The following is a 57671-nucleotide window of genomic DNA, read 5'->3' as shown; positions in this document are numbered from 1 at the left end:
TCACAAGTGCTGCCAAACTTAAGCTCAATCATTATCGTCACGATGACTTTGAATTTGGCAGCTAATATTGGATTGGAATCAGGCCTATCCTTTCTAGGTTTTGGTTTTCCGGAAAGTACACCCAGTCTGGGGACTCTAGTGAGCTATGCGAGAAATCCGCAGACACTTGAGTTCAGATGGTGGATCTGGTTACCCGCATCACTGCTGATCTTGGTGTTGATGTTGAGTATAAATAATGTGGGTCAAGCGCTCAAACGTGCGACCGACGCAAGACAAAGAAAAGGATAATAAGGGAGGAAATGATTAAATGAGAAAACCCATCCGTTCAAAGGCACTACTAGTTTCATTAATGTTTGTAATGTTGTTCGCCCTTGCAGCCTGTGGCTCCAAGAACAACAACGGAGCGGCTGAGTCAACAGCAGCACCAAGTGCCAGTGCTCCTGCGGAAACCGCAGAAGCGACGGCAGCACCTGAAGCAGAAGACGGACTTTATAACATTAAAGATTTCAGTAACATTAAGACAAATCAAGGTGAAGCTATTGATGGAGGCTCGATTACTTTTGGTCTCGTTTCCGACAGTCCATTTGAAGGTACTTTGAACTGGAACTTCTATTCCGGAGATCCGGATGCACAAGTGTTGAATTGGTTTGATGAAGGTTTGTTAACATGGGATAAAGATTATGTATATACAAATGATGGTGCAGCAACGTATGAAGTCTCGGAGGATGGACGTACCTTTACCTTTACGATTCGCGACAATGTGAACTGGCAGGACGGCAAGCCAGTAACAGCAGAAGATTGGTTGTTCGCGCATGAGGTTATTGGTAATCCGAAATATGATGGACCACGTTATGGTTCTGACTTTACAAATATTGAAGGTATGGATGATTACCACTCCGGTAAGGCCAAGACCATTTCTGGAATTAAGGTGCTGGGTGATAAGAAACTGCAAATTACTTATCTGAAATCTACACCTTCTCTGTTAACAGGTGGGGTTTGGATTTATCCGTTAGCCAAACATATCTTTGGTGGCATGGATGTTGCGAAAATTTCCTCTTCTCCTGAATTACGTCAAAAGCCGATTGGCTTTGGAGCTTTCAAAGTGGAAAGTATTGTTCCTGGTGAATCTGTAGTATTCGTTAAGAATGACGATTACTGGCGTGGAGCTCCTAAACTGGATAAGGTAATTCTGAAGGTTATCAACCCTACAACGATTGTACAGGAGTTGAAATCTGGTGGAGTTGATTTAGTGGATTCCTTCCCTGTTGATCAATTCCCGGATAATGCAAAGATGTCAAACGTTGAATTCCTGGGTGCGATAGACCGTGCTTATACGTATATTGGATTTAAGCTGGGGAAATGGGATGCAGAGAAAAAAGTCGTTGCTACCGATCCTAAAGCTAAAATGGCGGATGTGAACCTGCGTAAAGCCATGTGGGCTGCTGTAGACAATGATACAGTGGGTAAGAAATTCTATAATGGTCTTCGCTGGAATGCGACAACTTTAATTCCACCTTCCCATCCGGAATTCCATGATGCTACTAATCCGGGTGTAGCTTACGATCAAGAAGCCGCCAAGAAAATTTTGGATGATGCAGGTTATAAGCTTAATGGTGAATTTAGAACGAATCCAGATGGCAGCGAGCTGAAGATTAATTTCATTTCGATGACTGGTGGAGACATTGCTGAACCGCTGGCTCAATATTATGTACAATCTTGGAAAGCAATTGGCTTGAATGTAACTTTGGAAATGGTAGAGTTTAATACCTTCTATGATCGTATTGGTCAAAATGGTGAGGATGATCCTACCGTTGATGTGTATCAAGGCGCTTGGGGTGTAGGGATTGACGTCGACCCAACAGGTCTATACGGTAAAGATGCAATCTATAACTTCCCTCGTTATGCAAGTGCAGAGAATGATCGTTTGCTCGCCGAAGGGGTTTCCGAGGCTGCATTTGATGTAGACAAACGTAAAGAGATCTATAAAGAGTGGCAACAGCTCATGGTAAACGAAATTCCAGTATTCCCAACACTTTATCGTGCAGTAGTAGTCCCAGTTAACAACCGTGTCCTGAATTATGCGATTGGTGATGGCACAGGGCTCTACTATAACGACATCGCAGTATCTGCAGATAAAGCTGCAGTAGCTCAGTAAATAGAAACAACACAGAACAGCAGTTCAGGGAGAGCTTCCTGAACTGCTGTTTGTTTATTTCTATTTGAATCGCTCATTTGGTTATTATTTGCTTCAAAGTCGGTTAGTTGTATTTCATGCAACTAAAACCTAAATGTTAGAGCTAAGAATGTAATATAACAGTACATACTACAGCTATTTCTTAGGTTTTCGTATATTAGAGTTAACGTTGTAAGTTATAGAATACACTTAAGCTTGCGCTGAAGGAAAAACCTTCTCGGCATATTCTATCGTTCCGCCACCGAGACATTGCTCATCGAGATAGAAGACAACGGCTTGGCCAGGTGTTATCGCTTTTTGTGGAACATCAAAGTCTACGTTTATCGTTCCGTCTTCCCGTGCTGTAAGGGTCACGCCCTGATCCGGCTGGCGATAGCGGAATTTGGCGGTGCATTTTAGCGGCTCAAGACCTAGCTCTTGCCCGTTAATCCAGTTTACACCGGAGGCAATCAGACTAGTGGAGTACAGGCTGTGGTGCTTGTCTCCTTGAACTACATAAAGAATGTTGCGGCTAAGGTCTTTTTCGGCTACAAACCAAGGTTCACCGTTACCGGAGCCGCCAATGCCAAGGCCTTGGCGTTGACCCAATGTATAGTACATAAGTCCATCGTGGCGGCCTTTGATTTCTCCAGTTGTTATATCTACCATATCACCCGATTGTGCTGGAAGATACTGGCTGAGGAATTCACGGAAGTTACGCTCACCGATGAAGCAAACGCCTGTGCTATCTTTTTTCTTGGCAGTATAGAGTCCAGCTTCTTCGGCAATTCTCCGAACTTCCGGTTTCGGAAGATGACCAATCGGGAACATTGCTTTAGAGAGTTGATACTGTCCCAGCGCATTCAAGAAATAGGTCTGGTCTTTATTGTTGTCTACACCGCGGAGTAGCTTGTACACACCATCTTCTTCTATAACTCGTGCATAATGTCCAGTCGCTACATAATCGGCGCCAAGCTGAAGGGCTTTGTTCAGGAACTCTCCGAACTTGATCTCTCGGTTGCACATGACGTCTGGATTCGGCGTCCGGCCGGCCTTATATTCATCGAGGAAATAAGAAAATACTTTGTCGAAGTATTCCTTCTCGAAATTAACGGTATAGTAAGGAATATCAATCTGCTCGCATACGCGGCGAACATCCTCTGCATCGCTTTCGGCCGTACATACTCCGAATTCGTCGGTATCGTCCCAATTTTTCATGAAGATGCCGATGACGTCATAGCCCTGCTGCTTGAGCAGAAGCGCCGTGACGGAGGAATCGACCCCTCCGGACATGCCGACGACGACACGGGTGTCTTGTTTTGCTTTTGTCATCGTAATCACCATTTCTGTACCCAAAATACCGGTCATTCATGGAACACCCGGCTCAAAATGTATTATAACATACCTGTCTACTGTAAAGCCTAAAATAAGAGGCTGAGAATAGAAAAATGTCCACCAGGGGTGAACATTCTTGCAAAATGTTTCGTTTGCCATTTCATTTGTGACTTCGAATATGATAACATAAACTAAGAGTAATCATCGGAATACCTTGATATGACAAACGCATGACTTACCGAATCAATAGTATACAATAACTAGACACTAAACCGAAAGAGGTGCCCCTTTGAAAATATCAACCAAAGGACGTTACGGACTAACAATTATGATGGAGCTTGCACTGAAATTTGGTGAAGGACCGACCTCACTTAAGAGTATCGCTGAGAAAAATGGACTTTCTGAACACTATCTGGAGCAGCTAATTGCTCCTCTGCGTAACGCAGGACTGGTAAAAAGTATTCGTGGTGCATACGGTGGATACATTTTATCACGTGAGGCTAGTGCTATCACAGCAGGTGACATCATTCGTGTGCTAGAGGGCCCAATTTCTCCAGTAGATTTTACTGAAGAAGATGATGCAGCAAAACGCGATTTATGGCTGCGTATTCGCGATAGCATCGCCGACGTACTAGATTCCACGACTCTTCATGACTTGATTAATTATAAAGAAGAGAGCTTGGCGGACAACTATATGTTCTACATATAGTTAATGTATTTGGAATAAAAAACTTAAAGTTATAGCATTATCAGTGTTTTTGCTCCCTTTTTGGGGGCTTTTTTAATGGGAAAATCACATTCAGAGTAATCAATGAAGCTTGGCTTCTTGATTACCGGGAGAATGGTCAAGGTTACTCTCGTTACGCAAAAAAAGGATGCCCTATATTTGCTCGGCATCCTTTTAATTAATCATCAGAAGTTTATTAATAGCTTATTGATTATCACCAAACCAGATGTTCTCTGTACCGGTCCGCGTGTCCGTCCATACGCTCACTAGACGGCCTGTTTGGGGGACAATGGCATTGCCGATGTAGTCCCCAATTAGGGGGATGCCGGTGACGTCAAAGGAAGTTGTCGTTATACGGGTGTTTGTAAACGTCATCCCCCCATCTCTAGATGTAGCTAGATAAACATCAAGGTTGAGAGGATTGACTCGATTAGTGTAATAGGTAACGAATATTGCACCATCCGCAGGGGACACGGTGATGGCTGGGAAAAAGTTTTGGGAGCCTACTGGACTGCCCGTAATGGGTATTGGTGTACCCCAATCCACACCGAAATTAGTGGAAGTAGCAAGGAAAATATCGGAATAACCTTCTCGGAAATCTTGCCATACAGCATAGACATTCCCTCGCGTCGTCGGTGCATTAGAAATATCCGCTGCGAGGGAAGGGTATGTCAAACATCTAAATGTATATCCCGGCAATGGATCTGGTGGGACTACAACGGTGGCGACCATGGTTTCAGGGGTGAAAGTGACCCCGCCGTCTGGGGATGTGCGAATATTAAGATCAGTATTACCGGGAGGCTGATTGATCCATCCCACGACAACAATCCCATTTAATGTAATTGCTATACCGGGGAATTCTTCAAATTCTTCGACCGAGGACAGCAGGGCGGGACTGAAATAGGTATTGCCGCTGTCTAGGGAACGATTGAAGAATATCGTATTTCCTGGTATGAATTGTGTGTTGTAATCATGCGTATAACCAGTATATACATTTCCAAAAAAAGGACTTGATCCAGCCTTGTCGGTGACAACGACCACCTGGTCATCATTCACAAACTGTCCAAACCCTTGATTCACAATGACTGGCGGTCCGAAGGAAGAGGCGTTGTCGTCAGAGGTATAGGAAACGATCGACCCGCTGAGACCGTCTGAATCGAAGGCGTGAGCCAATACGACGAACGTGGTCGGAAAAATATAATCAATATGTGGTGCTTCGATGCCTGCAAATCCTGTCGGTAACGGTAATAACGTTGTTGTCCAAGTGGCACCTGCGTCAATAGATTTGTACAAACCTATATTGGGAGGGCCTGTTCGAAGATCTACAGCTACGGCGACCATAACCGAAGGATTAAGCCAATTTACCGCGATAGTGGGCTCAAACTGAACGCTTGCGCTCGGCGAAATTTGAATATTAGCCATGCTAAGCTCCTTTCGTCATAGAGTTTTCGTTACTTACGGGTTCAGCTGAGCTATGAAAGTAAGTTCGGATTGCAGCACTCTTTGATGGGGGATGACGTTTCCTGACGAATCCGTTCCGAACACCGTGATAATCGTGTCTGCCGGTGCGTTTCCAGTTACGAGAAATTGGACTTCATAAGCTGAATTGCCTGCGATATTAAAACTGAGAAACTGGCTGGTGTTCGCATTAACATTTAATGAGTTGGAGTAGACTAAACCTTTACTAACCAAGGTATTCCATACGTAAACGTGATAGACTACGTTAGATGAAAAACTAAGGTTGTCATTATCGATATTAATGACCACGTTGGATGCTGGGGTAGTACCTGTGTTCGTAATGATGCCTGTTGTTGTTGCCATGAGCTTCACCTCTTTATTAGTTTGCTATATATATATGAATTGAGATTCATTGTGTTTGGACAAGGGAATCAGAAAAATCGCGGAAATTGGAAATATGAGAGGTATGCTATTATTCCATGAATCTCCCCTTCCTCTTGCCTCGCAACTTACAAATTAATCCTGAATAAATTGATAGAAAATGAGGGGAGGAGTGATGGAAATGGCTTTTACAACAGGTCTTATTACTAATACGAGAGCTACTGGTACTGCAGCAAGTAATGTAGTGGTCAGCGTTCGCAACACAAGTAACGCGAGTGCAATGATGATCGTCGAAGTTTTCGGCGTTCCATATTCAACGCTTGCACTAACACCACTGTATGTCACAGGTTATTATGTTCCAGCAATGAGTTCTGATGTCAGAGAGTTCTTCATTGCAGGGAATGTCGCTTACGAGGTTCAGGTAAGTAGTCCTTATCCATTGGCTAATGTGGTGTGCTCTACGTACGGATTGGATGAGTTCGGAAATCTTGTTACCGATCAGAGAGTGCTTCAATCGGAATTAACGGAGATTACCGCCCTTTCTATACCTGTTTAACAGAATTTTTAGGACAATCAAGCAGCAGTCGCCAAAAGCACTAGGGCGATTGCTGCTTTTTTAGGCGCAATAAAAGCTCTTAGAGGCATTCACACAGGCACAAAGGTGGAATTTAAATATACTAATTTTATACTCCAATGTAGAGAGAGGTAAAAATCATGACGGATGTAGGAGTAGTTATGCCTTTGTATACCCAAAAACCGGAATTCCTCCGGCAAGCTCTGGAGTCTGTTCTGCGCCAAACCTTCACCGAATTTCGACTGATCATTGTAATTGATGGTGCGCCAGATATGGAACCGCTTGTGAGATCAATAATTGCCGAGGATCCAAGGGTAACTATTATCTCTTATGCACAGAACAGGGGGATTGCACATGCGCTGAATACGGGCTTTGATCTTTTATTTAGCGAACCCAGTATTCAGTATTTGAGCTGGGTCTCCAGCGATAATGTTTATGAACCCCGTTTTCTCGAAATCCTTCGAGGGGCACTAGTGAAGGGACCGCAGGAGCTAGGAATCGTGTACAGTTCTTTTCAAAGTATAGATAACGAGGGAAACCTACTTCATAACGAGCATCAGCTAGCTACTCAGCGAAATTACCAGTCACAGCCCAAAGAGAGATTGCTGGATTACTCGCTTATTGGTGTTTCTTTCATGTACAAATCGCAGGTTGCGAAGCTTGTTGGGGGGTACGGAATGGAGCCGGTGGAGGATTATGATTACTGGCTGAGACTTGCTGAACATTGTGATATTCGCTTTATCCCCGTGGAGCTGGTGAATTATCGTGTGGACTCTACCTTTAGTGTATCTGCACAGTTACATTCCACTGAAAATCATCGGAGATGGAGATATACGTACCATTTGACCCGCCATCAGGCGCGATTCCGTAGAGGGATTCGTCCTATGATTACCGTTTTATATCCTGTAGTAAATGCTGGTGCGGAGGAAATAGCGAGGATAGAGAATTTGTATGAACAGACGTATAGCAATTATGAGTGTCGGGTGCTGGATTTATCACTTACGGGTCAACCATCTGTTCTAATAGGTTCAATCCCTCATCCTGCAACAGAGTTTGTTTACATGCCAGGAGTTGTGGAGTCGCACGCGATTTGTGGAACGCTAGAGCACTTGGCCACTCCCTACACGATAGTTTTAGGTCCCAAGATTTTCATTGGAGCACTCGATATTGAATACATGCTGGAGGCTTTGATTACTACCGGTGGAGACACGATCTCCAATTATTATACAGATGATCATAGCTTGATTGGATTCCGGCATAGACATGTCCCATCGACTAAAAATCACTACTATAATGAGCTGTTTCGAAGCACAGACTTGTATGATTTGTTGAAGATCTATTTTTCCTAAAATAATATGTGAATGAGTGATCGTAATGAAGATTTTGTTCACCTTCTTCAACCCGAGCGGCGGCATGCAGACCCTGAACCGAGTGCGCTGCCAAGCATTACATGATCGCGGTGTAGAGTGTCATTTGTTGTACACACACCCTGGAAAAGGGCAGCAAAATATCCCTAATATTCAAACCTATATTACCAATAATGATGACGAGATCAGGGGACTGCTCACTCGGGAAGCTTTTGACTTGATTGTAGTGTGTACGGATATTTACTTAGCGGAGAGGTTTAGAGGGTTTGGTTACAAGGGGCCGCTTGTTTTTGAGGTGCAGGGATTGGGGACCTTAGATGAAGCGGAGCAAGTTATTAGTAATTTTAATGAGCGGATTCACAAGCTAACCGATGCACTGCTCTATCCAGAAACCACTCATTTGCAGACGCTTTTTAAAGGTGGATTTCCATCTGTTCCTCAATATTGCTTTGACAATCCGATCGATTGCGATCAGTTTGGATATACCAATTATCCCGCAAAAAGCTTTCCCATCCTCGGCTGGGTGGGACGAATTCAAACGAATAAGAACTGGATAGAATTTCTACAAATCGGACAACGGCTGCTGGCGATCCATTCCGAGCTTTATTTATGGATTTTTCAGGACGATACTTTGTTTGAGCCGGAGCAAAAAGAGAGCTTCGAACAATTTGTAGCCGAGACAGGGATTTCCTCACGTTTGATTTCGCATTCCAATGTTCCTCACGGGCAAATGGCAGATTATATGAGCATTATTGGTGACTCGGGTGGACTGCTATGTTCAACCTCTATTCTCGAGGGGTTTGGGTACGCAGTAGCCGAGGCGATGTTGTGTCGTTGTCCTGTTCTTACTACGGATTCGGATGGCATTCGGAGACTTGTCATTAATAATCATACTGGAAAAATATACACAAGAGGGCAGCTGGATGAAGCTGTGAATGCTGCTTTATCTTTAATGCATGATCCAGCACTGCGGGACAGAATTAGGATGAATGGCGAATGGCATATCCGAAACAATCTTTCCTCCGGGCTGTATGCGGATAGATTTCTCCAGATGTCTCATCAATTGATGAGACGCCGGTCTAAGATCGAGCGTCGATGGTCTTAACTCTGCGGTTATGCCGCAGGGTTAAGATGTTTTTTTTTAATATAAGAATTTATATGCTTACGTTATAAATTATCCTTCTATTTCTGCGCCTCTTCAATTAATTCCTTTGCATCATTCCTAACATTTCCGACAGCCATGGAAACTGGATAGGCTCGCATTAGTTGTTGATCATACGGTTTCAGGAGCTTTATTAGAGAGGTAGTGTCCTGATTGCCCCGATCCAGCCACTCTGTCTCATCCTCAGGCTTCAAAATAACCGGCATGCGATTATGGATTTCAGCCATAAGCTCGTTCGGAGTAGTCGTTATAATCGTGCAGGTACTTAGTTTATTACCCTCAGGGTCCATCCAAATATCATATAATCCGGCCATAGAGAAAATACCTCCATCGCGCATCACGATCCGCATGGGTTGTTTGCTGCTGCCCTGTACCTTCCATTCGTAGAAGCCGTCAGATGGGATGATGCAGCGGCGTGAGCTTACTAAGCGCTTGAAAGAAGGTTTCTCCAGCAGCGATTCTTCTCGGGCATTGATCATTTTATTGCCGATTTTGTCATCCTTTGCCCATGAAGGAACCAGGCCCCAACGCAGTTCCCCGAGCTTATTGCTGGAACCTGTATTAATGACTGCCGGAATTTGCTGCATGGGCGCGGCGTTATATTTAGGGGCATAGTGGATAATGGTTGAATCATTCGCAAAATATCTGACCATCAACTCTTCCATAGTGACGGTTATTGTATAGCGTCCGCACATTATTTACACTCCCCAGTCAGTAGATTAGAAGTTCACTCCGTTTACAGCTTAATTTCATCATGTTATGCTCGGAATATTTCTTATTATAAACGAAGCGGAATGAATGAAGAAAGAGGTGCTCATTGGTGATTTTGGTAAGCTCTTGTCTAGCTGGCATGAAGGTGAGATATAATGGTACGGATTGTTTGGATGAGAAAATTCAGAAGCTTTTGAATGATAATCAAGCGATTGCTGTGTGTCCAGAGTTGCTGGGAGGATTCTCAACGCCTAGAGAACCAGCCGAAATCATTGGTGGGAATGGCGAGGATGTGCTGGCAGGGACGGCTAAAGTAGTGGATCGATCAGGTACAGATGTTACAGATATGTATTTAAAGGGTGCTTATATCACGCTTGCAAAAGCCCAAGAGGTATCAGCTACGATGGTAGTGCTTAAAGAAAACAGTCCTTCTTGCGGCAGCAGTATGATTTATAATGGGGAATTCAAAGGGAAGAAAATAGCCGGAAATGGCGTTACTACAGCTTTACTTAGAAAAAATGGCATTGAGGTAACCTCTGAAGAGAACTGGCTACTATAATCCTAGCTTCATAGGGAAATGATTACAATATTGTGTTCTTTCGCTTGTGGAAAACTCACTTCTCGCGCGGTATAATTTAATAGTTCCAAGTATAAACGCCTTCGGCGTCCTTTTTAGGACGGTTAGCGTTTAAGCGAGAAATATAAGGATAATGTATAATGTGAAACTTATACCTTCTTATATTTTTAGAAGAACTAGTTTCCTATACTCTAGAAGCGGAGAAATGAATATGAAATCCATCTATTTGGACCACGCCGCATCAACCCCGGTTCATCCCGAGGTGGCTAAGGTCATGCTGAATATAATGACAGAACAATACGGAAATGCATCGAGTGTACATCAGTTCGGGCGTTCAGCTAAAAGAATATTGAACGGGGCGCGCGATAATATCGCCGCCTTTTTGGGCTGTTCACCTGACGAGTGGGTGTTCACTGGAGGCGGCACCGAGAGCGACAATTTAGCGCTCTATGGAGCAGCAGCTGCAGTTTCCCATAAAGGAAAACATATTATCACCACCCAGATCGAGCATCATGCAGTGTTACATACCTGCGAAGAGCTAGAAGAGAAGGAAGGCTTCAAAGTTACCTATCTCCCTGTGGATTCAACGGGCAGGGTATCTGTTACAGACGTAGAGGCTGCATTGCAAGAAGACACGGTGTTGATCAGCGTAATGTATGCCAATAATGAAGTCGGCACCGTTCAGCCTATCCAGGAGATTGGTCAGCTTGCTAGAGAACGGGGAATTCTGTTCCATGTAGATGCTGTACAAGCTCTAGGTGCACTCCCTATTACACTCCGAGAGCTTCCAGTAGATTACATGAGCTTTACTGCTCATAAGATCAATGGGCCTCAAGGGATCGGTGGTTTATACGTTCGAAGCGGAGCGCCACTGCATCCAAGACTTCATGGCGGCCTTCAGGAGCGCGGCAGACGTGCCGGAACAGAGAATCTAGCCGGAGCAGCTGGGTTTGCCAAAGCCGTTGAAATAGCGGTTAAGGGGCTGTCAGAACGTCAACAGAATATGAAGCTCCTACGCGGTAGACTGCTCGAGGAGCTGGATACTCTGATTGGACGGGAGCGTTACTCGCTTAACGGTAATACCGAGGAGTTTTTGCCTAGTATTCTGAATTTGAGCTTCCCAGGGGCTGGGACAGATGTTATGCTGATGAACCTGGATATGGAGGGGATTGCGGCAGCAAGTGGTTCGGCTTGCACCTCAGGATCCTTGGAAATATCTCATGTTCTGAAAGCAATGGGACTTCCCCAAAATATTTTAGAGTCTGCGATTCGATTTAGTATCGGTTTGGGTAATACTACTGAAGAAATCGAGTACGTTGCTCGAAAAGTTGAAACCATTTTGAATCGCCTACGTAAATGAGACTAGTTACTCTAGGTTTCGATCTGTATCGAGGCGATTCGGGCTTTTGGCTTTCTGAGAACTCGTAAGTACACTCAAAGTGAGGGGACCGAGGCAGCCATGAGACTACAAGATCTGATCGGCTTGGCTGTATTTGAAGTTGAAGAGGGGAATGAAATTGGCAAGATTGTCGATATCCTACTCGATTCAAACTGGAATATTACGGGTATTGAACTGGAAAGCAAATCTTTTTTTGGTGGCCATGTGAAATTTGTGGCATGGAAAGATATTGTGGCCTACGGCGAGGATGCTGTCATGATTCGTAGTAAAGAGTCGATTGATAAGACAGATGCCGATCATATACCTTGTACTTTTCTATTAGGAAAGAACAAACTTAAGGATTTGAAAGTACTGACTACAACTGGAACTATACTTGGACGAATATCGGATGTTTATTTTGACCAAAAGTTGGGAAACACAATAGGAGCGCTGGAAATCAGTGACGGGCTTGTGACTGATTTGATCGAAGGCCGCAAATGGCTGCCTTGTTCTGATGAGATGTCCATTGGTGAGAATGCTCTAATGGTTCCTGCAATGAGCGAAGAACGGCTACAAAAAGCCATTAATATTGTTAACGGATAGGTGGAATGTATTATATGAAGTGTCCAAACTGTAACTCCAAAGATATCGGAAAGATTGGTTCCCACCAGTTCTATTGCTGGGGCTGTTTCATTGAATTGACGGTAAACGGCGAGAAAATGTCGGTGTATCAAGTTGAAGAAGATGGCACACTCAGCTCGCTGGACGATCTCTTCTCCGGGGATGATATGACTCAGGATTTCCCTCAAATTCATGCGTCGTCTTAACTATGAATCTTGCTTTGTAAGCAAGAATGATCTATGTACTTAAAGCGTCAATCTCCTTTCAGTTGAAATCAGCTGCAGGGTTATTGGCGCTTTTTTTGGGTTCCCCGCAAAGTACCTGATTCAGCATCGAAGCAAAAGCCTCACTTTGTGGGGTTATTTTGGGGGTTCCCCGCAAAGCATCGAAGCAAAGGCCTCACTTTGTGGGGTTATTTTGTGTGCTTGATGGTTATTTTGCTGCGGCCATACATATACTTATTTACGAAGCTAGTCCAGGCTACAGTCGCAGGAGGGGTACACTCATGGAGCAATGGTCCCAAAGTAAGTGGTTCCGCTGGATGATCGGAGTGCTGCTCTCCCTGATCATTTTGTATTTTGTTTGGTTGCTTCGTCCGATGCTGCAGGGGATATTTGTATTTTTGAAGGCAATCCTCGCTCCATTTCTGGCAGCTATGATTATTTCCTACGTATTGAATCCCGTCGTTAGTATGCTGGCCGGACGGAAGATGCCGCGTAGTGTAGCTGTTCTACTAATATATGCAGTATTCCTAACGGCGATTGCAGTGATCGCAATTAACCTTATCCCGATGTTTATCGAGCAGCTTGAAGAGTTGAATGAACATTTGCCAGAGATGACGCTGCAAGCCCAAGGGCTGATGCGACATATGAATTCTAGACTAATCCCGCCCGGGGTCGAGATGGGGATGAACAACTGGTTTTTCCAATTGGAAAGTCGTCTCGCCGAAGGGATTTCTAATTTTCTCGATAATATAGGGACAACGATTAATGTGCTGTTCAATGCTTTCATCGTACCGTTTCTAGTGTTCTATATTCTGAAGGATTTTGATGTGTTTGAGCGGACGGTGGTGTCTTGTCTGCCCCGCGCACGCCGTAAGTCTATTGTAACTTTGTTAAAAGATATCGATGATGCACTCGGCAACTACATTCGTGGACAGTTTCTGGTCTGCATTATTATAGGTGTGCTTGCTTATATCGGTTATGCCATCATCGGAATGCCGTATGCTTTACTGTTTGCGAGTGTTGTGGCAGTGTTCAATATTGTTCCGTATATGGGTCCCTTTTTGGGGGCTGCACCAGCCATTGTAATGGCTTCGACTGTTTCTTTTCGTTTAGTGCTGTTGGTTGCAGTGGTTAACACAGTGTGCCAAATCGTGGAAAGTAACATTATTTCACCACAGGTGGTGGGAAAGAAGCTGCATTTGCATCCGCTGCTCATTATTTTTGCGCTTCTGGTTGGCGGTGAATTGGCGGGAATGATCGGACTTATCCTTGCTGTACCGTTCTTCGCAGCTGCAAAAGTCGTTATTCAACACTTTATGACGTATTTAATCAAACGAAAGCCCGTGTAAATAGGGTAAAACATTGACTATAGACAACAGTTTTGTATATAATGTTGGGGAATATTACTGATGAACAGTCGGTATATATAGTTGATCGATGATGAGGAGTATTAATTCTATACCGTTATTGCAGAGAGCCGGCACTAAGGTGCGAGCCGGTTAACGGAACGGAGTGAACTCACCTCGGAGTAACGGCGCAAGTTTCAGGATATCCACTAGACATAATGGATGCCCTAGGTGAACCGCCGTCGCCTCACCCCCGCTAAAGGGTGCAAAGTGAGTGGCAGAATAAAGTATATTCAGCCGCTAACTAGGGTGGTACCACGGGAATTATAACCTCTCGTCCCTAGCGATAATACGCTAGGGATGGGAGGTTTTTTTGTAAATATAAGAGGGTATAGGTTTCACGAAATACTTCATGTCTTATATTTCTCGCATAAACGCTTGTCGTCCTTATAAGGATGCCGATGGCGTTTATGCTTGGTTAAGAAATCTAAGTAGTAATACTCCAAGGAGGAGCAGACAATGAGCGACAATCAAACAAACAGTATACCTGCCGACGGTTACCGGGCGCAGGCTATTGAGCCCAAGTGGCAAAAGTTCTGGGATGAGAACAAAAGTTTTAAGACAGGTGAAGATCCAACCAAACCGAATTTCTATGCACTGGATATGTTCCCGTACCCTTCAGGTGCAGGACTGCACGTAGGTCATCCAGAAGGCTACACAGCAACGGACATCGTATCCCGTTACAAACGGATGCGTGGTTTTAACGTGCTGCACCCAATGGGCTGGGATGCTTTTGGACTTCCTGCAGAGCAGTATGCAATGGATACAGGTCAGCATCCACGTGATTTCACAGATAAGAACATCGATAATTTCCGTCGTCAGATCAAATCGCTGGGTTTCTCCTACGACTGGGATCGCGAGATCAGCACTACAGATCCAGATTATTACAAATGGACGCAGTGGATTTTCATCCAGTTGTACAACAAAGGCTTGGCTTATGTAGCAGAAGTACCTGTTAACTGGTGCGAGGCACTGGGTACAGTACTTGCCAACGAAGAAGTTATTGATGGTAAAAGTGAGCGCGGAGGACATCCGGTTGTCCGCAAACCGATGCGTCAGTGGATTCTGAGAATTACTGAATATGCTGAGCGTCTGCTTGAAGATCTGGAAGAGCTGGATTGGTCTGAAAGCATTAAGGATATGCAGCGCAACTGGATCGGCAAATCCACAGGTGCAGAAGTGAACTTTGAAATTGAAGGTCACGATGCTAGCCTGACCGTGTTTACAACACGTCCAGATACATTGTTCGGAGCTAGCTACTGTGTATTAGCACCAGAGCATGAACTGGTTGATGCCATTACAACAGAAGCACAACGTGCAGCGATTGCAGAATATCGTGTGAAAGCTTCTCATAAGAGCGATCTGGAACGTACAGATTTGGCTAAAGAGAAGAGCGGTGTATTCACGGGTGCGTATGCAATCAATCCTGTGAATGGCGCCAAGGCACCGATCTGGATTGCAGATTATGTACTTGCCGGATATGGAACGGGTGCGATCATGGCGGTTCCAGGTCACGATACTCGCGACTGGGAATTTGCTAAACAATTCGGCCTGAATATCGTGGAAGTCGTACAAGGTGGCAACGTTGAAGAAGAGGCGTATTCCGGAGACGGACCGCATGTCAATTCTGATTTCTTGAATGGACTTAAGAATGAAGAAGCGATTGCGAAGATGATTGCTTGGCTTGAAGAGAAGGGCGTAGGTAAAGGTAAAGTAACCTATCGTCTGCGTGATTGGCTGTTCAGCCGTCAACGCTACTGGGGAGAGCCGATTCCAATTCTGCATTTGGAAGACGGAACAATGAAGACTGTTCCGGTTGATCAGCTGCCGCTGGTACTGCCTGATGTAGATGCGATCAAACCATCGGGTACTGGGGAGTCTCCACTTGCGAATGTAACAGAGTGGGTGGAAACGATCGATCCTGAGACTGGTATGAAGGCTCGCCGTGAGACCAACACCATGCCGCAATGGGCGGGCAGCTGCTGGTACTACCTGCGTTATATTGATCCGAAAAACGATCAAGAGCTGTGCTCCCCTGAGAAGCAAAAAGCATGGCTTCCAGTGGATCTGTACATTGGCGGAGCGGAGCATGCCGTACTTCACTTGCTCTATGCACGTTTCTGGCACAAGGTGCTTTATGATATTGGCGTAGTGGAAACGAAAGAACCGTTCCATAAGCTGGTTAACCAAGGCATGATTCTTGGAAATAATAATGAAAAAATGAGTAAATCACGCGGAAATGTCATCAACCCAGATGAAATTGTTGAAGCTTTCGGTGCGGATACACTGCGTGTCTATGAAATGTTTATGGGCCCTCTGGAAGCAACCAAACCTTGGAATGAAAAGGGTGTTGAAGGGGTTCACCGGTTCTTGTCCCGTGTATGGCGCCTGTTCGTGAATGAGGAAGGTAAGCTCAATTCTAAAATCACAGCAGATGGCGGTACGGAAGAGTTCAAACGTACTTGGCACAAAACGATTAAGAAAGTCACTGAGGATTTCGAACATCTGCGTTTCAATACGGCGATTAGCCAGTTGATGATTTTCATTAACGATGCCTACAAGCAAGAAACCTTGTCCCATGAAGCTGCCGAACACTTTGTGCAAATGTTGTCACCACTGGCGCCGCATATTGCTGAAGAGCTGTGGCAACTGCTTGGTCATGAAGGAAGCATCAGCTACGTGGCTTGGCCAGCTTATGATGAAGCATGGACAGTCGATGCTGAGGTTGAAATCGTTATTCAAGTTAATGGTAAAATCGTACAACGCGCCCTGATTCCGCTGGATATGGGTCAGGAAGAAATGCAAGCTCATGCGCTGTCACTTCCTAATGTGAGTGCAGCTGTAGAAGGTAAAACCGTACGCAAGATTATTGCGGTTCCTGGCAAGCTTGTAAATATTGTAGTGGGTTAAGCGAAGAACGCAATTCTGCCCGCAGCATCGGAGAAATCCGTGCTGCGGGCTTTGTTGTTCTAACGTTCTTTAGGACCCTGATTAATAGTGTCGTGTCTGAATAGCTCATCAAGCTTAATAACATCCTCATCATATTTATCATGCGTTGTCGTGATGAGGCGTTCAAATACACCATCTAGACTGGTACGTAAGTGGTTTAACGCTTCTGCGGTAATGCCACCGCGAACAGCGACCCGTTCTTGAAGCTCTTGCGGGGTAAACTCCCCTTCTGTCAGTAATTTGCCTGTTCCAAGCAGCATTTCACCAGCGAGTCGGCTGATTAATGTCTCTTCAATTCCAGTGGCCTCAACGGCTGCTTCTATCCAGCGCTCAATGAAATAGCTTAAGAACGCAGGTCCACAGCTGGAGAAATCAGAAGCGATTCGGGTATGTGCTTCTTGGATTTCTAAGGGAACACCTATGAAAGACAATAGCTGTAACAGTACAAGCCTGTCTTCTTTATTAAGCCTGCTGCCAAATATGCACAGTGAAGTCCCACTCTTGACGCAGTGCGTAATGCTTGGGATGATCTTGGCAATTTTGGACGGCAAAGCGGATTCCAGATGATGCAATTGAACTGGACTAGTAATGGATACGACAATTTGCTCACTCCGGAGACATGAGCCGATCTCATCTGTTAATGTTTTAAATTCAAGTGGCTTTACGCATAAAAAAACGATATCACTTCCTAACGCTGTCTCCCTATTGCTTCCGCAAATGGAAATGCCGGGGTGACGCTTCTCAAGCTCCAGCAGCTTATTCAGGCTGCGGTTGCTGGCAAGCACATCACACGGTTCTAGCGCTCCGGAAGAAAGAAAGGCGTCGATCAGCAGGCTGCCCATGCTGCCTGTTCCGATAAATCCTACTTTCACCTGTGGTTCCTCCTTTCTAGCATTGCTTTTTACTAACTGACATGAATTCTCTTCGTTATATGTATGCAGGATAGCCTTGGACAAATGACAGGTTTTGTATGAATTATTAAAGGGAATTCCAATTAAAGGAATGTATGAAGATTCACAAAAAAGTATAGGACGAATTTTCGTGAGGGGGAGCGCATTTTGAATAAAGGGAGTGTAGTGCTCGGAGTGGCTGTAGCTTTACTGGGTAGTGGATTGTTATGGGCTGCTGGGAGTAAGGGGGATTCCGGCATTTCCGGATGGGAAACCTTGAATGCAAGCATGGAACAAGCGATTGGAGTCGCTGAGCCAGACGAAGCTTCGGCTACAGAGGGCAAAGTGGGAGGCCAGCAGACGAAGGTAGATAAGCAAAGTGCTGGGAAAGTTACAGTGGGAGCCGAAGCTATTGGGAAGACTGATGCTTCTGGGAAAACAGATAGTGCTGGAAAGGCTGAAGTTAGTGATAAGTCTGATCCTGCTCAGAAGGTGAAGGATACTGCACAAGTAGAACATACTGTCCCGACTCCAGTAGATGAAAAAGCGACAACAGTTACTGGAGAGAATGCTTTGGAGGCGCTTGAGGTTACCACGTCAGTCGCTTCACAGGAAGGTAAAATAAATGTGAACACTGCGGGTGCTAAGGAGCTGATGGATCTCCCGGGCATCGGAGAGAAGAAGGCCCAGACTATAATCGAGTATCGCAACCGTGAAGGGGCTTTTCGTAGTCTGTCAGATTTGGGGAAGGTGAAGGGGATCGGGCCCAAAATGCTGGAAAAGCTAAAGCCTTTAGTAATATTTTGAAGATAAAAGGGTATTGAAGGTACTGTTGAATGTGCTACAACCGTTGTCCTAGTGAATACTTGCGGGGATGTGCTACAATAGTTAACAACTATTTAGAAGGATATGGAGATTAATTATGACTGCTGCTTATCGTAAAGACTGGGATACTTACTTCATGGACATTGCCTGCATGGTCTCAACTCGTTCACGCTGTAATCGCCGACATGTGGGTGCTGTGCTGGTACAAGGCAAGAAGTTGCTAGGAACAGCGTACAACGGGGCGCCAATGGGCGTACCTGATTGTTCAGAGGCAGGCTGTATGCTCTCGGAGCAATATGAAATGGAAATCGTGGATGGCGTAGAGACAATGGTGAAGAAACAGCGCTGTATTCGCACGATTCATGCGGAACAGAATCTTTTGCTATTTACAGACCGAATCGATCGGGAAGGCAGTACCGTCTATGTGACAGATGAGCCTTGCTGGACCTGCGCCAATATGCTGGCGAACAGTGGTATCGTGGAAATCGTGTATTACCGACCTTACCGTAAGGATATGGAAAAGGTTGAAGCGATGATGGCTGCCAAGGGTATCATATTTCGTCAATTGGAGAACTATGAGCCGCCAAGTGAAACGATGATCAAAGTGTCAGAGTAGCTGATCTGTACAACACTAATTTAATAAGATGGCTTGAGGAAGAACCTCTCGTGCGCTCTTGTAGCGCATGTAGAGGTTCTTTTTTTGTATTCAGTATTGATAAAGGGGGGAAGGAAACGTGAAGGAAAGACCTTTATTAAGCTTTACAGTATGTTGGGTGGCTGGAAGCGCAGCGGGTTGCTTAAGCTCAGGGAACGGACTGCTGTTAGCATGGGCTGGATTAATACTTTTATTGGTGAGTCTGAGGGTGTGGGGAACAGTAAGTTGGAAATACATAGCCGTGTTGTGTTTATCCATTTCTTTAGCGGCTGGATTTTGGGAGTGGAACGAAGCTCGCAATATTAGCGGAATGCCTGAAGCGCTGGGTAGCACGATTGCAGAGCTGAATGGGAGCGCCGTGGAAGCTAGAGGCACGATCATTTCCGTCGTGGAACGGGATGGGGATCGGGTTGATTTTATAATGAAGCTCTTATATATGAACCTGCTTGCAGAAGGGGATGAAAAAGCATCTGATCCTGTGGAAGAGCAGGGTGAAAAGGTGGAGGGTGAGTTAATAGCGGTGCAGATCAAACTTCTGGCTGAGCAAGAAATTGCTGTCGCTGCGGAGTGGCGAAGAGGGGATGAGGTGCTGCTTAATGGCGTGCTGGAAGAGCCGGCAGTAGCGCGTAATTTTGGAGGCTTCGATTATCGTGCTTATTTACATACGAAGAAGATTCATTGGCTATTGAAGGGGCTGGGAGCGGAAAATATAAGGGTAACCGTGCCAGATTCATGGAGTGCGTTAACGATTTTTCGCTTAAATGACAGCGCGCGAACGGCCCTTGGGGCGGAGCTGGACCATCTTTTTCAAGGACGCCACTCTGGGTACATGAAGGGCTTAATCATTGGGATGCAGGATGATCTCGATCCGGATACCTTTCAGCAGTTCTCCCAGCTCGGTTTGACGCATATTCTCGCTATTTCAGGTATGCATGTAGCGGTGTATGTAGGCGTTCTTTTATTTCTGTTCAGACGCTTACGCTTGACAATAGAGACCGCACTAACGCTCACTTTCATACTCGTTCCGGTATACGTCCTCTTGTCTGGTGCGGGTCCGTCCATTGTGCGTGCGGGGCTGATGAGTATGATTGCCTTGCTCGCTGCAAGAGTTGGAATGTTGAAGGATGGACTGAATATTTTGGCGGCATCGGCACTGGTTATGTTGATCTGGAATCCTTATATGCTGCTCAGTGTCAGCTTCCAGTTGTCTTTTCTGGTGACCTTGGGTTTGATGGTATACGTTCCGCTTATGAATCCTCTTTTGAGCATACTGCCACGCTGGCTTAAAGGTGCGGTCTCGGTGACGTTAGTGGCCCAATTAGTTTCTTTCCCGCTCACGATTTATTATTTTAATCAGTTTTCGCTACTGTCCTTTGTCGCCAATTTGGTCTTTGTACCTTTTATTACCTTTGTAGTATTGCCGCTAGGGACGCTTGCGCTACTGCTTGGACGACTGTGGGAAGATGCTGCAAAAGTACTGGCACATGTTACGGAGCTGTTGAATAACTTTACTTTTTACGCTGTGGAGTGGATCAATGAATTTACTGGTGGAGTACTGATTTGGGGCTCGCCTTCACTGCTGTGGATCGGGGTGTACTATGTTTTGTTGTATGGTCTGCTGTATGTTGCCAAGCTAGGAAAGGAAGCTCGTTCTGCACCGCAATATATGGAGGATGAGACGAGACCTTTAGCGGAGGCTGGTTTATCTATGAACAGTCACGGTGGGTTTGGGAGAGAGGGGAATGCACAGATTGCTGTTGGTGCTTCTAAGGTTGGACGCTGGAGCGGAGCGATTGTTCTACTATTGGCAGTTGGACTGGGGATGTTGCTGTATAGGGGTTATCAGTCGGATGGTCAAGCAGGTAGAGGTACAATTAGTTATCTGGATATCGGACAAGGCGACAGCATTCTCATCACTACACCGAGCGGAGCACATATTCTAGTGGACGGTGGTGGAACCTTAAACTTTGGTCAAAAAGAAGAGTGGCGCGTTCGCCGAAGTCCGTTCGAGGTTGGCGCTAAAGTGCTGGTGCCTCTGCTGAAAAAACGTGGTATCCAGCGTTTAGATGCGATTATTTTGACACATGGAGATCAGGATCATGCCGGAGGACTCCAAGCCGTGTTGGAAGAGATTCCGGTTTCGGCATTGCTTTTTAATGGGACATTAGTTGATCGCGAGTTTTATATGGGGATGATGAGGACTGCACTAGAGAGGGATGTTCAGCTGTACGCTGTGCATCAAGGAATGACCGTTTCCCCGGATGACAAGACAGAGCTGTTCTTTTTGTGGCCGGAGGGAAGGGGTGGAGAAGTGTCAGGTACTCCTTATCAGAATGGCATTCCTCTACTGGAAGAGCAGAACCACGATTCCGTAGCTTTTCGCTTCGAGATGAATGGTAGGAACTTTCTGTTCACCGGAGATATGGATTTGGAAGCTGAAGAGGAGATTATAGAGCAGGCTAAGCAAAAGGGCATCAGCGCTGGACCTGCTATAGATGTGCTGAAGGTAGCTCACCATGGGAGTAAGACATCCACTGGTGAAGCTTGGCTTGACTTCTGGCAGCCTGCAGCAGCGGTGATTTCTGCGGGTGTCAATAATCTGTATGGTCACCCGAAATCTGAGGTGTTGGAGCGATTGGAAGATCACCATGCATCTATATTCCGGACGGATCAGCAGGGGGAGATACAGATGCGGGTGCGGGCGGAGGGGGTTGAAGTGCGATATAAGTTGGTGGAGGCATTGCAATTTGTGCAATAGAACGCAATCCAAGATAGCTGGATCTTCATTCTACTGTACTTTGTACACTCAAAATGAAGGAAAAGCCTAATTCTCTGAATTTTAATAGTATCTATTGCATGAAGTGCAACAGAATCTTTCTATGGAGTTGGAAAATCAAGTTCTATTGCACGAAATGCAATAGAAAGCTATTTACAGATAAATTCAGCTCTCCCCAATCGGACACGTGAGCACCACTGATGACGTTTAAGCGTTCATCGGTGGTGCTTTTTAATATACAGATATAGAGATTATGCTGTTAAGTAATATATAACCTAATTATTTATTTTAAAGGGAACTTTTTCAAGTTTGGAAAGTCTTATTAGGCAAGGGGTGAGACGAAACATGCTAAGCGAAGATATGCCATATGCAGAAGCGTATGCGTCCGAGATGACCTTGCGGGAAATGATGGAGGAGTATGGATCGGATGTGTGGAATTATGCTTTTTTCTTAACTAGAAGCCGTGAGCAAGCGAATGATATTAGCCAAGAAGTGTTCTTGAAGGCATATAAAAATGTGGGGAAGTACCGGGGACAATCGTCGATGAAAACTTGGCTACTTACGATTACTAGAAATACAGCCTTTAGCTGGAGCAAAAATAGCTTTTGGCGCAGATTCATACCATTTGGGGATCAACCTGCCACTGTAACTGCTCTGTCTGCAGAAAGAGAAGCGCTAGGCAATCAGTATGCGAACCGAATCTGGGAAATTATTATGAACCTACCAGATAAGAACAGAGAGGTGCTTGTACTGGATATTCAGCATGGGCTATCGATCAGCGAAATGTCCGATTTACTGAATGTACCACAAGGGACTGTGAAATCTCGGCTCGCGCGCGCGAGGGAGAAGGTTAAGCAAGCCATCCAGAAGGAGGAGAGAGAATGAAAGGCAAAGCTGATAATAGTAATCCAGTGATGATCGGACAGACTGATTGGTATACACAAGCAGGCAAAAGGCCTTTTATTGAAGATGGCTTTACACCTGAGCTGATGATTCAGATCGAACAGGCTGCTACGCTTAAAAATAAAAATCACAGACGTTATCGAATAAACAAAAGTGTGCTACTGACCAGTGTGGCTATGATTTTGTTGATAGGTGCACTTAACTTGCCTATAGGCGCATGGAAGAGTCATGGTCCAGTCCAATCTTCATCGGTGCAGTCACAAGCTGCAGGGATACTACCTTCTTCTACTCCTGCTACTAATGACAAAGCGTTAGAGCCTCCGACAAGTCCAGCAGAGTTTGAGATTAGCGGTAAGAAATATTACATGCCTTTGCCAATGAGCAGAGATAAGAGCAAAGCATATGCCGTTGAGACAACAGCGGGAATCCTTTGGTCGCCGCCGCCCCCGATGGTTGACTACAAGAAGCCAAAGTACACACATCCTACAGAACCGTTCACCCTTTACCTGAGCTCGAAGGACCAGACGGAGCTATCGGCTTCTTCGGCTACTAGGATATATACTTTTCCTCTTTATGCGGGAGGGGCAAGTACCTATCAATATTTGAGTGGGGTTTTTGGAGCAGGAGATTATGTCCTGTTAACTTCCTATAAAAAGACTCTTGGTGTAGGTATGTATGAGGATGGTAAGTTTTCGATACTTAATGTTAAAAAAGCAGCGGCAGGGGAAGCTGTGGTTCCGATCGCGCTTAAATCCTTTGACAATACACTTTTAGAATACAAGTCAATCATTGCTATTGATAAGGAACATGAGCAGCTCGTAATTAGTTACTTAGAATATGCAGGGGATAAAAAGTACAAAGAGAAAACCGTGCTTTATGATATGGAGACCATGAGCATTCCAACGCCTGCTATAGCAATTGGTTTTAAAGAGATTAAGGGAGAAACTTTAATCATGGATTATAAAGTGGGTGGGGAACAACGTAAAGCGAATATTCTTATGAAAGGTGGACTAGGGTGGATAGATGAAGATTGGGCATTTTTATCAGAAGAGCAACGAAATGAGCTGTATCAGGAATTTATGAGTCAGACTCCTTAGTAGATAATTCACCCAATAAAAGCTATACTTTTGATAAAGTATTTTCTTTTGAGAAGAGTGGAGCCGAAGCGATGAAGAAGTTAACGATTGATGATGTGGCTCAAAAAGCGGGAGTGTCGAAGAGTACGGTCTCCCAATTTTTGAACAAACGTTTTAAATATATGAGTGAAGCGACGAAGAATCGGATTGAGGCTGTGATTGAGGAGCTCAATTATCAACCGAATGGACTTGCGCGCAGTCTGAAGCAGAATCGGACGCATATGGTCGGAATCATCGTTGCTAATATCGATTATTCGCTGTCTATCCAGTGTATTCGGGCAATCGAGAACGAGCTGCAGCAACACGGGATTCAAGTAATCATATGTAATGCCGATGAGAATGCAGAAAAAGAAAGCAAGTACGTCGAAACTTTAGTTGCCCGCCAGGTGGACGGTTTGATTATTTTTCCAACGGGGAACAATCCATCTGCTTACAGCCGACTGATTGAGGCGGATTTTCCGTTAGTGTTTATGGATCGTCTGGTAGATGGAATCACTACGCAGAGCTTGCTGCTCGACAATGAAATGGCGGCCAAGATAGGTGTGGGACAGCTTACACAGCAAGGCCATGAGCGAATTGCTCTGGTCACCCTGCCGCTAGGGGAGCATGCGATTACCCCTCGTAAAGAGCGGATCAGTGGTTATAAAAAAGCAATGGAAGAAGCGGACCTAACGCTGCGTGAGGAGTATATTTGTAGTGTGCCAAAAGAAGAATTAGCTGCAGGACTGAAGCGCCTTTTAGCGTTGCCGGAACCTCCGACAGCGTTATTGGCTACGAACGATATCACGCTAGCGGAGATTTTGAAATATGCGAATCGAAATGCCATCGCTATTCCGGAACAATTGTCTGTCATCGGTATAGATGATGCGGAGTTCGCGCAAATTTATAATCCGGTCATTACAACAATTCGACAGCCTGCTTACGAAATGGGCATGCAAGCTGCTAAGATTATACTCTCTTGTATCGAGGATAAAGGTGCTTCTGTTCCTATCACTTATCGTTTTCCGCCGACCTTGCAACAAGGGCAGTCTGTGAAGTCTTATAAATAAGCATAGGCTATAAAATACAAAGAAATGCCGTTCCACAGTTCAACTGTGAGACGGCATTTTTTAATGAATATACTCAAATCTATGTGCTTAAACTTCCTGCTGCATAAACTTCGCAAGCTCCTCACGGGTCGGGAGTCCATCCATATCGCCAGGTGACATGACGGCTAACGCACCGATCGCATTGCCACGTTTGACGGCCTCAGCAATCGGAAGCTTTTCCAGCATCGCACTGATTACACCAACGGCAAACCCATCACCTGCACCTACGGTATCAACGACCTGCTCTACCTTAAACCCGTCTACATAATCTTCTCCTTCAGCGGATTTATAGTAAGCGCCTTCAGGCCCGAGCTTGATGACGACTAAGCTGACGCCACGCGCCAGATAATAGTCCGCAATCTCTTCTGGCGTACTTAGACCTGTAAGAATCTTGCCTTCACCGAGTCCTGGAAGGAACCAATCACAGCGTGTAGCCAGATCATTGATCGTCTTCACCATTGTTTCTGTATCCGGCCATAAGCTAGGGCGCAGATTTGGATCGAGAGAGACCGTCTTTCCTTGTCGCTTCATAAACTCCATAGCATGAACAGAGAATTCATGACAGCTCTTGGATAAGGCGGCGGAGATACTTGTTACGTGTAAATGTCCTGCAGCATTAAAGTATGCCTCGTCAAAATCAACCAGACTAAGCTTGGAGGCTGCGGAATTTTTGCGGAAGTATTCGACTTTAGGATCGCCTGTAACAACCTTTGATTTGATTAACATACCCGTTGAATTTTCTTTAGTAAAAGTAATGTTGGTGGTATCAATGTTCTCTTTCTTCATTGCTTGAGCAATGAAATGACCAAAGTTATCTTCGCCAAGCTTCGTAACATAACCTGTAGGATGATTTAAGCGCGATAAGCCTGTAGCAACATTGCTCTCGGCACCTGCCAACGCTTTGGAGAACGAAAATACTTCATGCAGGGGACCCGTTTCATTCGCATAAAACATCGCCATCGGCTCCCCGAAAGTGACGGCATCCAACTGTTTACTCATTTGAGTTCCTCCTAGGGTAATGAATTTATCCCAGTATAATGATGTATAATTTGAAATTATCACATAAATCGGTTTTGTACAATAAAAGAATGATTTTTAATCCAAAAGTTGTTTTGGACAAAAGAAAATAAATGATCAATAATTCCTTATAAAACAAGGGTTTATTGGTCATTTTGATAAATTTATATCTCTAAATCCATAAAAAAGTATTGACTGTTAACTGTATTGTTATTACTATCTGATTATAGATTATATCGTTTTGATTAGTAAATTTAATAAAAAAGTTTATCTAAATTAGTATTTCATATTCATCTATGATCGTACCAAGAGAAAGGGAGTCTACTGATGAAGAAAATGAAAGTATTGCAGAATGTGGCGTCGGTTGGAGTTGTAGCCGTTATTCGTGCTGATAGTGCTGAGGAAGCTTTTAAAATGTCCGTTGCTTGTATCGAAGGCGGTTTGAATAATATTGAGGTAACTTTTACTACTCCGGATGCGGATGTGGCGATTAAACGATTGGTAGCGGAGTACGGAGATCGCGCAGTGATTGGAGCAGGAACTGTACTTGATCCATTAACGGCGAGAATAGCCATTCTTGCAGGCTCGGAATTTGTGGTCAGTCCCTCTTTTGAAGCAGAGACAGCTAAAATGTGTAATCTTTATGGTATTCCGTACATGCCTGGCTGCATGACATTAAATGAAATGAAGGAAGCATTGAAGTTTGGTGTGGATGTGCTTAAGCTGTTCCCTGGCAGTGCGTTTGGTCCGGATTATGTGAAAGCGGTTAAAGGCCCTATGCCGCATGTGAACATTATGCCAACAGGTGGCGTGGATCTGAATAATATGGAAAAATGGATTGCCAACGGCTGTATTGCAGTAGGTATCGGGGGTAATTTGACTGCACCTGCGAAGGATGGTCGATACGATCAGATTACCGATCTTGCAGCTCAGTATGTGGCAAAATTTAAAGAGGTAAAAGGTATTTAATTCTGTTTTTCTTAATTCGAATAGATAGATTTATTGAAGGTTGTATAGCTGACGCATGTCAGCCGTACAACCTTTTTTATATACATATTTTCAGACATTCAGATTTTCTTACATTATATGTATTCATAAAGTATAGAATGAGGACAAAGGCAATAAACTATAAAGTAGAAGAGTTATGATGATTGACTGACGTCTACGAATTGGAATGGTTTATTATCGGACCGGGAGTGAGTATATGCCTGCTTATCATGATAAAAAGCTGTATCTTGCAGCTGATGAAGAGGATGCGGAATACGTAGGAATTGCGTCGGCATTTCATGGTTGTAAGGTGACGGAAGGCCAGATCTATAGATTAGAGAGGAATTACAATAACCCTCATATTTTTGAGAATGGAGAGGCGTATGTTGTGGATGATGAAACTAGGGACAACTACGCAGTGTTCATGCTCTGCAAGATTGTGTTATATAAATAGAGTTATGTGCTCGATACTAAGGTTATTTCTTGTTTACTGACGGCTTCTTTTCCGACAGGAGGATAAGCCGTTTCTTTTGGAAATGGGGGATATTTCTTACCTATACGCTTGCCGGCCTTATTGGGATGCCGAAGGCGTTTATACTTGTGTCATTTTTGTTATAAAGTTATTCAAAAGAGTATTTGAATGATTGAAGTTTCCCCTGTATGCTTAGTAGGAATTATTGGCTGCGAAATGCTATGAAATGTGCGATAGCACTTTATAAAAGATGGCTTAACATGACGTTCTAAGAAAAGTTTGGTATTCTAAAAATATTAATTACAGGGTTGCAACAAATTCGCAGTCTTGCGCGTCAGTAAGATTGCATAGAGAGGGGGAACCTTCGTGGTGGAGCAGGGACTCATCAGAGCCGCTCAAGCGGGCGATCGCGACGCTCTAATCACCCTATTGCGAGAAATTGAAGGGCATGTATATAAAACCGCCTTCTACATTTTGCATAATGAACAAGATGCGCTGGATGCATCTCAGGAGGCCTTGATCCGGGTTTATACCAAAATCGGTTCATATGAGGAAAAGGCCCAGTTCAAAACGTGGGTTCAGCGAATCGTCACCAATATTTGCATTGATAAATTCAGAAGAACTAAACCTACAGTTTCTATTGATGAGCATGAAATGGTGTTTCAGGATAAACACAATGTGGAACGTGAGGTTCTATCCTCTTATTTAGCTGAGGATATACGTGAAGCGATTGATCAATTGCCCGAGCATCATCGGACGGTCATCGTCCTGCGCTATTTACAAGATTTTTCTTACAACGAGATTGCAGACTGCCTGGATTTGCCTTTGAATACAGTGAAATCATATCTGTTTAGGGCCAGACAGCAGCTGCAGAATAGACTTCAGGAGTACCAGAAAGGTGGTGTATCGGGATGAAATGCGCGGAGGTGATGGAATGGATGCACCGCTATATAGACCAAGACTTGAGCCAAGATGAGATTGTTGAGATGTTCCGTCATATCGATAATTGTCCTTCCTGCGCGGAAGTCTTTGAGCGGCTGACACTTCTCTCCAAAGAATTGGAGCAGTTGCCAGACGTGAAACCCCCGTTTAGTCTGGTTGACTCTATTTTACCTCAGCTTGCAGAATTGGATCGAAGCAGCCGTGAACAAAGCGCTGTGAGAACCGAGGAACCAGTTGTAGTTCCATTTTCACGTGAAAGCTCCCGTGGTAAACCTTCCAAGGGAACCTCTATAGCAGCACGGACAGGCATTGGAGCTATCGCAGCTGCCGTAATATTAGGGATCGCTATTTTTAATATGCCGGATAAAATGCCTGGGGCAGAGGTAGAACAAATGATGCAGGATAGTAGTAAAGCGACCAGCGATAGTGCTAATAATATGGCTATTGAATCGCAAACCTCTACTTCTGCTGAATCATATGAGGCTGCGCCTGCTAATAGCGGAACGGATTCGGGGGCTCTACCAGCTGCTCCTGATGTGAATGAAGATAACGCTGCATTAGATAGAGCGATGGGGCCGGTAGACCCTGCGTCGATGCCGACTTCTCCAACAGAAACTAATGCTGGATCTGGAGGACGGTCGATACCAGAACCAACAAATAATGTGAAGCCCAATCCAACGGAGAAGATTATGACGCCGAAGCCGGATACTGTAACGAAAGTTCAAACTCCGGATACTAGTGCTGGCGGTAATAATCAGCCCAAAGCGGATAAGAAGGATCAACCTGCTTCTATAGATAAAAGGATCGCAGCTGATTCAGCGCCACCTACGGAGGAATCATTAAAGACTTCTGATGACTTCGGAATGGGCGTTATGGGTTTTAACATTTCTAATGATTCTAATGATTCTAATGTACAGACTTGGACTTCCCCTGATGGGCATTATGCCGTTGAGTTTGCTGGATTACAGCTTGTTATTTATAAGAATTCACCCGAAGGTTCAGTGGACGATAGGATAGCAGTGACTTCTTATCCATTAGAAGGAAATTGGATTTCTGGAGAATGGTCGGCGGATAGCTCGCAGTTCACGTATGTGACGGAGAAAGATGGTGTGAATACCACTAAGGTGTACACTGTACAGGAAGCAGCAGCTTCTTCAACGCCGGTTACATCACCTGGGGCGACACCATCGAAGACTCCATCTTCAACGTCAACAAATTAAATTGAGGCTGGAACATTTTTCGAAGTTTCAGAATATACTATAGCAACCGGACAGGAACTAGAAAGTATAGGATTTGAAGAACATCGGTATGACCGTCGGATGGGAAGTTTCTAGGGCTTCTCACTCCGGCGTTTATATAGATGCGCCGCTTAAACGGAGGGGCTTTGGCCATGGCTGCCAGAGTTTCTCCGTTTTTGCATGTGCATTTATGTCGTTTTTTTTGCTACAATAGGAATCTGGGCAAATTGGGCTAGATGAATGGAAAAGGAAGTGGCGGAATGGATGCCAAAACGGCGATAAAAGAAATCAAACAAGGGAAAATCTCACCGCTGTACCTTTTGTACGGCAGTGAAAAATTTCGAATGAATGAATTCGCGGCATTGCTGGAAGACCAGCTGATTGCCAAAGAGGATCGCGATTTTGCGGTTATTCCCTTTGATCTCTCTGAGACGCCGGTGCAGGCTGTGGTAGAAGAAGCTGAGACTGTACCTTTTATGGTAGAACGTAAATTGTTGCTGGTGCGGGACGCATCGTTATTTACAGCGGGAAAAGAAAATGCCAAACTTGAGCATCGTATAGATATTTTAAGTGATTATTTGCAGCATCCTGTAGATTTCAGTGTGATCGTCTTTATGGTGAATAGTGACAAGCTGGACGAGCGTAAGAAAATTGTGAAGACTGTTAAAACGGCGGGTACGGTATTAGCTTTCAACCCGCTAGGGGCAGAAGAACTGCTGCGCTGGGTAGAGAAAGGGATTCGTGAGCGGGGGTGTACGATGGCACCTGGCACCGCAGAGATTCTTATCACTAATGCCGGGACAGGTTTGCAGGGCTTATCCGCGGAAATGGACAAGCTATGTTTGTTCGCTGGTAAGGGCGGAACCGTAGACGCAGAAGCAGTAGAGAGTCTGGTGCATCGCGGAACGGAACAAAATGTGTTTACGCTTGTAGAGGATATCGCTAATCTGCGTCTAGATAAGGCGCTTGATACGCTGTATGAGCTGTTGAAGCAGCGGGAAGAACCCATTAAGATTGCTGCGCTGGTTGCACGGCAGTTCCGAATTATTTTGCAGGTGAAGGATTTATCAGCACATAGTTATTCGCAAGGTCAGATTGCCTCTCAGATTGGACTTCATCCTTATGCAGTAAAGCTTGCAGGGGAGCAGGCCCACAAGTTCTCAAGTGAACGTCTGCGGCAAATTTTAAGTGCACTAGCTGATCTGGATTATAAGATGAAGACAGGAGCTATAGATAAAGTGCTTGGTCTGGAGTTGTTTATGTTGCGGCTAGGTACTTGAACAAAGCAGTGGAAAAAGTATATGGAGATGATCCATCTATGAAAAATGTCTAATCGGAATGAAAGTAACTTATTCAAAAGAGAAAAGTTGATCATTTAACAAAACTACCTTCCTAAGGTGGTTTTTTTCATTCAACTAACGTCTAAAGGAAACTATTACTTATATTTATAGAATAGTAGGCACAAAAAAACCCAACCGTATGAAACATAGCGGTCAGGTTCTTCAATTGCTCATTATGAATGTCGTCCTAGGCTTGAGCCTTAAGAGCGTTCAATTTCTTCGCCAAGCGGGATTTTTTGCGGGCAGCCGCATTTTTATGAACCAGACCTTTAGTTACGGCCTTGTCCAGCTTTTTGGAAGCAGCTTGGAAAGCAGCTTGAGCAGTTTCAACTTCCGTACCTGTCAGTGCTACATCAGCAGTTTTCACAGCTGTACGAAGCGCGGATTTTTGGGAAGCGTTCAGTGCACGGCGTTTTTCGTTCGTGTTTACGCGTTTAACCGCGGATTTAATATTTGGCATTGCATTCACCTCCTGTAAGACATTCGAAATCATTATCAAATGATTCACAACTTAAAATAGTTTAGCATGACCGGTAGTAAAAAGCAATACTTAAAGCTTTCAAATTAAACCATTTTAACCTGCATAAACAAGGGCTTTCTCTCGCACACTATCGACAAAAGAGCATAGGCAGAAGCTTGCAATTTGAGTTTTTGTTAGAAGTAACTCAAGGAAGTGTCTGCTCACAAAACTAAGTATCGCTTACGAAGCAAGTTTTGCTCGAAGTAATTCAATGGAGCGATGCTTACAAAACTTTTAGGAGGCTGGAACAATGGAACCGGATCTGCAGCTATATTCGGTACGCACGGACTTGGCGTTAGAGGCAAAGGAAATGGCTCAAGGGCCGCAAAGGACGCCAATCCCTGGTGTAAACGAAGAAGTGGAAGAGTCTGATGGGATAAAAGTTACCCGGCTTGGTGTGGCTAACGCTGCCGGATCACAGGCGATAGGTCGCGCGATTGGAAATTATGTCACGCTTGAGGTACCAGCATTGCGCAATGGAGATACTGGCTTGCAGCAAAAAGTAGCTGAAGTCTTTGCTCGCGAATTCGAGGACTTCCTGACTAGGATTGGGATTGGTAAGGATGCATCTGTACTGATCGTTGGACTCGGTAACTGGAATGTGACTCCAGATTCATTGGGGCCGCTGGTGGTGGAGAATGCGCTCATTACTCGGCAATTTTATGAGCTCGTGCCGGATCAGGTCTCTCCAGGCTACCGTAAGGTAAGTGCTATTGCTCCCGGGGTGTTAGGGTTGACCGGTATCGAGTCGAGTGAGGTTGTACAGGGGATCGTGGATCGTACAAAGCCGGATCTTATTATTGCCATTGATGCGCTGGCATCCCGTTCGCTGGAACGGATCAATACGACGATTCAAATTGCCGACATCGGTATCCACCCCGGTTCGGGGATTGGTAATAAACGGCGCGGATTGACGCAGGAAATTCTGGGTGTTCCTTGTATTGCTATCGGTGTTCCTACAGTTTGCTATGCTTCGACCATTGTAAATAATGTACTGGAGATGATGAAGAATCATTTCGGGCAAGGAGCTGGTCACACCAAGGAAATTATGGGGATGCTAGACGATATTTCTGAGCAGGAACGATTGTCACTAGTGAAGGAAGTACTTGAGCCACTAGGACATGATTTGATCGTTACACCTAAGGAAATCGATGAATTTATTGAAGGCATCGCCAATATTGTAGCCAGTGGTCTGAACGCGGCCCTGCATGATGCGGTCGATCCTGAGAATGTCGGCGCTTATACCCACTAGTTGAATCATAGCTAGCACAAGTCCGGCGGGATGCTGATGTACAGTATCTCGCCGGACTCTATGTCTATTCTCTCATTTAGGGTTCTACTATTTCTCTTTCACTCATAGATTTGGAGTATAAGAGATTACAGAGGGCTGGAGGAGGACATAAATATAATGAATAAAAAATGGTTTCAGCTTTGGAACATCGGCCGTTTACGTGGAAGAGTGCTGGATGCTTTATCGCTGGGAAGAACGATGCTGCTGTTGGCCGGAGGTTCGCTAGTATTTTTTATGCTGCTTGGCGCTGGTGGATTGGCCGGACAGAAGTTGAACTCTTCACCCATTCCATCTATGAAGGGGCTTGCGGCCTCCCTATCGAGTGGATTTTTCATGGAGCTGTTGGGGATGGAGGTACCCCATTTACCGCAGGGTAAAGAGCCTTCTGCTTTTTCAGGTGAAAAAGTGACTTCCTTTGTATTTCAATTGCTGACCAGTGTGAATCCAAGTGATCCGAAGAGTCTAGTTTCTCGTGAAGTGCCAGGCTTGGCAGCGGATGATCCATTTCTTTTGCGAAAAGGCTCGGGTGGCTCTACAGGAGCTCCTGTTGATTATCATCCGGGAACGGATGAACTGGCTGAAGGTGGAGGGGAAGAGGTTGATCCATCGGTTCCAAACGAAGTGGACAAGCCCGAAGATACTCCAGCACAGCAGCCTGAAGCGACAATAGCTCCGTCTCCTGAGCCATCAGGAGCTGCGGGAGGTACGGATAAGAGTGATCCGCAAAGCGAGACAGATAATACCAAGGACACCTCAGTTAAACGGATCCTTATCTATCATTCACATCCTCGGGAGGCCTATAACCCTCTACTAGGAGTAGCGAACGAAAATCCAAGCTCTGCGGTTTCAACTAAAAATGTAATGCTGGTAGGATCATATATTACGAAAAGATTGGAACAACGCGGGATTGGTACAGTTCATGCCAAAGAAGATTTTCTAACAAAAATTGCCGACTATAACTGGAATTTTTCCTACAAATACTCTCGAATGCTGGTTAAATCTGCAATGAGCTCAAACCAAGAAATGAGTGAACTTATCGACATTCACCGCGACTCGCAGCGTCATGGCAAAACAACTGCAGTGATTGATGGGAAAAGTTACGCTCAGGTGTATTTTATCATTGGACATGCGAATAAAGATTGGAAGAAGAACGAAGAGTTTGCGAACAAGATCCATCAAACGATTGAGAAGGGCTACCCAGGAATATCTCGCGGGATATGGGGAAAAGCTGCGGGTAAAGGAAACAACGGAGAGTACAATCAAACCCTCTCGCCTAACAGTGTCTTGATTGAAGTGGGCGGTATTGATAATACAGCAGAGGAATTAAAGCGTACGGCTGATATTTTGGCAGACGCTATTGCGGATGTGTACTGGAGCAGTCATGACTCGGAGAAGGTAAACGCTGCTGGCAAGGCGACGAATCCCACAACCCAAGAGAGCAAGGGACAAACCAATGCTACAGCACCTCAAAAGTCGAACGGAGCTTCTTAAGCTACAGACATTTAATTTAGAATAAACAGCTTTATTACCAAGTATTTAAAAAGGAGTGGCTTACATGTCTCGTTTCGGTAAAAAACTGGTTATGGTCGGTATTTGGGCAGGGGTCGGCATACTCTTAGGTATGCAGTTTAGTGGCAGCGGAGGGGCAACCGTCTCTAAGCTGCTGCCAGGCTGGACCGACCTATCGACTACGCCAACCAGTCAAGTGACGGGCATGCAATCACAGCCGATTAAGAATGGGGTTACACAAGGTGGGCAGACTTATGTGTATGTTCCGATGATGATCGACCCTCTCACAGGTGCATATACGCCTGTTTCTCCATTGCCTCAGAATAGCAATCCTGCGCCAACTACAGATCTTCCACAGAAGGTGGTAGATGGGTATAATACGAAAACTCCAGAGCAGATTCTGATTCCTGAGGAACAAAAGCCGACAGTCGATGTGATAGCGGATAAAACGGCAGGCCTTCTGCAGCAAGCTTCTCAGAAGGGCATACGCTGGGTAGTCTCATTGTTCGATTCGGCGGAAGAATCACAATGATTTCAGGAGAAACAGTTATTTCACGGGTACGTGAATAGCTGTTTCTTCTGTTTTACGTAAGGGCGGGATTGATGGAGTAAGCTTGTACTGTTATAATAAGTGGATTAATATCAGGCTGTCTGTGGGGGTAAGGAATGACTGACGTTCAGAAAAGACAACAACAAATTCGCAATTTCTCGATTATTGCACATATAGACCATGGTAAATCGACACTAGCTGACCGCATTTTGGAATACACGGGGGCACTAACCACGCGTGAAATGCAGGAACAGGTACTCGATCAGATGGATCTGGAGCGCGAACGTGGTATCACAATAAAGCTGCAAGCCGTGCGTTTAACCTATCGTGCAGACGATGGTGTAGAGTATTATCTCAATTTGATTGATACACCGGGACACGTCGATTTCACCTATGAAGTTTCCCGCAGTCTTGCAGCATGTGAAGGCGCACTGCTGGTTGTGGATGCGGCTCAAGGAATTGAAGCGCAGACACTGGCCAATGTGTATTTAGCACTGGATAATAACCTTGAAATCCTACCTGTGCTTAACAAAATTGATTTGCCAAACGCTGACCCTGACCGGGTAAAGCAGGAGATTGAGGATGTTATCGGGCTGGATACCAGTGAAGCGGTTATGGCATCTGCCAAAGCCGGTATCGGGATCAAGGAAATTCTGGAGCAGGTGGTGAAGCAGGTTCCTGCGCCATCCGGTAATTCAGAAGAGCCGCTTAAAGCATTGATCTTTGACTCTCATTACGATCCTTACAAAGGCGTTATCGTCTATGTGCGCGTAATGGACGGTAAGATCCGTGCGGGATCGAAGATTAAGATGATGGCAACTGAGAAGACTTTCGAGGTCATTGAAGTTGGCGCATTTATGCCGCGTATGACCATTGTCGATGAATTGAACATCGGGGATGTTGGATTTATCGTAGCTGGGATCAAGCATGTTGGAGATACCCGTGTCGGTGATACTGTCACTGACGCAAAGAATCCTACTGCTGAGCCGCTTCCAGGTTACCGTAAGATCAACCCGATGGTATATTGCGGGTTGTATCCAATTGAGACCTCCGATTATAACGATCTTCGTGAGGCATTGGAGAAGCTCCAGCTTAATGATGCTTCGCTAAGCTTTGAGCCGGAAAGCTCGAGCGCGCTTGGATTTGGTTTCCGTTGCGGATTCCTTGGACTCTTGCATATGGAGATCATTCAAGAGCGGATTGAGCGCGAGTTCAATTTGCCGCTAATTACAACAGCACCGAGTGTTATTTATCGAATTATGCTGACCAATGGCGAAATGATTCAGATCGACAACCCGTCACATTATCCGGAAATCGGAACGATTGACTACATTGAAGAGCCATATGTTAAAGCAGCGATCATTGTGCCTAACGACTTCGTAGGTACTGTAATGGAGCTGTGCCAGAACAAACGCGGCGAGTTCGTAAATATGGAATATCTAGATACTAATCGTGTAACGATTACGTACGAGATTCCGCTGTCAGAGATCGTTTATGATTTCTTTGATCAGTTGAAATCCGGTACGAAAGGATATGCTTCTTACGACTATGAAATTTGCGGATACCGTCGTTCGAATCTGGTCAAGATGGATATCTTGCTTAACAATGAGCAGGTCGATGCCTTGTCCTTTATCGTTCACCGTGATCGTGCATACAACCGCGGTCGTATCATTTGTGAGAAACTACGTGGGATTATCCCTCGTCAAATGTTCGAAGTGCCGATTCAAGCCTCTGTGGGTACGAAGGTGGTTGCGCGTGAAACCGTTAAGGCGATGCGCAAAAACGTACTTGCAAAATGTTACGGCGGTGATATTTCGCGTAAGCGTAAGCTGCTAGAGAAACAAAAAGAAGGTAAGAAACGCATGAAGCAAGTAGGTAGCGTAGAGGTACCACAAGAAGCATTCATGGCAGTACTGAAGATCGACGAGTAGAAATTAGGTAGAGCCGGGAGAATATCCCGGCTCTATTTTTTTGCGCAGGAGAAGATTACAATAGGGTGGAAGGATTGTAAGCACATACACTGTAAGGGGAGTCCTCTTTTGAAACGATTATATTTGAAACTTACGCCAAGTACCTTTAAGAATCGGATTTTGTTAGCTTTCTTACTGTTGGTACTAACACCCATTGCCATGCTCGTACTGTATAACTTCAAAGAGACAGAACAAATGCTGCAGGATAATGCGGAAACGAAGAACATAGAGCAGCTTATTGGGATTAAGAATGGTTTTGTTGATCTCATGAGTCTCGTTATGAAAACAGGGTCATTACTCGAACAAGATACAACGATTTTATCGATAATGAAGAATCCCGAGCAATCTGATGAAATCACGAGAAAAAAGCTCGTTGAAAACAAGTTTGGAGCGATTGAAAATACATTCTTCATGAGTGGAGCGACGGTGTATTATACTTTAATCGACCTTCATGGAAACGCATACACTTCCTTTATGCCGAGGGAAACCTTGAGCTACGACGAAATCCAATCGGAAGATTGGGTTCAAGCATTGAAGCGAGAAGGAGCGAATCGATATATATGGAATCCGAATGACAAGAACAATGTGGTCCGGGAAAGTACAACAAGTAAGAAAATGCTTAGCCTCTATGAGGTTATGCGTGATAATGGTTTTAACATTTATGCCTATGCAAGACTAAGTATCGATTATGAGGAGTGGTTTACTAGATCAACGTTAGGGAGTAAGCAGGAAGGGGCTTTTTTTCTGCTCGATGCCTCAGGGAGAATGATGCTTAATCCGGATAAGGATGAGACCTTTTCTCCAGATATTGCGCAGAGTATTGTGAAGAGTGACCACCAACGGCAGATAGAGCGTGCTGCATCCATCATCGATCCGAAGGAGAAAAGCTTATACACATACAGCTACATCGAAGAGTTAAATGGTTATGTCGTTAAAAAGGTACAGCTAGCACAGCTATTTCTTGAGGTGTATAAGCAGAAGCAACGATTTTTTGCTGTATTTGGAGTCATACTCCTGCTATTTGTTCTATTAACTTATTTTATATCATCGACGATTACAGTGCCGCTAAAGAAGCTGCAGAAGAAGATGGAGATGACCGCTAAAACGAATCTCAAAATGAAATTACCCGAGCAAGGGCGGGGAGAGATTCTTGCACTGACTCAGAGTTTCAATATAATGATCCATGATTTAAATGAACTGTTGCAGCGTCTTCAGCTTGAAGAAAAACAGAAGCAATTCGTTCGATTTCAGGTGTTACTTTCGCAGATGAATCCACATTTCCTACTAAATACATTGAATACTATAAAGAGCATCGCCTTAGATAAAGATGATGATGAAATTTATGGAATTTGTGTTGCACTAGGCAAAATATTGGAAACAACCTTAAATACGGAAGTGGATTTGATTCTGTTAAAGGATGAGATTGTACTAATTGAATCTTACATGGAGATTCAGCGGCAACGCTTCGGACATGGGATTGAGATTCAATATGATATCAACGAGGAACTACAATACGCATTAATCCCTAAATTCTGTCTTCAGCCCTTAATTGAAAATAGCTTGATTCACGGCTTCGGTCAGTCTGTGAAACAAGGGAAAATTGATATTTCCGCTAAGGTGACTGGACAGCAACTATATCTGCAGGTTAAAGATAACGGCATGGGGATAGATAGAGCACAGCTGAATAAGACTGCACGGAAACGACAAGGAATCGGTGTTCAGAATATTAGGGAGAGCTTAGAGCTGTTGTTCAAGAATCAACGGACAGGCATGGACATTGTATCATCAGACACAGGAACTGAAGTGATTATCCATTTTCCACTTCTTATTTCAAAACCTTACGATGGAGGTAAGCTCACATGTGGAGAACGTTAATTGTGGATGATGAACAACCCGCGGTTAAAAGTATACGGAAGTTATTCTTAAAGGCTGGAATCCCGTTTGAAATTATAGGTGAGGCGGAGAATGGAGAAGTAGGCTTGCAAATGATTCGTGAGCTTCATCCAGATGTGGTAGTGACGGATATCAATATGCCAGTGATGGATGGGGTGAAGCTCCTTCAAGTTGCGCGAGAGGAAGGCTTCGACTGCCGATTTGTAATGTTGACCGCGTTGAGTGAATTTGAATACGCCCGGCAAGCGCTCGTATTTGGGGCTTCGGACTACATTCTGAAGCTATCTTTAGATCTCCAAGGTTTGAAGCAGACCATGGATAAGGTTCATGCCGAGCTGGAGCGAATGGTGAAGATGAAGAAGGCCGATAAATGGTTTCCTGAGAAGCAACAAACGGGACCGACAGATCATGTGGAGATGAACAAAATAATTGCTTATATTGAAGAGCATTATTCTGAGGACATCTCGCTTAAATCCATGTCAGAGTTGATACGAATGGATGCCAGCTATATAAGTGACTTATTCAAGAAAAAGACAGGGAAAACTTTGACGAATTATATTCAAGAGCGGCGTATTCAGGCTGGAAAAATGCTGCTTGCAGAGACGAAGCTAACGATTAGTGAGATTGGGCAGCAGGTGGGCTTTGAGAACGATAATTATTTTATTAAAATTTTCAAAAAGTGGTGTGGCGTCACGCCAAATGAATTTCGCAAAGAACCAAAAAACGTTCTATAGTTTCCCAAATGTAGTTCATCCCCCAGAATCCGCTCTGATGATAAAGTTATAGACGTAGAGCACAACACATAATCCTTCCAAGGGGGAAGATATCGATGAAGAAAAAGTGGTATCCTGCAGTGCTTTCTGTCTTATTAGCAGGTACGATGCTGGCTGGTTGTGGTACTAGTGGAAGTAATGATGCGCAGGGCAGTGCAAATGGACAAACAGCAAAGGAGAAAATAAAGCTTACGATGTGGGGGGCAGTTCCGGCAGAAGCCGGGCCTCAAGCTGTAGTTGATAACTGGAATAAAGATCATCCAGACATTCAAGTCGAGTATATCCGTAATGTAAATGACGATGCTGGAAACTTAAAGCTGGATACTGCCTTGATGACCAATCAAAACATAGACCTTTTCATGAACTACGATCTTGCTCATTTACAGAAACGTATGGATGCAGGCGTTGCCTTGGATCTAAGCACGAAAACAGATTATGATATCGACAGCCAGATCGGCGAGGACGCAGCAATGTGGAAAATCAATGATAAGTACTATGGGATTCCTACAAAGAAAAACATGGCGTTTGTGTGGTTGAACAAAGATATGCTGGATGCAGCAGGATTACCGATTCCTGCGGTGGACTGGACCTGGTCAGATCTTCAGGAGTATGCGAAGAAGCTAACGAAGCCTGGTGTGTACGGATTATTGCAGGCAGATTCCTCCTTCTCAACAACGATGGACGGTACGCTTGCTGGAATGGGTGTGAAACAGGCGGATGGTACTTCAAACTTTGGGAATGATCTATGGAAAGAACACCTGGAAATATTGCATAACATGATGTTCGTGGACAAATCCACACCGGAATATGGCGAGCAACTGACCAGTAAAATGCCGGTTGACACCATGTTCTTGCAAGGCAAAGCGGCAATGCTGGCAGCAGGTGAGTTTATTTTCCGAAATGCGAACAACTTGAAAGACTATCCGCATGATTTCAAAACCGCGTTCGCCGCTATTCCAAAAGTGAATAAAGATCAAAAGGATTATAAATATTCGGGCGGTGTGGGTGACATGCTTTCTCTTAATGCGAAATCCAAGAATCTGGACGCAGCTTGGGAGTTCGCAAAATGGTATGCGGATGGCGGTATGCTGCCAATGGCAAGCGGTGGTCGTATTCCAGCCTCTAAGAGTGTAGATAGTAAGGAAGCAATGAGCCTTCTCATGAAGGGTGTGGAAGACAAATATGATACAGATTCAATGAATAAAATTGTATTCGGCAAATTCCCGTCCTTCCAGCTAAATGTAACTCAACAAGCCATTGATGCACGTAAAGAAGAGTATGAAAAATACTTTTTAAATAAGCAAGATATTGAAACCACGATGAAGAATATGCAAACCCGTTCGCAAGAGTTATTGAAATAATGAAATAGTTAGCACAAAAGAGAAGGAGGAAGATTTCTTCGTTCTTCTCTTTCGTGTACCCATTTTTCAGCATACGAAAGGCGGCGATACCGTGAAGCGGAGAAGCTGGATGGACAGACAAGGCTGGATCGGCATGACCTTTATTCTTCCGAATATGATTGGTATTCTCTTATTCTTTATTATTCCTGCAATCTATTCCTTTGTCCTCATGTTTACGAATTATCAATTTTCAAATCCGAATTGGCAATTTACTGGGCTGGATAATCTCAAACGATTGTTCCATGACGATAATTTCTATGCCTCGATCAAATATACGGTGATATTCCTGATATCGGTTCCAGTATCGATGGTGCTCGCATTTATTGTAGCGCTATTTCTAAACCGCAGTGTGTATCTTAAAGGCGTATTACGTGGAATGTTCTTCCTACCGTATATCTCCAGTGGAGTAGCCGTTGCATTTGTCTGGATGCTGCTATTTCAGCCTTCACAGGGACCCATCAATGAAATGCTTCGCTGGATTGGCATAACATCGCCGCCAGGATGGTTTGCGGATACGGAAACCGCAATGTATGCCATTGATATCGTACAAATCTGGCTGATGCTTGGCTACAATATGATCATATATTTAGCTGCATTACAGGAAATTTCGACAGAACAGCTGGAAGCTGCCCGGATCGATGGTGCAAGCACATTCAAAACAACATGGAAAATTGTATGGCCTCTTGTTAGTCCCACAACTTTCTTATTAATGATTACCGGATTAATTATGACGATGAAATCGTTCTCGATAATTCAAGCCATTACGGCTGGAGGTCCTAGCGGAAGTACGACGGTCTTATCACTATTCGTTTATAAAACAGCATTCAGTTATTACGATATGGGATACGCTTCAGCCATTTCATGGTTCTTGTTCGCCGTCATTCTCGTCATTACAGTCATTCAGTGGATCGGCCAAAAGCGCTGGGTTCATTACTAAATGATCCCACAAAGTGATGCTTTGCGGGGGGCCCCGAAACCATAATTTAAAGGAGCAGGCGGTATGAATGAAAAAGCAGGAAACATGAAGGTGAAACTGCCAGTAACGATCATCATGTTTGTTCTAGGACTATTTATGATTGTGCCTTTCCTATGGATGCTCAGCACATCCTTTCAGACACCTGCCGAGGTGTTTAACAAATGGCTGCCTTCATCTCTCAACTGGAGCAATCATATTCGGGTGTGGACAGGAAGTCATGATTTTGTTCCGTATTATTTAAATTCACTTAAGATTTCAATTATTGGAACTGTGGGGGCTGTGTTTCTATCTGCCCTTGCCGCTTACGGATTTTCACGTACTTCGTTCAAAGGTCGAGATGGACTATTTGTCATATATCTATCCATGATGATGGTTCCACCTCAGGTGCTTTTTGTTCCAAAGTTTATCATGTTTAACTGGGTTGGGATTTACAATACGCATTGGGCGCTGATCTTACCAGCCATGTTCTCAATCTTCGGTGTATTTATGCTTCGGCAGTTCTTTATGAGCATTCCTAAGGAAATTACGGAATCCGCTTTTTTGGATGGGGCGGGGCATTATAAGATATTTTTCCGCTTAATTCTGCCATTAGCGAAGCCAGCAATAGCAACGTTTGCTATTCTCGATTTCTCCTGGCAATGGAATGATTATGAGAATGCGCTTGTATTCTTGCAAAGCCCTAAACTATATACCATTCCGCTTGGATTGCAGAATTTTATTCTTGAGAACAATGTGGACTACAACGGGATGATGGCTGCTTCATCGGCTGCGATTATTCCAATGATTATTATCTTCTTTGTGGGTCAGAAATACATTATTCAAGGGATTTCAAGTTCGGCTGTGAAAGGCTAACTATAGGAGGAGTACTAACATGAGAACAGAAATGGTTAAATCCGATGTAACAGTGGTCGGTGGTGGACTTGCAGGAATGAACGCGGCGATCGCTGCAGCGCGCCTAGGGTTAAAGGTAGCACTAGTGCAAAACCGTCCTGTACTTGGTGGTAACTCGAGTTCAGAGGTTCGGGTATGGGTATGTGGTGCAACAGGACATGGTGTAAATCGATATGCACGTGAGACAGGCATTATGGGTGAGTTATTCATCGAGAATCAATACCGGAACCCGGAGGGAAATCCATACTTATGGGATCTAACCTTACTCGAAGCCGTGAAGGCAGAGTCGAATATCAGCCTGTTTCTAAATACCGATGTACGCGAAGTGGAAGCGGAAGGTGAGGCAGAGGATCGGACGATTCGCAGTGTGATTGGTTGGATGATGGGATCTGAGCGGTTGATTACGTTCAAGAGTGAGGCGTTCATCGATTGCACGGGCGATGGTTTGGTTGGCTTCCTGGCAGGAGCTGATTTCCGATTAGGACGTGAAGCCCGCCATGAATTTAATGAGGAATGGGCACCTGAAGTGCCTGATAACATTACATTAGGCAGTACATTATTGTTTTATACACAGGATACAGGAAAACCGGTACGTTATGTTGCTCCATCGTTCGCGAAGGATATTACAACAACGTCGATTCCGATCCGTCGGGTCATTCGGAGTGGAGATTCAGGCTGTCACTACTGGTGGATTGAATGGGGCGGTGAGCTTGATACAGTGGATGAGAATGAACGTATACGTGATGAGCTATCCTCTGTTATTTATGGGATTTGGGATTACATTAAAAACTCAGGTCATTTTGATGCCGAAAATATGACGCTGGAGTGGGTTGGCTCAATTCCTGGTAAACGTGAATACAGACGGTTTGTTGGCGATACGATCTTAACGCAAAATGATATTCTTGCGCAGCGTGAATTTGAAGACCGGATTGGATTCGGAGGATGGTCGATTGATCTGCATCCACCGCAAGGGATGTACGCAGAAGAGAGCGGCTCGAAACATCTGCATGCGGATGGGATTTATCATATTCCATTTAGTTCGCTCTATTCGAAGAATGTGCGAAATCTACTCTTCGCGGGTCGGAATATCAGCGCATCTCATGTGGCTTTTGGAACAACACGCGTCATGGCAACCTGTGCGATCATGGGTGAAGCGGCTGGAGCAGGTGCAGCATTATCCGTCATCAAAGGTGTAACCCCTCGTGAAATTCGCAAGCAGCATATGCATGAATTGCAACAGGTGATGTTAAAGCAAGATGCTTCGATTATTGGATTGCGCAACGAAGATCCGCTAGACCTCGCGAGAAATAGTGAGATTCATGCGTCCAGTACGATGAAAGGCATAGTACTGGATCGACCAGCTGAAGCTTATGAGCTTTCTCATGACGTAGGAATATTGTTTCCGGTTGAAGGAAATATCCTTGGGTTGAAGCTGCTTGTGTCAGCAAGTACTCAGTCAGAGTTGACCGTTGAGCTATGGACGACTGGGCGTGCGGAAAATTACGTTCCAGCAGAGTGTAGACAGGTTGATGTTGTAATAGTACAAGCTGGAGAGCAGCAATGTATTGATGTTCCGGTACAAGAGGAGCAGTGGAGTTCAATCGGCGAATGTAATATCTTCGCTATTATTCGAGCTAATGAGCATATTCAATTGCATATTTCAGAAACCCCAATCACAGGTGTTATTACATTTGAGCGAGGCGTTAAACCTGTAGTCGATTCAGCGCTGGAGGATCATCAGCCAGATCAGCCGGTGATGGAGTGGAGCATGAAACAGCTTGTACGCAGGCATTTCTGCTTTGCGGTAGAAACATCCGCATATGCTGCATCCAAAGTCACTGACGGGTATGTTCGACCTTTTGCAGGGCCACATAGCTGGGTTTCTGAGCCGATGACTGCTGGTAGAACGGAGTGGGTAGAGGCGCGTCTCCCGGATGCTGCTTCAGTCTCTGAAATTCATTTTACCTTTAACGATGATGTTAATGAGGATCTTATCAACTTACATCACCATGAAACGCCATTTCTAGTGATTCCTGAACTAGTAAAGGCTTACGATGTAGAGTTACTCATTGATGACGTGTGGCAAGTCATGTTCCGCGTCAAAGACAATCATCGCCGGAAGAACGTACATCGTTTAGAGAAGCCTGTCCTTACGGATGCTGTTCGGATCGTTGTTCATGAAACCAACGGAGGAGAACGTGCAGAACTCGTGGAAATGCGGATATATTAAGAAGAAACGGCTTAGCCGTCCTTATAGGGACGGTATCCGTTTCTGCGAGAAATACAAAATATATAGGATAACGTAAAACTTATACTTTTTTGTATTTTAAAATAGAGATCATTTATAAATGATCGCCCTTGGAGGGAAGCCGTCAGGCTTCCCTTTTCTTGTTTTTTAGATTACACTAGTCAAACGATATTTTTATATAAAGGAGACAGCTAATGACCACGAATACTAATGGCCGTCCCCCTGAGGCCGTATACATTCATATTCCTTTTTGTACCAATAAGTGCTTTTATTGTGATTTTAATTCCTACGTTCTCAAGGATCAGCCGGTTATGGATTATCTCCAAGCCTTGGATCGAGAAATGGAGCTGACCGTCAAGAACACTCCACCGGGAGTTATCAAAACGATCTTTGTCGGCGGTGGTACCCCAACAGTACTGAAGCCGGATGAGATGGCTTATTTTCTAAAATCAGTTCGGACACATTTCCCAAACTGGGATAAAGATATCGAGTTCTCTATGGAAGCAAATCCGGGAACTACGGATATAGATAAGTTGACGGTTATGAAAGAAGGCGGCGTGAATCGGGTGAGCTTTGGTGTTCAGGCGTTTCAGAACGAACTCCTTACGGGTATTGGCCGGATTCATAATGTTGACGATGTATACCGCAGCTTGGAGAATGCTCGTGCAGTTGGTCTTAACAACCTGTCGGTTGACCTTATGTTTGGTTTGCCGAACCAAACTGTAGAGATGCTGGGCGAAAGTATTCGTAAGGCCTTGGAGCTTGATTTACCCCACTATTCTATTTACAGCTTGAAGGTGGAGGAGAACACTCTTTTTCACACCCTATTTAATAAGAACATACTTCCTCTTCCTAATGAAGAAGATGAACTGCAAATGTACCTCTTGTTGATGTCATCTATGAAGGAAGCAGGCTATAACCAATACGAAATCAGTAACTTCGCAAAACCAGGTATGGAGAGTCGTCACAATATCACTTACTGGCGTAATGAAGATTATTATGGTCTCGGGGCAGGTGCACATGGATATGTGGGGCGCCAGCGTCATATTAATGTTAAGGGTGTAAATCCTTATGTTGAAGCTACACGTAAAGGGTTGCCTCGATTAGACGCATACCCAATCACTGAAGCAGAAGCGATGGAGGACTTTATGATGGTTGGCTTACGTATGCATGAAGGCGTCTCAAATGAGGCTTTTCAAGCGCAATTTGGGCGTTCGATAGAGGATGTATTTGCGAAATCCTTGCATAAGATGCTGCATGCGGGTCTACTTGAGCACGAAGAGGGGACTTACCGACTCAGCAAGCAAGGGATCCTTTTCGGGAACGATGTTTTCGCGGAATTTGTAGGCGCACTGACAGAAGTTTAATTTTAAAATACCCCTTGAATTGTAATTCACTCTGTTGTATATTTATTCATATTATCAACAGAGGGGTGAATTAAAGTGCTTGCCAAGACGGAAATGATCCGCCATTCGTCTCCAGCAGGAGACGCACAGGTGATTTGCAGAAATGCTGTGATAGAAGATGTTGAACCGTTGTATCTGATGATAGAAGAATACGCACAGCGCGGGATCATGTTGCCCCGTTCCAGGCAGGCGCTGACACGCCAGATCGATCAATTCGTTGTTGCAGAAATTGGCGGCAGATTCGTTGGCTGTGGGTCACTCTTCAGACTCGGGAATGATCTTGTAGAGATTCGCTCGATCGGTCTGAATGACGAAGGTAAGGGCAAAGGTGTAGGCTCAATGATTTTAGAGAAGTTGGTTGAGGAAGCCAGAAACCAGAAAATCCCTAAGGTCATGGCACTAACCTACGCCGTAGATTTCTTTCTTAGAAACGGATTCGAAGTTGTTGAGAAAGAGATTTTTCCCGAAAAGGTATGGACAGATTGCGTGAATTGTAAAAAGCAGCATGCCTGCGATGAAATAGCAGTACTTAAGATGCTGAACTGACTTGACAATGTCAATGTCAGTTTGGTATTTTTGTATTAGTGGTTAGCACTCATCTGAGTCGAGTGCTAACGAATCGGAGCCAACAGCCGATAGGAGGGGATAACATGTTAACTGATCGCCAGAGAATGATACTAAATGCAATTGTAGATGATTATATTTCATCGGCAGAACCAGTAGGATCTCGCAGCATTTCTAAACGGGGTGATGTAGGGTACAGCCCTGCGACTATTCGAAATGAAATGGCTGACCTAGAGGATTTGGGTTATCTCGAGCAGCCTCATACATCGGCGGGGAGAATACCTTCCCATAAAGGATACCGATATTATGTGGATCATTTGGTACCGTGGAATTCCGCCGAAACGGCAGAGATGGGCACGATCCGCGCTTTTTTTGCCGAGAAGCTGAATGCGATGGAGCAGGTAATCCAACATGCGGCGATGATTCTTTCCAATATGACGAATTACACTTCCATCCTTCTGGGACCGGAGGTTTTTCATACATCATTGCGTCATTTTCAGTTGTTACCACTAGATGATAAAACCGCTGTAGCGATTATTGTTACAAGTACGGGTCAAGTTGAGAACCGTACGGTGAACATTCCGCCGGAGATATCCGTTTCCGAGATGGAGAAAGTGGTTAACCTACTGAATAGTAAGCTGGTCAATGTACCACTCTATAAGCTGAAGACTCGGCTGTATTCCGAGCTTGGCGAGGAAATGCAGCGTCACATCTCACATTATGAAGAATTAATGCAAGTGCTAGACATTGCGCTGGAAAGTGATCAAGAGCAGCGTATCTATCTTAGTGGAGCGACGAATATGCTTACACAGCCTGAGTTCAAGGATGTTGACAAGGTGAAAAGCATTCTTGATCTGCTGGAAGAGACGCCTACATTGCTCAAAATGCTGGCCCCTACAACTGGCGGCACTGGTATCCAGGTCCGAATAGGGACGGAGAACAATCATGAAGCGTTCGCTAACTGCAGTCTGATCACCGCCACTTATTCTCTTGATGGGCAGGCACTGGGGAGCATTGGTATCCTTGGTCCGACACGAATGGAATATGCAAGAGTGATGGGGATCTTGGGCATTTTATCCCGAGATTTGACAGCGATGCTGGCACACTGGTATAAGTGAACAGAGTCAACATTGATTACGTGAATGATTTTAATGAATGATTTTAAGGAGGTGAAGACAACTTGAAAAAGGAACAAGTTCAAGATGCTAATGAATTCAAAGATGAATTGATAAATGAGGAACCTGAGGCTGATGTAGCTTCGGAAACCGACTCATTTACGGCAGAAGAAATTAGTGAAGGTGCTTCAGACACAGGTTCGGAGGTAAAACGTCTGCAGGATCTCGCTGATGAATATCAAGGACGTGCGCTGCGTGCGCAGGCTGATTTCGATAACTTCCGTCGTCGTACTCAGAAGGAGAAAGAAGAGTTGGCTCAATATGCCACCTCCAAGCTCGTGACTGAATTGCTTTCAGTACTGGACAATTTTGAGCGTGCTTTAGTGACTACTCCTAGCAGCCCAGAATCCGAAGCTTTCGTGAAGGGTGTTAATATGATTTTCCGTCAGCTAGATGGGGTATTGAAGTCCGAGGGACTTACGGCTATGGAAACAGTAGGACAGCCTTTTAATCCTGAATACCATCAGGCTATTATGCAGGTGGAGAGCGAGGAGTACGAAGAGGGTATCGTAACGGAAGAGGTCCAAAAGGGATACCTCCTGAAAGATAAAGTCCTTCGTCCTGCTATGGTCAAAGTCAGCATGTAATCTGTATATATAGGACGGGCAGTATCTGTCCACCATGTACCAATCGAATTTTTTAAATATTTTATTATTTTAATGAGCGAATGCTCCATATACCTTTAGAGGAGGCAAATTATTGTGAGTAAAGTTATCGGTATTGACTTAGGAACCACGAACTCTTGCGTTGCCGTAATGGAAGGCGGCGAAGCCGTTGTAATTCCAAACCCAGAGGGCGCACGTACAACCCCTTCGGTGGTAGGTTTTAAGAAAGACGGCGAGCGTATCGTCGGTGAAACAGCTAAACGCCAAGCAATTACTAACCCTGATCGTACGATCAGCTCTGTTAAACGTCACATGGGTACTAACCATAAAGAAAGCATCGATGGTAAAGACTACTCCCCACAAGAAATTTCAGCAATGATTCTTCAAAAGCTGAAATCCGATGCAGAAGCATATCTTGGCCAAACTGTTACTCAAGCAGTTATCACAGTTCCTGCTTATTTCAATGACAGCCAACGTCAAGCTACTAAAGATGCAGGTAAAATTGCAGGCTTGGAAGTTTTGCGTATTGTGAATGAGCCAACAGCTGCAGCTTTGGCATATGGTCTGGAGAAATCCGAAGATCAAACTATCCTTGTCTATGACCTTGGTGGCGGTACGTTCGACGTATCTATCCTTGAACTGGGCGATGGATTCTTTGAAGTAAAAGCTACAAGCGGCGACAACAAACTTGGTGGCGATGACTTTGACCAAGTGGTTATGGATCATCTGGTATCCGAATTTAAGAAAGAGCAAGGCATTGATCTGAGCAAAGATAAATCTGCTGTACAACGTTTGAAAGATGCAGCTGAAAAAGCGAAGAAAGAATTGTCGGGCGTACTGACAACCACTATTTCTCTTCCGTTCATCACTGTAGTTGACGGAGTACCTCAGCATTTGGAGATCAACTTGACTCGTGCGAAGTTTGATGAGCTTACTGCTGGTCTAGTAGAACGTACTTTGGGACCAACTCGTCAAGCATTGTCTGATGCTGGTATGACGCCTGCAGACCTTACCAGAATCGTTCTGGTTGGTGGTTCTACACGTATTCCTGCTGTACAAGATGCAATTAAGAAGCTTACAGGTAAAGATCCACACAAAGGTGTGAATCCGGATGAAGTTGTTGCTCTTGGTGCTGCTGTTCAAGCGGGTGTATTGACTGGTGATGTTAAGGACGTTGTATTGCTCGACGTAACTCCGCTTTCCCTCGGTATCGAAACTGCAGGTGGCGTGTTCACGAAAATGATCGAGCGTAACACTACAATTCCTACAAGTAAATCCCAAGTATTCTCGACCTTTGCTGACAACCAACCTAGCGTTGAGATTCACGTGCTACAAGGTGAGCGCCAAATGGCGAATGGCAACAAAACATTGGGACGCTTCATGCTGAACGAGATTCCACCAGCACCACGTGGCGTACCACAAATCGAAGTTTCTTTCGATATTGATGCCAACGGTATCGTGAATGTGTCTGCAACTGATAAAGGCACTAACAAGAGCCAAAAGATCACTATCACTTCTTCCAGCGGTCTGAGCGACGCAGAAGTAGAACAAATGATGAAGGATGCCGAGCTTCATGCTGAGGAAGACCGTAAGCGTAAAGAATTGGTAGAAGCGAAGAACAGCGCTGACCAACTCGTATATTCCACTGAGAAAGTGATCAAAGATCTTGGTGATAAAGCTGATGCTTCCGAAGTTGAAAAAGCAAACGAAGCTAAAGATAAAGTGAAAGCAGCACTTGAAACTGACAATCTTGAAGAAATCAATGCAGCTACAGAAGCATTGACTGAGATTGTACAACAGTTGTCCATGAAGCTGTACGAACAAGCTGCTCAAGCAGAGCAAGGTGCTGAAGGTGGCGCTGGAGCTGCTGAAGGCGCTCCTAAGAAAGACAATGTAGTTGACGCTGATTATGAGGTTGTTGACGAAGATAAGAATCAAGGGTAACCTTAAACGATAAATGTATAGGGCGTAACTGATAAATTCTTATATAGTTAAGAAGGGAAGGTCAAAACCGGGTCATCCCGTGTTTTGACTTTCCTTTTGTAATATCAGTTTGCACACTCTTCGCGAATGCGCCTTCTGATATTGTAAGAATAAACATCTGCTGGAACTGGATGGTCAGATCCTAGGGTTTTATCGTATAATGGTTTCTTTGGCAGGTAATTTAGGAATTTGAGTATGTAATGTACGGAGGTGAAAGCAGTGGCAGATAAACGCGATTATTATGAAGTGCTTGGCCTCAGTAGAGATGCTTCAGACGACGAGGTGAAGAAAGCGTACCGGAAATTGGCGCGCCAATATCACCCAGACGTGAATAAAGCAGATGACGCTGAAGCTAAGTTTAAAGAAGTAAAAGAAGCTTACGATGTTCTTAGCGACGGACAACAGCGAGCTAGATATGACCAGTATGGCCATATTGATCCTAACCAAGGTATGGGCGGCTTCGGAGGCGGCGGTGGCGACTTCGGAGGATTAGGCGATATCTTTGATATGTTCTTTGGCGGCGGCGGACGTCGTGATCCTAACGCACCACAGCGTGGTGGGGATTTGCAGTATACGATGACCATTGAATTCAAGGAAGCGGTATTCGGTAAAGAAACTGATATCACTATTCCACGTACGGAAACTTGCGATACCTGCTACGGCTCCGGGGCTAAACCGGGTACTAAACCAGAGACTTGTTCCACTTGTCATGGTAGTGGGCAACAGGAATTCGTACAGAATACACCACTTGGACAGATGCGTAATCGTCGTCCATGTTCACATTGCAGTGGTACAGGTAAGATTATTAAGGAAAAATGTACGACTTGTAGCGGACAGGGTAAAGTTAAGAAGCAGCGTAAGATTCATGTACGCATCCCTGCAGGTGTCGATGACGGTGCGCAGCTGCGCATGACTGGCGAAGGCGAGGGCGGCTTACGCGGTGGTCCTGCTGGAGACTTGTATATTGTCATCCGTGTCAAATCGCATGATTTCTTCGTACGTGAGAACGATGACATTATGTGCGAGGTTCCACTTACATTTGCACAGGCTGCACTTGGCGATGAGATTGAGATTCCTACCTTAACGGAAAAAGTGAAGCTGAAGATTCCTGCGGGAACGCAGACCGGTACTTTCTTCCGCCTTAAAGGTAAAGGTGTTCCACGTCTACGTGGATCTGGCCAAGGTGACCAGCATGTTAGAGTCATTGTTGTGACACCTAGCAAGCTGAATGATGAGCAAAAAGATTTGTTGCGACAGTTCGCCTCTCTAAATGGAGAAAACACACATGAGCATGAGCAATCTTTCTTTGATCGTGTGAAGCGTGCGTTCCGCGGGGACTGATATTTCTAACTTCATTAATTGAGCAAATAAATAATACAGCAGAGCAGCTATCCTCCCGTTATTTGGGGATCGCTGCTCTGTTTTTTTGAATAAGGCAGTTTGCTCATGTCGACTGTTAGTAGGGACAAGCTAGCCAATCTCATACGGTGCTTTTCAAGCCAATAGCGACTATGGGGTCCGTTAGCATGCCAAATATCGCATAATCCAGCGTTTAAGGTCATCTGAGTCCGATGACTGACTCGGAAACGCAAATGTGACCTATAGACGAAAAAGCCCCAGCAGTCATTGGCTGCTGGGGCTTTCTTTTAAAGTGCAACTAGATGTTGTTCGAAGAACGTAGGTCCTCAAGCACACGGCTCAGAATTGTTGCTGCTTGTGCACGAGTCAATGTACCTTGTGGATTGAAGCTGTCCGCAGTAACACCTTTGAGATAACCTTTGGTTACAGCATAGGCTACAGCGTTGCGTGCCTCCGCAGCGATGTTATCCGCATCCTTAAAGCTTAAAGGTGTCTTGGCTACTGTAAGATCAGCACCAAGAGCCTTAGCGATGATAAGAGCTGCTTCCTCGCGAGTCAGCACATCACGAGATCCACTTTCTTTGATGCGAGTACTCCAAGTGTCACCTTTTCCAAGTAGACGGTCGAAGAGCGTTAGAAGCTCTGCCTGATTTAAAGTGTCAGCAGGTTTAAAGCTGCCATCGGCTCCTTTGCCGGCAATGATACCATGTGAAGCAAGGATTTCGATATCGGTTTGAGCCCAGTGTGTGCCAATATCTTTAAAGCTTATTTTTCGGGATGCTGCACTGTAAGAACCGTCACCAGTAACGTTAAACTGTAGAATCCCTTCTTTAGAGATAGAACCAGGTAGTAGATAGGACCATTTATGATCCTTTGATTCTACATAAGCGGCAGTCTTTCGTGCATCATGAAGACTGCTGGCCTTTAGATTAAGCTGAAGGATGATCGGCTTTCCGGTTGTCCAACCATTTTTGATAGTGAGAATGGAAGAACCGATATTTATTGCTGCTGAGCTACCTGCTAAAATTGCTGTGTTGCCTGCATCTGTCAGGCTAATCGTAAGGGTCAAGCCGTTGCTGTTGATGAAATCCGGAAGAGTCGCCGCTGGAATAAGTACATTGAACCCACTACCGTTTAGGCGGAGTGCATTCTCCGATTTCTTTAACTGCTCGGCTTGGGCCGGGGTAAGAGTAACAACAACTTGGCTATATTTATTGAAGCTTACATCGCTAAGATCAAGTACAGAAGTTTTATCTTTTGCATTCTGGATCGAATTTGCTAATGCAGTGTCTAAGATGTTGAACACCGCTGAAGACTTGCCACCTGCTGGATCTGCAGTCTCTACTAGCTTCCCAGATTTCAATGCGATTCCAGAAGCGGGAGCACTGGTTGCCGTAGGTACATTCGATTCAGGTGTAGGTGTTGGCTTCGGTGTTTCAGGTGTGTTAACAGTTACGCTTACCGTTCTCAAACCAGATGGGATCGTTGATGTTGTAGCATCATTCCAGACCTGTACATCGTATAGCTCCAAGTCGTATTTTCCCGCTTTAGATGGTTTGAAGGTTATTTTGCCTAGTGAGCCAGAGCCGTGATAAGCACCACCTGATAGATTGACGCTATACTGTGTCAGTTTGCGGCCGTCTCCGAGATCATAGGTTTCTGAGAATTCTGTAAGTGCAACACTAGAGAAATTCTCCTCTTGATACGTAGCCAGTTGTACGCTTGGCTGGATCGCTGGTGTTTCGAGAGAACCATCGTAGATGACAGCGAATGAAGCCCCATAGATGCCATAAACCTCATCAGTCACGGAATACCCTAGATCAACGGTTACCGGCTGTCCCAAATCAATAGTGGCTGCAGATAGAGACGGATTTACATTGAAAATACCATCCCCTGTGCTATAAAGCAGTCGCTGAGCATAATCATCGTCGTCTGCGCCATTACCTACTTTATCAACCACATAGATTTTGTACTCATTAAGCCCTTCGTTAACCGGAACGTCAATGGAAAAAGCACCATTACCTGCAATTACTCCACCGAATTTATAAGTATTTCCATCATAATGTTTACCTTCGGCGTACACGGTAAACCAGTTTCCAATAGGTTTTGTATTAGAAATATAATAGGCCATTAGGTCATCATCAATGAACCCACTAATTTCTGCCGCACCAGGATCGGTTGGCGCCTCACGTTCGTACTCCTCAAGTGTGATGCCGGAAACTAATGGCTTCTCGGTATCAATTGTGAACTTGATCTTTTGTGTCTCGAGCAGTTGTCCATTGGGAAGCACAGGAGTGATGTAGTAGTGACCATCTGGTAAAGTGGACTTGGCGGAGGTCTCCAGGTCTGTTAACGTTCCATCCCAATTTGTAATTTCGTACACGCCACGATAGACCTTTTCATCGATAGAATAAACTGCACCTAAAACTGTCGCAGGAGCATCTATTGAAGAGGCTACAAAACTTATGCCATCCAGCTCTTCATTGACAGAGAAGGTAAAGGTGGTATCGTCTGAGCGTCCATCCCCATTAGGAGAAATCTGTGGATCTTCAAAAGAAAGTTGATTAACAGGCTCTAAATTGAATTTATCGCCAACAAGTGCATTAAAGGGAAGACGAAGAGTTTCTGTATCAGAGGTTAGGAACAGGATGCCTTCATATGCTCCCTCTTTTGCAGTGTCAGAAACCTTCAGTGTAAATTGTGCATAATGATCTACACCTGAGGTAATACTTTTTGGTGCAATATTAATACTAATGTCACCAGGCGCTTCTGTAAGCCATTCGGTGGACAGCGTGTAGGTTGATCCAATCCCTTTAAAGTCCTCTACATAAACTGATTTTGTTACGCTAGCCCCTTTTGGGAGCAGGCCAAAGGACAAGGAACCTGTGTAATAAGGGATTTCTACAGTATCTGGAAGACCACTAATTAAGCTCTCCCCGACTTTAGCAATAGATTCAGCTTTAGCTGATTTCTCCAAATTAATTAATCCGGCACCTTGTTGATATAGTGAGTAAGGATTCCCATCACGGTTAAAGATAGGATCAGCATTGTTCATTAGCAGTGCTTTAATTTCATTTGGCTTAAGATCAGAGTTTTCACTCAGTAGCAAAGCTACAGCTCCTACAACATGTGGGGTTGCCATGCTGGTGCCGCTTTTTAAGCCATAAGCGTGTTCGTAATCCCCACTCCAGCTAGGAATTGTGGAGTTGATATTTACTCCAGGAGCTACAACATCAGGTTTGATTAGATAATCCGGCATCCCCGGGCCCATAGAGCTGAAGTTTGCTAACTGATTTACTTCAAGCCCTATATAGTAACTGATAATATCTTTAGCAGCATCCAATTGAGCTTTTATCTTTTTCCCATCTGCTTGAGTAATTCCGTAGGTAGGAATGTAAATCCCGGGCGCACCAAGGGTGGGACTGATTTCACCAGCAGCATTATTAGCAATTAGGACAAGCTTGGCTCCAGCTGCTTTGGCATTTAGAGATTTATCTCCGAAACTCAGCACACCTCGATCGACAAGGACTACCTTATCTTTGACGTCCAAATTTGTGTAATCGGAAGTACCTCCAAGACCAGCGTAAACGATCTTACTGCCAGCAATATTATCAACTAAGTCTGGGGAGTAAGTTGCTAAGGTCCCTGGAATTTTTTTAACATCGCCAATATCAAAGAATGGGGTATTCACTGGGGTAGTAGAAGCACCTACACTAAGTGCGAGTTGAGATCCAGCAGGTTCGCCCAATGTTCCTACATCCGGTCCAGCGTTACCGGCGGCAACTACAACATTCACGCCCGACTTTATGGCGTTGTCTATCGCGATTGAACTTGCGGAATAGCTTTGGTTAACATCAGAGCCCAGGGAGAGGTTAATTATATCGGCTCCATCAGCGACCGCTTTCTCAATACCCGCGATTACAACCGCTGTTGGACCGGAACCGTAAGGGCCAAGTACGCGATACGCGTACAAATCCACCTCAGGTGCAACATCCAATATTGTACCGGCTACATGAGTGCCATGCGAGGTTTCATATGGGCTACCATTTTTTGGAGGGAAGTTGGCATCAGGAGGTGTTTCTGACGGATCATTATCCTGATCATAAGCATCGTAACCGCCCTTATAATTATCCTTTAATAAAGGGTGGTTTTTATCGATGCCGGTATCTACAACCGCTACCTGTACCCCTTCTCCTGTGTAACCTAATGCATGTAGTGTATCCGCACCTATAAGATTGCCACTGTCCGAATAAGAACGTGTAACAGGCAAAGTCGCTACCTCAACACTGTCTGCTAACGCATGTACTTCATCATTTGGATAAACAGCCGCAACGCCCGGAAGCTCTAGCAGCTTGTTTACTTGATTGGCTGGCAACGTAATGGAATACCCGTTAAAAATTTCACTGTATTCAAAACCGATGTCGGCATCGATTTTCTGCGCTGAGGAAATAAAGCTTTTATGCTCTGAGATAATTTTACTGCGTTGTAAGGAGACTGAGGATCGTAAAGAAGAAGTTTTAGCCTCATTTTCATACACACTGACTGGTTTATTAGTTAATTCCACAATTACGGATACTGGTGCTGAACCTTTGAGCACACCCGCGTAGTTATGAGGGGTCACACTTTGAGACTGTACATTATTAGCTAGGTTAGTTGATGTTTCAAGGGATGAGTTCGCAAATGCAGCGGATGGAAAAAGGACAGAAACAGCCAGTCCGAAGCTCGCCGCCCCAATACCAAATTTTTGAATAGAGTGTTTAAAGGTACGTTTCAAATAAGTTCATCCTCCCAAATGAATTTTTATATTGCAGGGTGTATCTGTAGTTCTCCTCCTCAGCGTAAAATGTAAAAAATTATGAAAATTAAATTTATTCTACAGCTATAACTTCAAATCGAATATACAACTTTAGCACTATATTGCAGGGAAGCGTCGAGGAAAATGTCGAATTCCCAGTAAATAAGTGGAGTATGAGAAAAAAAGGGCATAAAAGAAGTGAAATGAAGACAATATAAAGGAATGCAACAGATATCTGAATTTCAAGCGAGAGCGGGGATAAGATGTCGGAAAGATCTATTTTGGCTTATTTTAAAAGTCCTGAAGAAGCGGAGGGTGTTGCTCGTAAGCTCCGTGCACTTCGGGCCATTGAAATTTCCGTTGATCGCTTCAGTAGATATGGAGGCACGAGCTTTAGCTCAGGGGTAAACCCAGTGACAGGCAATGTTGCCAGAATGGACTCCATGACTGC

At 44.6% G+C, this 57671-nt stretch carries 48 protein-coding genes (2 of these 48 cut by a window edge); 40 read left to right on the top strand and 8 right to left on the bottom strand.

Annotated features, from left to right (window positions below; genetic code table 11):
* Both MKY99_RS23740 and MKY99_RS23735 read left to right on the top strand, forming a co-directional pair.
* Positions 1 to 288 carry the 3' end of an ABC transporter permease gene (locus MKY99_RS23740; protein ID WP_042191070.1) on the top strand. It extends 618 nt beyond the left edge of the window, so the window shows 288 of its 906 coding nt (coding positions 619-906); the start codon falls outside the window, past its left edge; it ends in the stop codon at positions 286 to 288.
* Between the two features lie 19 nt (positions 289 to 307).
* On the top strand, positions 308 to 2155 hold the full coding sequence (locus MKY99_RS23735) for an oligopeptide ABC transporter substrate-binding protein (RefSeq protein ID WP_042191068.1): 1848 nt from the start codon (positions 308 to 310) through the stop codon (positions 2153 to 2155).
* 228 nt (positions 2156 to 2383) lie between these two features.
* On the opposite strand, the gene mnmA is transcribed toward MKY99_RS23735, so the two are convergent.
* Entirely contained in the window at positions 2384 to 3505 is a 1122-nt protein-coding gene (gene mnmA / locus MKY99_RS23730) for a tRNA 2-thiouridine(34) synthase MnmA (protein WP_339271771.1), read from the bottom strand.
* 292 nt (positions 3506 to 3797) lie between these two features.
* On the opposite strand from mnmA, the gene MKY99_RS23725 reads away from it, so the two are divergent.
* Entirely contained in the window at positions 3798 to 4217 is a 420-nt protein-coding gene (locus MKY99_RS23725) for an Rrf2 family transcriptional regulator (RefSeq protein ID WP_042191066.1), read from the top strand.
* Positions 4218 to 4439: 222 nt separating this feature from the next.
* On the opposite strand, the gene MKY99_RS23720 is transcribed toward MKY99_RS23725, so the two are convergent.
* Positions 4440 to 5657, bottom strand: a complete 1218-nt coding sequence (locus MKY99_RS23720) for a sialidase family protein (protein ID WP_339266669.1) — start codon at positions 5655 to 5657, stop codon at positions 4440 to 4442.
* A gap of 33 nt (positions 5658 to 5690) precedes the next feature.
* Positions 5691 to 6056 (bottom strand): hypothetical protein, encoded by a 366-nt coding sequence (locus MKY99_RS23715; protein WP_042191062.1) that lies wholly within the window; start codon positions 6054 to 6056, stop codon positions 5691 to 5693.
* Between the two features lie 199 nt (positions 6057 to 6255).
* Between MKY99_RS23715 and MKY99_RS23710 the strand changes: the two genes are divergently transcribed.
* The 3 genes from MKY99_RS23710 to MKY99_RS23700 all read left to right on the top strand — a co-directional run bounded on the left by MKY99_RS23710 (position 6256) and on the right by MKY99_RS23700 (position 9120).
* Positions 6256 to 6630: a hypothetical protein gene (locus MKY99_RS23710; RefSeq protein WP_339266667.1), complete on the top strand. Its 375-nt coding sequence runs from the start codon at positions 6256 to 6258 to the stop codon at positions 6628 to 6630.
* A 158-nt stretch (positions 6631 to 6788) separates the two neighbouring features.
* On the top strand, positions 6789 to 7997 hold the full coding sequence (locus MKY99_RS23705; RefSeq protein ID WP_339266665.1) for a glycosyltransferase: 1209 nt from the start codon (positions 6789 to 6791) through the stop codon (positions 7995 to 7997).
* A 25-nt stretch (positions 7998 to 8022) separates the two neighbouring features.
* A complete protein-coding gene (locus MKY99_RS23700) occupies positions 8023 to 9120 on the top strand; it encodes a glycosyltransferase family 4 protein (RefSeq protein WP_339266663.1) in 1098 nt (365 codons plus the stop codon).
* Between the two features lie 77 nt (positions 9121 to 9197).
* Here MKY99_RS23700 and MKY99_RS23695 read toward each other — a convergent pair whose 3' ends face one another.
* Complete coding sequence (locus tag MKY99_RS23695) at positions 9198 to 9872, bottom strand: SOS response-associated peptidase (RefSeq protein ID WP_339266661.1); 675 nt, start codon at positions 9870 to 9872, stop codon at positions 9198 to 9200.
* A gap of 125 nt (positions 9873 to 9997) precedes the next feature.
* On the opposite strand from MKY99_RS23695, the gene MKY99_RS23690 reads away from it, so the two are divergent.
* The 6 genes from MKY99_RS23690 to leuS all read left to right on the top strand — a co-directional run bounded on the left by MKY99_RS23690 (position 9998) and on the right by leuS (position 17004).
* Positions 9998 to 10447, top strand: coding sequence for a DUF523 domain-containing protein (locus MKY99_RS23690; protein WP_076299720.1), 450 nt, complete (start codon positions 9998 to 10000; stop codon positions 10445 to 10447).
* A 229-nt stretch (positions 10448 to 10676) separates the two neighbouring features.
* Complete coding sequence (locus MKY99_RS23685; protein WP_339266658.1) at positions 10677 to 11825, top strand: cysteine desulfurase family protein; 1149 nt, start codon at positions 10677 to 10679, stop codon at positions 11823 to 11825.
* A 99-nt stretch (positions 11826 to 11924) separates the two neighbouring features.
* Positions 11925 to 12446, top strand: a complete 522-nt coding sequence (locus MKY99_RS23680; RefSeq protein WP_042191050.1) for a PRC-barrel domain-containing protein — start codon at positions 11925 to 11927, stop codon at positions 12444 to 12446.
* A gap of 14 nt (positions 12447 to 12460) precedes the next feature.
* The gene (locus MKY99_RS23675; protein ID WP_036677557.1) at positions 12461 to 12670 is read left to right on the top strand and encodes a hypothetical protein; all 210 of its coding nucleotides are present in this window, start codon (positions 12461 to 12463) and stop codon (positions 12668 to 12670) included.
* Between the two features lie 299 nt (positions 12671 to 12969).
* Positions 12970 to 14037: an AI-2E family transporter gene (locus MKY99_RS23670; RefSeq protein WP_042191048.1), complete on the top strand. Its 1068-nt coding sequence runs from the start codon at positions 12970 to 12972 to the stop codon at positions 14035 to 14037.
* A gap of 516 nt (positions 14038 to 14553) precedes the next feature.
* Positions 14554 to 17004 (top strand): leucine--tRNA ligase, encoded by a 2451-nt coding sequence (gene leuS / locus MKY99_RS23665; protein ID WP_339266655.1) that lies wholly within the window; start codon positions 14554 to 14556, stop codon positions 17002 to 17004.
* A gap of 59 nt (positions 17005 to 17063) precedes the next feature.
* On the opposite strand, the gene comER is transcribed toward leuS, so the two are convergent.
* On the bottom strand, positions 17064 to 17915 hold the full coding sequence (comER, locus tag MKY99_RS23660) for a late competence protein ComER (protein ID WP_339266653.1): 852 nt from the start codon (positions 17913 to 17915) through the stop codon (positions 17064 to 17066).
* 186 nt (positions 17916 to 18101) lie between these two features.
* Between comER and MKY99_RS23655 the strand changes: the two genes are divergently transcribed.
* The 6 genes from MKY99_RS23655 to MKY99_RS23630 all read left to right on the top strand — a co-directional run bounded on the left by MKY99_RS23655 (position 18102) and on the right by MKY99_RS23630 (position 25277).
* Entirely contained in the window at positions 18102 to 18740 is a 639-nt protein-coding gene (locus MKY99_RS23655) for a helix-hairpin-helix domain-containing protein (protein ID WP_339266651.1), read from the top strand.
* A gap of 115 nt (positions 18741 to 18855) precedes the next feature.
* Positions 18856 to 19374, top strand: a complete 519-nt coding sequence (locus MKY99_RS23650) for a dCMP deaminase family protein (RefSeq protein WP_042191041.1) — start codon at positions 18856 to 18858, stop codon at positions 19372 to 19374.
* Positions 19375 to 19492: 118 nt separating this feature from the next.
* Entirely contained in the window at positions 19493 to 22171 is a 2679-nt protein-coding gene (locus MKY99_RS23645) for a ComEC/Rec2 family competence protein (RefSeq protein ID WP_339266649.1), read from the top strand.
* 363 nt (positions 22172 to 22534) lie between these two features.
* Positions 22535 to 23074, top strand: a complete 540-nt coding sequence (locus MKY99_RS23640; RefSeq protein ID WP_339266647.1) for an RNA polymerase sigma factor — start codon at positions 22535 to 22537, stop codon at positions 23072 to 23074.
* Complete coding sequence (locus MKY99_RS23635; protein ID WP_339266645.1) at positions 23071 to 24189, top strand: hypothetical protein; 1119 nt, start codon at positions 23071 to 23073, stop codon at positions 24187 to 24189. The genes MKY99_RS23640 and MKY99_RS23635 overlap by 4 nt, the downstream gene beginning before the upstream one ends.
* A 71-nt stretch (positions 24190 to 24260) precedes the next feature.
* Positions 24261 to 25277, top strand: coding sequence for a LacI family DNA-binding transcriptional regulator (locus tag MKY99_RS23630; protein ID WP_339266643.1), 1017 nt, complete (start codon positions 24261 to 24263; stop codon positions 25275 to 25277).
* An 87-nt stretch (positions 25278 to 25364) separates the two neighbouring features.
* Here MKY99_RS23630 and MKY99_RS23625 read toward each other — a convergent pair whose 3' ends face one another.
* Entirely contained in the window at positions 25365 to 26315 is a 951-nt protein-coding gene (locus MKY99_RS23625; RefSeq protein WP_339266641.1) for a sugar kinase, read from the bottom strand.
* A gap of 345 nt (positions 26316 to 26660) precedes the next feature.
* Between MKY99_RS23625 and MKY99_RS23620 the strand changes: the two genes are divergently transcribed.
* From MKY99_RS23620 to holA, 5 genes are all read left to right on the top strand, one after another.
* Entirely contained in the window at positions 26661 to 27302 is a 642-nt protein-coding gene (locus MKY99_RS23620; RefSeq protein WP_042130419.1) for a bifunctional 2-keto-4-hydroxyglutarate aldolase/2-keto-3-deoxy-6-phosphogluconate aldolase, read from the top strand.
* 235 nt (positions 27303 to 27537) lie between these two features.
* On the top strand, positions 27538 to 27774 hold the full coding sequence (locus tag MKY99_RS23615; protein ID WP_339266639.1) for a hypothetical protein: 237 nt from the start codon (positions 27538 to 27540) through the stop codon (positions 27772 to 27774).
* Positions 27775 to 28158: 384 nt separating this feature from the next.
* Positions 28159 to 28707 (top strand): sigma-70 family RNA polymerase sigma factor, encoded by a 549-nt coding sequence (locus tag MKY99_RS23610; protein WP_036677530.1) that lies wholly within the window; start codon positions 28159 to 28161, stop codon positions 28705 to 28707.
* Positions 28704 to 29954, top strand: coding sequence for a zf-HC2 domain-containing protein (locus MKY99_RS23605; protein ID WP_339266638.1), 1251 nt, complete (start codon positions 28704 to 28706; stop codon positions 29952 to 29954). The genes MKY99_RS23610 and MKY99_RS23605 overlap by 4 nt, the downstream gene beginning before the upstream one ends.
* 278 nt (positions 29955 to 30232) lie before the next feature.
* Positions 30233 to 31252, top strand: coding sequence for a DNA polymerase III subunit delta (holA, locus tag MKY99_RS23600; RefSeq protein ID WP_042191027.1), 1020 nt, complete (start codon positions 30233 to 30235; stop codon positions 31250 to 31252).
* A 247-nt stretch (positions 31253 to 31499) separates the two neighbouring features.
* Here the strand turns inward: holA and rpsT are convergent, their stop codons facing one another.
* The gene (gene rpsT / locus MKY99_RS23595; protein WP_042130412.1) at positions 31500 to 31772 is read right to left on the bottom strand and encodes a 30S ribosomal protein S20; all 273 of its coding nucleotides are present in this window, start codon (positions 31770 to 31772) and stop codon (positions 31500 to 31502) included.
* Between the two features lie 310 nt (positions 31773 to 32082).
* Here rpsT and gpr point away from each other — a divergent pair, with 310 nt between their 5' ends.
* The 16 genes from gpr to dnaJ all read left to right on the top strand — a co-directional run bounded on the left by gpr (position 32083) and on the right by dnaJ (position 52407).
* Complete coding sequence (gene gpr, locus MKY99_RS23590) at positions 32083 to 33084, top strand: GPR endopeptidase (RefSeq protein WP_042191024.1); 1002 nt, start codon at positions 32083 to 32085, stop codon at positions 33082 to 33084.
* 156 nt (positions 33085 to 33240) lie between these two features.
* Positions 33241 to 34614, top strand: a complete 1374-nt coding sequence (locus MKY99_RS23585) for a stage II sporulation protein P (RefSeq protein WP_339266635.1) — start codon at positions 33241 to 33243, stop codon at positions 34612 to 34614.
* Positions 34615 to 34678: 64 nt separating this feature from the next.
* Positions 34679 to 35164 (top strand): hypothetical protein, encoded by a 486-nt coding sequence (locus MKY99_RS23580; RefSeq protein WP_339266634.1) that lies wholly within the window; start codon positions 34679 to 34681, stop codon positions 35162 to 35164.
* A 134-nt stretch (positions 35165 to 35298) separates the two neighbouring features.
* Positions 35299 to 37113: a translation elongation factor 4 gene (gene lepA / locus MKY99_RS23575; protein WP_036677511.1), complete on the top strand. Its 1815-nt coding sequence runs from the start codon at positions 35299 to 35301 to the stop codon at positions 37111 to 37113.
* A gap of 108 nt (positions 37114 to 37221) precedes the next feature.
* Entirely contained in the window at positions 37222 to 39027 is a 1806-nt protein-coding gene (locus tag MKY99_RS23570) for a histidine kinase (RefSeq protein ID WP_339266632.1), read from the top strand.
* Entirely contained in the window at positions 39012 to 39779 is a 768-nt protein-coding gene (locus tag MKY99_RS23565) for a response regulator (RefSeq protein WP_149647635.1), read from the top strand. Before MKY99_RS23570 ends, MKY99_RS23565 begins: the two co-directional genes overlap by 16 nt.
* 95 nt (positions 39780 to 39874) lie before the next feature.
* The gene (locus MKY99_RS23560) at positions 39875 to 41179 is read left to right on the top strand and encodes an extracellular solute-binding protein (RefSeq protein ID WP_339266629.1); all 1305 of its coding nucleotides are present in this window, start codon (positions 39875 to 39877) and stop codon (positions 41177 to 41179) included.
* Between the two features lie 91 nt (positions 41180 to 41270).
* The gene (locus MKY99_RS23555) at positions 41271 to 42155 is read left to right on the top strand and encodes a sugar ABC transporter permease (protein ID WP_231573337.1); all 885 of its coding nucleotides are present in this window, start codon (positions 41271 to 41273) and stop codon (positions 42153 to 42155) included.
* A 63-nt stretch (positions 42156 to 42218) separates the two neighbouring features.
* Positions 42219 to 43046, top strand: coding sequence for a carbohydrate ABC transporter permease (locus tag MKY99_RS23550; protein ID WP_076284811.1), 828 nt, complete (start codon positions 42219 to 42221; stop codon positions 43044 to 43046).
* Between the two features lie 19 nt (positions 43047 to 43065).
* Positions 43066 to 45315: an FAD-dependent oxidoreductase gene (locus tag MKY99_RS23545; protein ID WP_339266626.1), complete on the top strand. Its 2250-nt coding sequence runs from the start codon at positions 43066 to 43068 to the stop codon at positions 45313 to 45315.
* 212 nt (positions 45316 to 45527) lie between these two features.
* Entirely contained in the window at positions 45528 to 46700 is a 1173-nt protein-coding gene (hemW, locus tag MKY99_RS23540; protein WP_339266624.1) for a radical SAM family heme chaperone HemW, read from the top strand.
* A gap of 93 nt (positions 46701 to 46793) precedes the next feature.
* Positions 46794 to 47285 (top strand): N-acetyltransferase, encoded by a 492-nt coding sequence (locus tag MKY99_RS23535; protein ID WP_042194380.1) that lies wholly within the window; start codon positions 46794 to 46796, stop codon positions 47283 to 47285.
* A gap of 104 nt (positions 47286 to 47389) precedes the next feature.
* On the top strand, positions 47390 to 48421 hold the full coding sequence (gene hrcA, locus MKY99_RS23530; RefSeq protein WP_042191003.1) for a heat-inducible transcriptional repressor HrcA: 1032 nt from the start codon (positions 47390 to 47392) through the stop codon (positions 48419 to 48421).
* Positions 48422 to 48483: 62 nt separating this feature from the next.
* Positions 48484 to 49065, top strand: a complete 582-nt coding sequence (gene grpE / locus MKY99_RS23525) for a nucleotide exchange factor GrpE (RefSeq protein ID WP_076284809.1) — start codon at positions 48484 to 48486, stop codon at positions 49063 to 49065.
* Positions 49066 to 49179: 114 nt separating this feature from the next.
* Positions 49180 to 51027 carry a molecular chaperone DnaK gene (dnaK, locus tag MKY99_RS23520; protein WP_042190999.1) on the top strand — a complete coding sequence of 616 codons (1848 nt, stop codon included), beginning with the start codon at positions 49180 to 49182 and terminating at the stop codon, positions 51025 to 51027.
* Between the two features lie 258 nt (positions 51028 to 51285).
* A complete protein-coding gene (gene dnaJ, locus MKY99_RS23515) occupies positions 51286 to 52407 on the top strand; it encodes a molecular chaperone DnaJ (protein WP_042130386.1) in 1122 nt (373 codons plus the stop codon).
* A 316-nt stretch (positions 52408 to 52723) separates the two neighbouring features.
* Here dnaJ and MKY99_RS23510 read toward each other — a convergent pair whose 3' ends face one another.
* Positions 52724 to 57199 carry a S8 family serine peptidase gene (locus MKY99_RS23510; RefSeq protein WP_339266621.1) on the bottom strand — a complete coding sequence of 1492 codons (4476 nt, stop codon included), beginning with the start codon at positions 57197 to 57199 and terminating at the stop codon, positions 52724 to 52726.
* Positions 57200 to 57483: 284 nt separating this feature from the next.
* Here MKY99_RS23510 and MKY99_RS23505 point away from each other — a divergent pair, with 284 nt between their 5' ends.
* Positions 57484 to 57671, top strand: the 5' portion of a protein-coding gene (locus tag MKY99_RS23505; protein ID WP_042190997.1) for a hypothetical protein. It continues 172 nt past the right edge of the window; the window shows 188 of its 360 coding nt (coding positions 1-188); it begins with the start codon at positions 57484 to 57486; the stop codon falls past the right edge of the window.

Source organism: Paenibacillus sp. FSL R5-0470 (assembly GCF_037975205.1).
GTDB lineage: Bacteria > Bacillota > Bacilli > Paenibacillales > Paenibacillaceae > Paenibacillus_AQ.
The sequence above is the reverse complement of the archived record's forward strand: the minus strand, read 5'-3'. Positions and strand labels throughout refer to the sequence as shown.

What these genes read in the sequence shown, in the direction of transcription:
- MKY99_RS23695 (WP_339266661.1), bottom strand. Translation starts at nt 9,872, where the DNA reads ATGTGCGGACGCTATACAATAACCGTCACTATGGAAGAGTTGATGGTC.
- MKY99_RS23630 (WP_339266643.1), top strand. Translation starts at nt 24,261, where the DNA reads ATGAAGAAGTTAACGATTGATGATGTGGCTCAAAAAGCGGGAGTGTCG.
- MKY99_RS23625 (WP_339266641.1), bottom strand. Translation starts at nt 26,315, where the DNA reads ATGAGTAAACAGTTGGATGCCGTCACTTTCGGGGAGCCGATGGCGATG.
- MKY99_RS23680 (WP_042191050.1), top strand. Translation starts at nt 11,925, where the DNA reads ATGAGACTACAAGATCTGATCGGCTTGGCTGTATTTGAAGTTGAAGAG.
- MKY99_RS23640 (WP_339266647.1), top strand. Translation starts at nt 22,535, where the DNA reads ATGCTAAGCGAAGATATGCCATATGCAGAAGCGTATGCGTCCGAGATG.
- gpr (WP_042191024.1), top strand. Translation starts at nt 32,083, where the DNA reads ATGGAACCGGATCTGCAGCTATATTCGGTACGCACGGACTTGGCGTTA.
- MKY99_RS23700 (WP_339266663.1), top strand. Translation starts at nt 8,023, where the DNA reads ATGAAGATTTTGTTCACCTTCTTCAACCCGAGCGGCGGCATGCAGACC.
- MKY99_RS23535 (WP_042194380.1), top strand. Translation starts at nt 46,794, where the DNA reads ATGATCCGCCATTCGTCTCCAGCAGGAGACGCACAGGTGATTTGCAGA.
- MKY99_RS23565 (WP_149647635.1), top strand. Translation starts at nt 39,012, where the DNA reads ATGTGGAGAACGTTAATTGTGGATGATGAACAACCCGCGGTTAAAAGT.
- holA (WP_042191027.1), top strand. Translation starts at nt 30,233, where the DNA reads ATGGATGCCAAAACGGCGATAAAAGAAATCAAACAAGGGAAAATCTCA.
- rpsT (WP_042130412.1), bottom strand. Translation starts at nt 31,772, where the DNA reads ATGCCAAATATTAAATCCGCGGTTAAACGCGTAAACACGAACGAAAAA.
- hemW (WP_339266624.1), top strand. Translation starts at nt 45,528, where the DNA reads ATGACCACGAATACTAATGGCCGTCCCCCTGAGGCCGTATACATTCAT.
- mnmA (WP_339271771.1), bottom strand. Translation starts at nt 3,505, where the DNA reads ATGACAAAAGCAAAACAAGACACCCGTGTCGTCGTCGGCATGTCCGGA.
- lepA (WP_036677511.1), top strand. Translation starts at nt 35,299, where the DNA reads ATGACTGACGTTCAGAAAAGACAACAACAAATTCGCAATTTCTCGATT.
- MKY99_RS23635 (WP_339266645.1), top strand. Translation starts at nt 23,071, where the DNA reads ATGAAAGGCAAAGCTGATAATAGTAATCCAGTGATGATCGGACAGACT.
- MKY99_RS23615 (WP_339266639.1), top strand. Translation starts at nt 27,538, where the DNA reads ATGCCTGCTTATCATGATAAAAAGCTGTATCTTGCAGCTGATGAAGAG.
- MKY99_RS23735 (WP_042191068.1), top strand. Translation starts at nt 308, where the DNA reads ATGAGAAAACCCATCCGTTCAAAGGCACTACTAGTTTCATTAATGTTT.
- MKY99_RS23620 (WP_042130419.1), top strand. Translation starts at nt 26,661, where the DNA reads ATGAAGAAAATGAAAGTATTGCAGAATGTGGCGTCGGTTGGAGTTGTA.
- MKY99_RS23705 (WP_339266665.1), top strand. Translation starts at nt 6,789, where the DNA reads ATGACGGATGTAGGAGTAGTTATGCCTTTGTATACCCAAAAACCGGAA.
- MKY99_RS23675 (WP_036677557.1), top strand. Translation starts at nt 12,461, where the DNA reads ATGAAGTGTCCAAACTGTAACTCCAAAGATATCGGAAAGATTGGTTCC.
- MKY99_RS23605 (WP_339266638.1), top strand. Translation starts at nt 28,704, where the DNA reads ATGAAATGCGCGGAGGTGATGGAATGGATGCACCGCTATATAGACCAA.
- MKY99_RS23580 (WP_339266634.1), top strand. Translation starts at nt 34,679, where the DNA reads ATGTCTCGTTTCGGTAAAAAACTGGTTATGGTCGGTATTTGGGCAGGG.
- MKY99_RS23550 (WP_076284811.1), top strand. Translation starts at nt 42,219, where the DNA reads ATGAATGAAAAAGCAGGAAACATGAAGGTGAAACTGCCAGTAACGATC.
- leuS (WP_339266655.1), top strand. Translation starts at nt 14,554, where the DNA reads ATGAGCGACAATCAAACAAACAGTATACCTGCCGACGGTTACCGGGCG.
- MKY99_RS23545 (WP_339266626.1), top strand. Translation starts at nt 43,066, where the DNA reads ATGAGAACAGAAATGGTTAAATCCGATGTAACAGTGGTCGGTGGTGGA.
- MKY99_RS23585 (WP_339266635.1), top strand. Translation starts at nt 33,241, where the DNA reads ATGAATAAAAAATGGTTTCAGCTTTGGAACATCGGCCGTTTACGTGGA.
- MKY99_RS23720 (WP_339266669.1), bottom strand. Translation starts at nt 5,657, where the DNA reads ATGGCTAATATTCAAATTTCGCCGAGCGCAAGCGTTCAGTTTGAGCCC.
- hrcA (WP_042191003.1), top strand. Translation starts at nt 47,390, where the DNA reads ATGTTAACTGATCGCCAGAGAATGATACTAAATGCAATTGTAGATGAT.
- MKY99_RS23650 (WP_042191041.1), top strand. Translation starts at nt 18,856, where the DNA reads ATGACTGCTGCTTATCGTAAAGACTGGGATACTTACTTCATGGACATT.
- MKY99_RS23685 (WP_339266658.1), top strand. Translation starts at nt 10,677, where the DNA reads ATGAAATCCATCTATTTGGACCACGCCGCATCAACCCCGGTTCATCCC.
- MKY99_RS23670 (WP_042191048.1), top strand. Translation starts at nt 12,970, where the DNA reads ATGGAGCAATGGTCCCAAAGTAAGTGGTTCCGCTGGATGATCGGAGTG.
- MKY99_RS23710 (WP_339266667.1), top strand. Translation starts at nt 6,256, where the DNA reads ATGGCTTTTACAACAGGTCTTATTACTAATACGAGAGCTACTGGTACT.
- MKY99_RS23560 (WP_339266629.1), top strand. Translation starts at nt 39,875, where the DNA reads ATGAAGAAAAAGTGGTATCCTGCAGTGCTTTCTGTCTTATTAGCAGGT.
- MKY99_RS23715 (WP_042191062.1), bottom strand. Translation starts at nt 6,056, where the DNA reads ATGGCAACAACAACAGGCATCATTACGAACACAGGTACTACCCCAGCA.